The sequence below is a fragment of the Pseudonocardia humida genome, from assembly GCF_023898865.1.
GTDB classification, from domain to species: Bacteria; Actinomycetota; Actinomycetes; order Mycobacteriales; family Pseudonocardiaceae; genus Pseudonocardia; species Pseudonocardia humida.
Map to the genome: position 1 here is coordinate 1 of NZ_JAGSOV010000082.1, position 55,240 is coordinate 55,240.

The window sequence follows — 55,240 nt, forward strand, 5'->3', positions numbered from 1 at the left end:
GGGCACTGCGGTGGGCACTGCGGTGGGCACTGCGGTGGGCACTGCGGTGGGCACTGCGGTGGGCACTGCGGTGGGCACTGCGGTGGGCACTGCGGTGGGCACTGCGGTGGGCACTGCGGTGGGCACTGCGGTGGGCACTGCGGTGGGCACTGCGGTGGGCACTGCGGTGGGCACTGCGGACCCGGACACCTTCGGCGACGCACCGCCACGCCCCGGCGAGCGCGTTCGCACCCGTACCACAAGGGTGGGGCCATGGCGATGGCTTCCCGCACCGCGACCACCCCCGCACGCACCGTCCCCGGGTGGGTCTGCTGGGCGCTGGTCGCGGCGGCCGTGCTGGTGCAGATCGTCTACCCGCTCACCACCGACCCGCTGCGCACCCGGGTGACGGTGGTCTCGGTGGTCGTGTTCGCGGCGGCCTCGCTGGCCGACGTGGCCCGCAGGCACGGCGCGCGCGGCGTGCTCGTCCTGCTGGGGGTGGCCGGCGGGGGTGGGCTGGTGGCCGAGGCCGTCGGGGTGGGCACCGGCTTCCCGTTCGGCGACTACGCCTACGCCGCGACCCTGGGCGCGCAGGTCCTCGGCGTGCCGGTGGTCGTGCCGCTGGCCTGGGTGATGATGGCCTGGCCCGCGCTGGTCGTCGGGCGCGCGCTGGGGCGCGGGCCGGTGTCGGTGGTGGTGCTCGGCGGCGCCGCGCTGGCCGCCTGGGACCTGTTCCTCGACCCGCAGATGGTCGACGCCGGGCACTGGAGCTGGACGCACCCGACCCCGGCCCTGCCGCTGGTGCCCGGGGTGCCGCTGACCAACTACGCCGGCTGGCTGCTGGTGGCGCTGCTGATGGTGGCGGCCCTGCACCGGGCCCTGGGCGCCGCGGTCGACCGGACCCCGTCGGGTCCGGCCGCCGCGCTCTACCTGTGGACCTACGGCTCGTCGGTGCTGGCCCACCTGGTCTTCTTCGACCTGCCCGGCTCCGCGCTGGTCGGCGGGCTCGGGATGGGGCTGGTGGCGCTGCCGTTCGCCCGGGTCGTCGCGCGCCGGGTCAGCCGGCCCGCGAGCGCAGCCGGTCGCCCAGCTCGGTCCGGAAGAACTCGATGAAGCCGTCCGGGTCGGGCCCGGCGTTGAGCAGCGCGATCCGGTCGAAGCCCGCGTCGACGAACTGCCCGGCGACCTCGAGGTGGCGCTCGGGGTCGGGACCGCAGGCGAACTGGCCCAGCACATCGTCCAGGCCCACGGTGGTGGTCGCGGCCTCGAAGTTGACCGGGTTGGGCAGCTCGCTCATCACCTTCCACCCGGTCAGCGCCCAGCGGGTCGTCTCGAGCACCGCCTGCGCGGCGGTCTTCTCCTCGGGCGCCCAGGCCAGCGGGGCCTCGGCGTAGCGGGGGCCGGAGCCGCCCGCGCCGCGGTAGGCCTCCACCAGGTCCGCGCGCGGCTCGGTGGCGAAGATCGCGTCGCCGAGCTCGGCGGCCATCCGCGCCGCCTCCGGACCGCCCGCGGCCACCGCGATCAGCGGGAGCCGCTCGGGCAGGTCGAAGACCCGGGCGTCCTCCAGGCGCAGGTACCGCCCGTCGTAGTTCTGGTAGCCGCCCCGCCACAGCAGCGTGATGATCTCCAGCGCCTCGCGCAGCATCGCCTGGCGCTCGTGCACCCCGGGGAAGCCCTTCCCGACGACGTGCTCGTTGAGCCGCTCCCCCGACCCGATGCCCAGGGTGAAGCGGCCGTCGGAGACCAGCGCCAGCGTGGCCGCGGCCTGCGCGATGATCGCCGGGTGGTAGCGCACCGTCGGGCAGGTCACCCCGGTGGCCAGCTCGATGCGCTCGGTCTTCGCGGCGATGGCGCCCAGCACCGTCCAGGCGAAGGGCGAGTGGCCCTGGACGTCGAGCCAGGGGTGGTAGTGGTCGCTGATCTCGACGAAGTCGAAGCCCGCCCGCTCGGCCAGCACGGCCTGGCGGATGAGCTCCTGGGGCCCGAACGCCTCGGCGGCGAGCTTGTACCCGATCTGCATGCGCTGTCGGTCCTCCCAGACGGTGGATCTGCGCGTGCGGGCTTCCCGCGGGGCGGGCGGGCAAACGGTCAGCCGCGCGAGCCGATCTGGTCGTCGAGCACCAGGGCCAGCCGGTAGCCGACCAGCACGATCAGGTGCAGCAGGTAGAGCCAGAGCACGAGCGCGGTGACCGCGCCGAACACCGGCAGCCCGCCGAAGGGCAGCGACCACTCGACGGGGATGGCCAGGAACAGCAGGAAGCCCTGCAGGAACCCCGACATCACCGAGCCGGTGCCGAACCCGGCCAGCAGCAGCGCGCGCGTGCCGGTCCGGCCCGGCGCCACGAACCGGTAGACCAGCACCAGCGCCACCGAGACCAGCACGAACACCACGTGGAACGCGATCACCACCCCGAGCACGAGCGACCCGCCGCCCGCGTCGTAGAGCGGGGCCACCAGCGGGGCCCCGGCCAGCAGCGCCAGCACCAGACCGGGCCCCACCGCGATCAGCGGGAGCAGGCCCAGCCGGCCGCGCCACCCGGTGAACCGGTCGCCCTCCACCGGTGAGAGCTGGCCGAAGGCCCGGCGCAGGCCCTCGCCGTAGAGGCTGGCCGGGAACACCGCCACCAGCGCCTGCACCCACGTCATCCCGACCGCGGTGGTGGCCAGGGTGTGCAGAGCGGTCGGCGTGCCGTGCCCGGGCGGCAGTCCGGTGACCGCGATGTCGACCCTGGCGACCACCACGTCCGGGCCGACCAGCAGCGCGGCCAGCCACAGGGACACCATGGTCGCCGGGACCAGCCCGATCAGCCCGAAGAACGTCGCCCCCGCGGCCCACAGGGCGAAGTCGCTGCCGGGGAACGACCGGCCCAGGCCGGTCACGACGGTGCGCGCCACCCGGCGCGCGCCCGCCCGCGGCGGGTCCTCGGTCTGCACACCCAGCAGTGTCCGGCATCCGGTCCGGGCCGTCGCCGCCGCGGTCGCCGGGGGTGCCGTGGACCCGGCGGGCATCCGGCGGTTCACTGTCGGGCGACGAGCCCGCACCATGGGGTCCCGCCGCCCCGCCGAGGAGATCCATGCCGAGCCGCCTGCCCGTCCGCCTGCTCACCGCCGCCGTCGGCGTCACCTCCGCGGCGGCCGTGGTCGTGGCCGTGACGGCGACGGCGGGCCGGCCGGCTCCGGCGGCGGTCGCCACCGGCCCGGCGCGCAGCGTCATCTTCATCACCGGCGACGGCATGGGCGAGGCGCACCGGGCCGCGGGCCGGCTGCACCTGGTCGGGCCGGAGGGGCAGCTGCAGATGGACCAGCTCCCCCACAGCGGCTCGCTGACCACCGACCCGCGCGACCCGGGCAGCGTCATCACCGACTCCGCGGCGGGCGCGTCGGCGTGGGCGACGGGCCAGAAGACCTACAACGGCGCGATCTCGGTCGACGTCGAGGGCAACGCGCTGCCCACGATCGGCCAGCAGGCCAAGGCCGCGGGCAAGGCCACCGGCCTGGTCACGACGGCGCAGGTCACCGACGCCACCCCGGCCGCCTTCTTCGCCAGCACCACCGACCGCGCCCTGCAGGACCAGATCGCCCGCCAGTACCTGGAGGTCAGCGAGCCCGACGTGATCCTGGGCGGCGGCGAGGACTGGTGGCTGCCCGCGGGCAGCCCCGGCGCGTACCCCGACAACCCGCCGGAGGACCCGGACGAGGCCAGCCAGGGCGAGGAGGGCGACCTGGTCGCCGCGGCGCAGGCGGCCGGGTACGCCTACGTCAGCACCGCCGAGGAGCTCGACGCGGCCAGCGGTCCGAAGCTGCTGGGGCTGTTCGCCAACCAGGAGCAGTTCCAGCAAGAGCCCGAGGGGCAGGGCGACGTCTACTCCCCCGTCGTCGGCCTGGCCACGATGACCGAGAAGGCCCTCGACACCCTCGACGCCGCCCCCGACGGCTTCTTCCTGCTGGTCGAGGAGGAGGCCGTGGACGAGTTCGCGCACGCCAACAACGGCGAGAAGATGCTGCTGGCCATGCGGGAGCTGGACGCGGCCGTCGCGGTGGCCCGCGCGTACGTCGCCGAGCACCCCGACACGCTGCTCGTCGTCACCGGCGACCACGAGACCGGCGGACTCGCGGTCGAGGACGGCACCGACACCGAGGACGAGTCCGGCGACGGCGACTCCGCCGAGGACGGGCCGTTCCCGGCCGCGGGCAGCGGGCTGCCCTTCACCATGGACTGGACCACCGGCCAGCACACCGGCGGCGCGGTGCCGGTGACCGCCGACGGCCCGGGCGCCGAGCGCTTCTCCGGCCAGCACCCCAACACCCACGTGCACGAGGTTCTGAGCACCGCGTTGGGGCTCTGACCGAACGGACGGCGATCAGCCCGGGGGCACCACGGACTCCGCGAGAACCCCTCCACGACCTCCTGCTGGAGCTGAGGTCGCCCGCGGTAGCGCCCTCGTCCGGGGTGTCAGCCGGTCACCGCGCGCAGGGCGCCGGGCCGGCGGCCGTTGAGACGGTCGAGTCCGGCGGAGGTGGCGTCGTCGGCGGGCAGATGGACGACGAGCCGCTGGGCATCGGCCTCGGGTAGCTCGAGGATCTCGTAGGCCAGGCGCAGCTCCCCCACCTCGGGATGGGCCAGGCGCTCCACGCCGGTGCGCTCCGGCAGGCTCGGCGGGGCCGCCAGCCGGTCGGTGAACGCGGCGCCGACGGTGATGGTCAGCTCATCGACCAGTTCGGCAACCAGCCAGTCGGAGCGGAAGGACTCGAGCCTGAGGATGGCGACCTGCTGGTCGGCGACGCGGTCCCAGTCGGGGTAGGCGGTCCGGGCGCGGGGGTCGGTGAGCACGAACCGGGCCAGGTTGGGCGGCTGGGTGTCGAGCAGGCCGATCGGGCCGGTCAGCCGCGCGTACCCGGCGGTGAAGGCGACAACGTCGCCCAGGCGGTTGAGGACGAACGCCGGCGCGGGCTCGAGCCGGTCGAGGAGCGCCTGCACGCCGGGGCGGACCGAGCGGGTGGGTCCTGTCGCCGACGGACACAGGAGCGGGTCGTGACCGCCGTCGGCGATCTTGGCGCAGAGGCGGAGCTGAGCGCGGTCCTCGACGGTCAGGCGGAGCGCGTCGGCGAGCGCCGCGAGTATCTGGGCGGAGGGGTGGCGGTCGCGCCCCTGCTCGAGCCGGACCAGGTAGTCCACGCTGATCCCGGCGAGGGTGGCCAGCTCCGCCCGGCGCAGCCCGGGCGTACGGCGGCGGCCCCCGGCCGGGAGCCCGACGTCGGCGGGGGCGACAGCCCAACGCCGAGCGCGCAGGAACGCGCCCAGCTCGTTCATGGCTCGACTGTAGTGGCGCTGCTGGTGGTGATGGTGGCCCTGTCGGGGCCAGCCTCGAGGCGGCCTTCCTGTCCCGGGCCGGACCTCGCATCGTGGGGTCCGTCGGCGGAGAACGGCACCGGGGAGACTGATGGGCACCTTCACCCACGCCGAGAACGAGTACCTGACCATGGGGCTGCTCGGGCGCTTTGCCACCGTCGGCCCCGACGGCCGACCGCACGTCACCCCGCTGGCGGTGTTCCTCGACCGGCAGGACCAGGTGCTCGTGATCGGCGGGCACGCCGGGAGCGGCATGGCCGCGAGCAAGAAGTTCCGCGACGCGCGACGGCACCCCGACGTGGCGGTCGTCGTCGACGACGTCGCGTCCGTCGATCCCTGGACGCCGCGCTACATGGAGATCCGCGGGCACGCGGAGACCCACCTGGAGGGCGGCGAGGAGGTCGGCGAGCGCCTCGGTGCCCCGTTCCCGTTCGATCCGGCGTGGATCCGCGTCCGCCCGCGCCGGGTCCTGGCCCTCGGCATCGAGACCGCGTACGAGTTCGCCGCGCGTGACGTGCCGCGGACGAGAGGGTGATCATCGAATGACCCGGATCGCGATCATTCCCGGCAGCACCCGCCCGGACGCCGCGGGGAGACCGTCACCCGGTGGGTCGCGAGGTCGCCGGCCGGCGCCCCGCCGTTGCTGGACGAGCCCGCGCCCGTGGCCATCGGCCGGTACCACCGCGCGCACACCAAGCGGTGGGCGGCGACGATCGAGAGGTTCGACGGGTTCGTGTTCGTCACCCCGGACGGCTCCGTCCCGGCCGCGCTGAAGAACGCCATCGATCACCTGTACGCCGAACGGAACCACAAGGCAGCCGGGTTCGTCGGCTACGGCTACCCCGACCAGGAGGACCCGGGATGAAGGTGGACGTGTACGACGACATCGCGTGCCCGTGGTGCCGCCTCGGCACGCACCAGTTCCACCGCGCGGTTGCTGCGGCCGGTGCGGAACCGGACGTCGAACTCGTCCACCGTCCGTACCAGCTCGTTCCCGACGCACCCGAGGAGCCCCGGCCGCTGATGGACACGGTGGTCGAGATGTTCGGCCCGGAACAAGCTGCGGCGATGCTCGCGGAGATGACACGGATCGGTGCCGATGAAGGGATCGAGTACCGGTTCGACCGCGCGATCGCGGTCAACACCCTGACCGCGCACCGGCTGCGGTGGTTCGCGCTGCACGAGCACGGGGCCAGGGCGCAGGCCGCGCTGGCGACCGCCCTCTTCGACGCGTACTTCCGCGACGGCGTGAACGTCGCCGACCACACCCGGCTCACCGAACTGGCCGAGCGAGTCGGCCTGGACAGCGGCCGGGTGCGGGACTTCCTCGCCTCCGATGAGGGGACCGCCGAGGTGCGTGAGCAAGTGGCCGCAGCACGGCGGGAGGGCGTCGCCACCGTGCCGAGGTTCGTCTTCGGGAACGGCGAGCTGATCGTCGGCGTGACCAGCACCGAGGCGCTCGGTGACGCGCTCCGGAAGGCGTAGCAACGCTCACGCTGAGCGGCGTCGGTCGGGGCTCGGCCGCCTGGGACCGGGGCAGCGGCCCGTCCGGCTACGGCGCTACCTGGCCGGGCGGTCCCGGCCGCTGTTCCTCGGCCACGCTCACACCCCCCACAGGTCCCGCAGCGCCGCGCGCCGCTGCGCCCGGTCCCGGCCGCGCAGGTCGGCGATCCCGTCGTCGGTGACGACCACGTCGACGTCGTGGGACGCGGTCGTCACCGGGCCGGACAGCCGCTCGACCAGGGTCGCTCCGCTGCGGTGGCGGGCGGCGAGCGCCACGACGCTGAGCCCGTCGCGGCTGCGCGCGCCCGCCGCCGCGAAGTCGGGGTGCCCGCCGATCATGCCGGTGGCCCGGCCCCCGAGCCCCTCGACGTTCACCTGGCCGTCGTGGTCGATCTCCAGGGCGGTGTTCAGCGCGATGAGCGGGGGCAGGTCGGGGTGGGAGAGCCGGCCGATGTCGTGCACCACCTCGACCGGGTGCAGCAGCCGGCGCCCGTGCGCCCACGCGTAGAGGCGCGGGGTGCCCACCAGGTAGGCGGCGACCGGCTCGTCGAGCAGCAGGCCGCGCGCGTCCAGGTCGACGACGGGGTCGGGGAGCATGCCGGAGTCCATCCGCACCGGGACCTCCAGTGCCGCGACCATGGCCGCGGCCAGCCGCCCCGGCCCGACCTGCACCCGCGCGCCGTGCGGCACGAGGGTGGCCACGTGCGCCGCGATGGCCTCGTCGGCCGGGGTGGGCGGCGGGGTGTCGAGCACGGCGGGCGCCCCGGCCGGTCCGTCGACCTCGGCGACGACGGTGAGCGCCGCCTCCGGCAGCGCCGGGCCGGCGTCGGCCAGCGGTGCCGCCGCCGACACCACCGCCGCCACCGGGACCCCGGCCTCGACCAGCCCCCGCATCCACGCCACCTCGGCGCCCAGGTGCAGCCCGTCGGGGCCGCGCACCACGGTGGCCAGCAGCAGGTCGGGGCGCAGCGGACCGGCCAGCACCGCGGGCGCCGCCGAGAGCCGGCACGGGATCCGTCGCACGGTGCCCGCCTCGATCCCGGCCCGCAGCCCCGCCCCGCCGAGCACGGTGGCGACGTCGGCGAAGGCGCTCAGGTCGAGCTCCGGTTCGGGCCGGGGCAGCCAGCCCAGCAGCAGCGACACGTCGCCGCGGCGGCGGGCCGCCTCGACCAGCCCGGGGAACAGCGCCCGCGGCGCCCCGCACCCGTCGCCCACGGCGACCCGCATCCCGGGACGCACCAGGTCCCCCAGCTCACCCACCCCCCGACCCTACGATCGCGGTGCGGTCCGGCCGACCCGCACGCCCGGGATGGGGTGGACGTCCCATTCGCGGAGCAACCTAGGATCGCCGTTGACCCCGCGTGGGACGCGAAGGGAGCCGCCGACGTGTCGCACGAGGACGTGCTGCCCGCCCTGGAGGAGGAGCTGGCCGCGCTCTGGCGCCACGGGCGGGTCTCCGCGCGCGACGCGGCCCGCCAGGTGCACCCCCGCCTCGACCCGACCGCCTACCCGATGGTCGCGGTGCTGGGCCAGGCCGGGCCGATGCGGATCTCCGAGCTGGGCGCCGCGCTGTTCCTGGACAAGTCGACGATCAGCCGGCAGATCGACGCCGCGGTCCGGCTCGGCCTGGTCGAGCGGACCGTCGACCCCACCGACGCGCGGGCCCGGCTGGTCGGGCTGACCGAGAGCGGCCGCGAACGCCACCACGCCGCCAGGGAGCGTCGCCGCGGCGAGTGGCAGCGGGCCCTGCAGAGCTGGGAGCGCGCGGACATCGTCGCCCTCACGGCGCTGCTGGCCAAGCTCAACGACGCCGGTGTCGGCTGAGCCACACCGCCCTCTCGTTAGTTGCTACAAGCAACCAATCCGGCATATGGTTGAGACTCTCAACCAGCGGCGTCGTCGAGCGCCGCGCGGGCCCCGCCGTCGGCCCGCACCCCGCACGCCCCTCGGAGGAAGTCGACCGTGTCCACATCCACCGGCCGCACGCCGGACGCCGCCACCCCACCGGCCGGCGCCGACCGGACCAGCCCGGCGTCGACGCCGCCCCCGTCGGCCGAGGGCAGCGGGGCGATGACGCACCGGCAGACCCTCGAGGCACTGTCGGGGATGCTGCTGGCGATGTTCACCGCGTTCCTGTCCAGCACGATCGTCTCGAACGCGCTGCCGACGATCATCGTGGACCTGGACGGCACGCAGAACCAGTACACCTGGATCGTCACCGCCACCCTGCTGGCCTCCACCGCGACCACCCCGATCTGGGGCAAGCTCTCCGACCTGGTCAGCAAGAAGCTGCTGGTCCAGCTGGCCATCGGGATCTTCACCATCGGCTCCATCGGCGCCGGGTTCGCGCACAGCGTCGAGGTGCTGATCGCCTGGCGGGTGCTGCAGGGCCTGGGGCTGGGCGGCCTGCAGGCGCTCATCATGATCGTCGTCGCGGCGATGATCAGCCCGCGCGAGCGCGGCCGCTACACCGGGCCCATCGCCGGGGTGATGTCGGTGGCCCCGGTGGCCGGCCCGCTGATCGGCGGGCTCATCGTGGACACCGACTGGCTGGGCTGGCGCTGGTGCTTCTGGGTCGGCGCGCCGCTGGCGGTCGTCTCGCTCGTGCTCGTGCAGCGCACGCTGAACCTGCCCGTCGTCAAGCGCCCGGTGCACATCGACTACCTGGGCGCCGCGCTGATCGCCGGCGGCGTGAGCGACCTGCTCATCTGGATCACCCTGGGCGGCAACCGGTTCGCGTGGGGCTCGCCGACCTCGCTGTGGCTGGCCGCGCTCGGCGTCGCGCTGCTGGCGGCGGCCGTGGTCGTCGAGTCGCGGGTGAAGGAGCCGATCATCCCGCTGCGGCTGTTCCGCGACCGCACCACCACCCTGGCCACCATCGGCAGCATCTCCGTCGGCGTCGCCCTGTTCGGCAGCGCGGTCTTCCTCGGGCAGTACTTCCAGATCGCCCGCGGCTACACCCCCACCGCCGCCGGCCTGCTCACCCTGCCGATGATCATCGGATCGACCCTGTCGTCGATCGCGTCCGGGCAGCTGATCACCCGGTTCGGCAGGTGGAAGGGCTTCCTGGTCGCCGGCTCGGTGCTGATGGTCGTCGGGTTCGGGCTGCTGGCCACCACCGACCACGACACCGACATGGTGCTGATCGGCGCCTACCTGCTGCTCCTGGGCGTCGGGATGGGCATGACCATGCAGAACACGGTGCTGGCCGTGCAGAACTCGGTGGCCGTGCGCGACCTCGGCGCCGCGACCTCCACCGTGACGTTCTTCCGCTCGCTGGGCGGCACCGCCGGGGTCTCCGTGCTCGGCGCGGTGCTGGCCACCCACGTCGCCGACCTGATCGCCCGCGGGCTGGCCACCGCCGGGATCCCGGTGCCCGGGGACGCGGCGGCGGGCGGCGTCGGGATCGGGTCGCTCGACCGGCTCCCGGCCCCGGTGGCCGAGATCGTGCGCAGCTCCTACGGCGACGCCACCGCGCTGGTCTTCCTCATCGCCGCGGTCCTGTCGGTCGTCACGGTGGTGACCGTCGCGCTGATCCGGGAGGTGCCGCTGCGCACCGGCGTCGGGGATGAGCCCCCGGCCGGTGCGCGAACCGCGGCGCGCTGACCCTCATCCCGCGCGGGCCGAGCGGCGCACGGGCTCGTCGGAGGTCAGCCCGCGGCGCAGCGTCTCGGTCATCAGGTACGAGCAGGCGAACGAGATCAGCGCGACCCCCAGCACGAACCCGGCCACCGAGTACACGGTGCCGGTCCAGGCGACCAGCGCGGTGCAGGCCAGCGGGGCCATCCCGCCCAGCACCGCGGCCAGCTGGTAGGCCAGGGAGCTGCCGCTGTAGCGCATGCGGGTGGTGAACTGCTCGGCGAAGTACGCCGACTGCGGGCCGTAGATCGCGCTGCGGCAGACCTGCACGATGAGGCCGCCGAGCAGGTAGAGCCAGATGTTGCCGGTCGAGACCAGGAAGAAGTACGGGAAGGCGAACAGCACCAGCAGCGCCATCCCGCCGAGGAACAGCTTGCGGCGCCCGACGAAGTCCGACAGCAGCCCGAACGCCAGGATCATCGGGATGTCCGACAGGCTCAGCGCGGCGTTGGCGTTGAGCACCGCCGTGCGGTCGTAGCCCAGCTCGGTGGTGGCGTAGGAGACCAGCCACACCGAGCCGACGTAGAAGGTGGCGTGGGTGGCCACGAACGAGCCGGCCGCCAGCGCGATCTCCTTCGGGTAGGTGCGCAGCGCGTCCAGCACCGGCATCCGGGCGGCGGACTTCGAGTCGAGGGTCTCCTGGAAGATGCGGCTCTCGCTGACCGCCAGCCGGATCCACAGCCCGACCCCGATCAGCACCACGCTGACCAGGAACGGCACCCGCCAGCCCCAGGACAGGAACTGCTCGTCGGTCAGGGTGGCCGACAGCAGGGCGAACATCGCGGTGCCGAGCACCAGCCCGGCGGGCACCCCCACCTGCGGCCAGGCGCCGTAGAACCCGCGCCGGTTCGCCGGGGCGTGCTCGACGGCCATCAGCGCGGCACCGCCCCACTCGCCGCCGACGCCGAAGCCCTGCGCGAACCGCAGCAGCACCAGCAGCACCGGCGCCCACACGCCGATGGTGTCGTAGCCGGGCAGCACCCCCATGAGCAGCGTGGCCGCGCCCATCAGCAGCAGCGACCACACCAGCATCGGCTTGCGCCCGACCCGGTCGCCGAAGTGCGCGAACACCGCCCCGCCGACGGGGCGGGCGATGAACCCGACCGAGAACGAGGCGAACGCGGCCAGGGTGCCGGTCAGCGGGTCGAACTCGGGGAAGAACACCTGGTTGAACACCAGCGCGGCGGCCGTGCCGAAGATGAAGAAGTCGTACCACTCGATCGTCGTGCCGACGAGGCTGGCGAAGGCGACCTTGCGCGAGGAGCGCCGGTCGGCGGATGCGGTGGGGGCGGGATCGGTCGAGGACATCGGTGTCCTTCCTGCGCGTGGTGTGACTGCGCTCACCGAAGTACCCCGCAGCCGCCCGCGCTCAACCCGGTCCAGACTGACCGCATGCGCCAGCCGTTCCGTCCCGGCACCGAGGCCGACATCGCCCGGGCCCGCCAGCACTCGCTCGGCGACCTCCTGCACCGCACCGCCCGCCGCGACCCCGACAAGCTCGCGGTCGTCGCCGGCGACCTGCGGGTGACCTACGCCGAGTTCGACGCGGCGGTGAACCGGTGCGCGAACGCGCTGGCCGCGCGCGGGCTGGCCAAGGGCGACCGGCTCGCGCTGCTGTCGCACAACAGCTGGCAGTACGCGGTGCTGGCGTTCGCCACCGCCAAGCTCGGCGTGGTGCTGGTGCCGGTCAACTTCATGCTGGGCGCCGAGGAGATCGCCTTCATCCTCGGCCACAGCGGCGCCACGGCGATGGTCGCCGAGGACGCCCTGGCCCCGACCGCGGAGAAGGCGCTGGCCACCGCGGGCGTCACCGGTGGGGTGCGCGGCTGGATCGGGCTGTCCGGGGCCGCGCCGTCGGCGGGCTGGGAGGACGTCGACGCCTGGTGGCGCGGCGGTGACGACAGCGCGCCGGACGTCGTCGTGGCCGACGACGACCCGCTGCGGCTGATGTACACCTCCGGCACCGAGTCGCGCCCGAAGGGCGTGATGCTGTCGAGCCGATCGCTGATCAGCCAGTACGTCTCCTGCGTGATCGACGGCGGGATGGCCGCCGACGACGTCGAGGTGCACTCGCTGCCGATGTACCACTGCGCGCAGTTGGACTGCTTCTTCTCCGTCGACGTCTACCTGGGCGCCACCTCGATCATCCTGCCCGGGCCCGACCCGGCCGCGCTGCTGGCCACGATCGCCCGGGAGAAGGTCACCAAGCTGTTCTGCCCGCCCACGGTGTGGATCTCCCTGCTGCGCCACCCCGACTTCGACACGACCGACCTGTCCAGCCTGCGCAAGGGCTACTACGGCGCCTCGCCGATGCCGGTGGAGGTGCTGCGCGAGCTGGCGCGCCGGCTGCCCGACGTGGCGCTGTGGAACTTCTACGGCCAGACCGAGATGTCCCCGCTGGCCACCATCCTGCGCCCGCACGAGCAGCTGGAGCGGGCCGGTAGCGCGGGCAAGGCCTCGATCAACGTCGAGACGATGCTGGTCGACGACGACGGCGACCCGGTGCCGCCCGGCGAGATCGGCGAGATCGTGCACCGCAGCCCGCACGCCGCGCTGGGCTACTACGACGACGAGGAGAAGACCGCCGCGGCCTTCGCCGGCGGCTGGTTCCACTCCGGCGACCTGGGGATCATGACCGCCGACGGCTACCTGTCGGTGGTCGACCGGAAGAAGGACATGATCAAGACCGGCGGCGAGAACGTGGCCAGCCGGGAGGTCGAGGAGGCGATCTACGAGCTCGACGGGGTGGCCGAGGTCGCCGTGTTCGGGATCAGCCACCCGCACTGGATCGAGGCCGTGACCGCGGTCGTGGTGGCCAAGCCCGGCGCCACGCTGGCCGCCGAGCAGGTCCACGCGCACGCCAGGGCGAAGCTCGCCGGCTACAAGCGCCCCAAATACGTGGTGCTGGCCGACGCGCTGCCCAAGAACCCCAGCGGCAAGATCCTCAAGCGCGAGCTGCGCACCGAGCACGCCAACCTCGCCGAGATGGACACCTGACCCGCTCCCCACCGCAGCCGCGGATCCCCCGTCGGCCCGGGTCAGGAAAGCCACCATCAGGACATCCGGCGTCCTGATGGTGGCTTTCCTGACGTCGGGGGCGGGGGTGGGTGGGAGGGGTGGGAGGGGTGGGAGGGGCGGCGCGGATCAGGGGCGGATCTCGTAGGCCACGTTGAAGGCGCTCTGCGCGGCGCGGCGGAACCGGGTGAACCCGGCCTGCGCCACGACCCCCCGGATCGCCGCCTCGCCCGCCTGCGCCCCGAGCGCCTGCCCGCCCTCCTGGGACAGGGCGTTGGGCACGCAGAGGAACGTCGAGCCCGCGTAGTACAGCCGCCCGACGGGGTTGAAGGTGTCCTCCACGCGCTCGCCCGCGGCCGGCTCGACCAGCAGCCAGGTGCCGTCCGGGGCGAGCGACTCGCGCACCCGCCGCGCGGCGCCCACCGGGTCGCCCATGTCGTGCAGGCAGTCGAACATCGTCACCAGGTCGTAGCCGGTGCCGGTGAAGGCCTGGGCGGTGGCCACCTCGAAGCCGACCCGGTCGCCCACCCCGGCCTCGGCGGCCCGCTTGCGGGCCAGTTCGACCGAGGCGCCGTGGTAGTCCGACCCGGCCACGGTGGTGCGCGGGAAGGCCTGGGCGAGCAGCACCGAGGTCGAGCCCAGCCCGCAGCCCACGTCGGCCACCCGGGCGCCCGCGGTCAGCTTGGCCTCGACGCCCTCCAGCGCCGGGATCCAGTTCGGGACGAGCTCGGCGACGTAGCCGGGGCGGTAGAACGCGTCGCAGCCGACGAAGACCTCGTCGTCGTGCTCGTGCCAGGCGACGCCCTCGCCGGTGCGGAACGCCTCGGTCAGCTGCGGCACGGCGCGCAGGTAGCCGGTCACGGTCCGGGCCGCCGCCGGCAGGTCCGGGCCGTTCGGGTCGGCCAGGCAGAACGCCTGCTCCGGGGTCAGCGAGAACTCCGCGGTCCGCGGGTCGTACTCGACGTACCCGCCGGCGGCCTGGCCGCGCAGCCACTCGGTCAGGTAGCGGGTGTCGCACCCGGTGCGCTCGGCCAGCTGCCCCGGCGTCGCCGGGCCCTCGGCCAACGCGCGGTACAGGCCGAGCCGGCTGCCGATCGCCACCGCGCCCGCCGACCCGGCCGCGCCGAGGTCGGCGACGAACCGGCCGAGGAACTCGGTCACCTTGTCGTGGTCCATGCTCGTTCTTCCTCCTCTCGGCCCCCGGCGGGGTGCCGGCGACGAGGGGAGGTTCGGCCCGGCCGCTCTCCCGGCGCTGGCACGCGCTGTCCGCGCGCTGTCCCGCCCTGAGATCCGGCCGCGCGTGCGCGACCGGGTCTCCCGGGAGCGCCGCGCAGCGGGCATCCTGTGCCCGGAGGTGGTCGATGGGCGCGTCGCCGGTGCGGGTGGAGGTGCTCGGGCCGCTGCGCGTGCTCGTCGACGGCGCGCCGGTCGAGGTGCCCGGGCCCAAGCGCCGGGCCGTGCTCGCGCTGCTGGCGCTGGCCGAGGGGCGCACGGTCCCGGTCGACGACCTGCTCGACGCGCTGTGGCCCGACGCCGTGCCGGACTCCGGGCGCCAGGCCCTGCAGACCCACGTCTCGCGGCTGCGCGGCCACCTCGGGCCGGCGGCCGCGCGGCTGCGCACCACCGAGGCCGGCTACCGCCTCGACCTCGGCCCCGACCAGCTCGACGTGGCCCAGGCCCGCGAGCTGCTCGACGGTGCCCGCGCCGCGGCCCGGCACGACCCGGCCGACGCCGCGGCGCGCCTGTGGCGGGCGCACGCCCTCTGGCGCGGTCCGGTCCTGCCCGACCTCGCCGGGATCGGCCCGATCGCCACGGCGGTGCAGGGGTGCGCCCGGCTGCGCCAGGAGATCGTCGACGCCCTGGTGACCGCGGCGACCGACGCCGGGCAGGGAGAGCGGGTGGCCGGGTTGGCCGCCCAGGCGCACGCCGCGGACCCGCTGCGCGAACCCGCGGTGCTCGCCCACATGCGCGTGCTGGCCGCGACCGGACGGGCGCCGCAGGCGCTGGACGTGGGCCGCGAGTACCGCAGGCTGCTGGCCGAGGAGACGGGACTGGACCCGGCGCCGGCGCTGGCCGAGCTCGAGCGCGACATCGCAGGCGGTGCCGCCGGGCCCGTCCCCGACCGGGTCGCCGCGCCCGTCCTGCCCACGACCCGACTGATCGGTCGCGACGGCGAGGTCGGCGCCGTGCACCGGCTGCTCGCCACGGAGCGGTTGGTCACCGTGGTCGGGCCGGGCGGCGTGGGCAAGACCCGGGTCGCCACCGAGGTCGCGCGCGGCAGCGACGCGGTGACGGTGCTGCTGCTGGCCCCGGTGACCGACCAGGGGGCCATCCCGCACGCGCTGGCCGCGGCGCTGCGGCTGACCGTCGCCCGGGGCGACGTCCTGGCGGCCTGCGCCGCGGTGCTCGGCGACCGCCCCGCCCTGCTGGTGGTCGACAACTGCGAGCACCTGCTCGACGCGGTCCGCGACACCGTCGGGGCGCTGCTGTCCGCGTGCCCGCGGCTGTCGGTGCTGGCCACCAGCCGCGAGCCGCTCGGGCTGCCCGCGGAGTACGCCTTCCGGCTGGCCCCGCTGCCGCTGCCCGGCCCCGACGACGCCGGGGCCGATCCTGCGGCCCTGGCGCGGGTTCCGTCGGTGGCGGTCTTCCTCGAGCGGGCCGCCAGGGCCCGCCCCGGCGCCGCGCCGACCCGCGAGCAGCTGCGCACGGTCGCCGACATCGTCCGGCGCCTGGACGGGGTGCCGCTGGCCATCGAGCTGGCCGCCGGGCGGCTGTCCAGCTTCTCGCTGGCCGAGCTGCGCGCCCGGCTGGACCGCTCGCTGGACCTGCTCGGCGGCGGCCGCGCCACGGGCGACGCCCGGCACCGCACCCTGAGGGCCACCGTCGAGTGGTCCTACCTGCTGCTCACCGACGAGCAGCGGCGGCTGTTCCGGCAGCTGTCGGTCTTCGCCGACGGCGTCGACCTCGACACCGCCGAGCGGCTCGCCGCCGAGCTCGATCCGGGCTCGGACCCGGGCAGCGCGCTGGCCCGACTGGTCGACGCGTCGATGGTCGAGGCCGATTTCGGCGCCGCGGACGGGACCGGCGGCACCCGCTACCGGATGCTGGAGACGCTGCGCGCCTACGGGAACGACCGGCTGGGCGCGGAGGGCGAGCAGGACGCCGCGGCCGCCCGGCTGATCCGCTGGGCGGTCGAGCTGACCGCGTGGTTCGCCGCGGAGGTGCTCACCGAGCGCGAGCCGGAGGCGGACGCGGTGCTGCGCCGGGAGCCGGCCAACCTGCGGGAGGCCTGGCGGCTGGCCCGCGGTCGCGGTGCGCTCGACGAGGCGGCGGCCATGGTGGCGTCGTTGATGGACGCGGTCGCCTACCGGGACCTGGTCGAGTTCCGCGGCTGGGCGCGGGAGCTGGCCGTCGAGTTCGCCGACGCCCGCCTCGCCGCGCACCCGCGGGCGGCCGCCGTGCTCGGGGTCGCCGCGGAGGCGGCCTACCAGAGCGGCGACTACGCCGGGGCCGAGCGGCTGGCCCGCGCCGGGCTCGCGCTCGCCACCGACGAGACCGCCCGCTCGTACTGCCTGCTGCCGCTCTCGGTGGCCGCGCTCGCCCGCGGCGCGCACGCCGAAGCCGCCGGACACGCGCTGGAGGCCGCGGGCCTGGGTCCGCGCACGAGCGAGAGCTACGGGGTCGCCGCCCTGGCGACCGCCTACGCCGGCGACCTCGATCGCGCGCGAGCGCTGAACGAGCGCGCACTGGCCACCGCGACCTCGCCGATGCTGTGCTCCTGGACGGCCTACGTCGCCGGGGAGATCGACAACCTGGGCGGGCGCCACGAGCTCGCCGAGGCGCACTACCGGGAGGCGCTCGGGCTGGCCCGCCGGTCCGGGGCGACGTTCCTGGTCGGTGTGGCGACCGTCGGCCTGCTGAGCGTGCTGGCCGCGGCCGGGCGCACCGACGACGCCCTGCGCGGCTACCGCGACGTCGTCGAGTACTTCGCCCGCACCGGCAACTGGACCCACCTCTGGGCCACGCTGCGGGACCTGGCCGGCCTGCTCGACGGGCTCGGCGACGACGCGGCGGCGGTCCTGCTCGCCGCCGCCGCGGCCGCCCCGGACGCCCCGGCCGACGACCGCGGGGGTGGCGCCGGGCCGACCGCGCCGGCACCGGGGCGGGCCGAGGCGCTGGAGCTGGCCCGGCGGGCGATCGGGCGCAACCTCAGCCCGACGTGACCGCGGGCCGGTCGACCAGCGGGTGCAGCGCCCGCTCGACGTAGGCCTCCTGCGCCACCCACTCGGTGTAGGTCCGCACGCCCAGCTCGGCGATCAGGCCCGCGGTCTGGGTCCGCTGCTCGGCCAGCGCGCGGACCTTGCGGTCGGCGGTGCCCGGGTCCAGGACGACGTCGACGGCGAGCCGGTCGGCGGGTGTGGTGACCGGGTAGCCGGGCAGGTAGACCCCGAAGCGCTCGTCGATCGCGGCCCACCTCGTGGCGAACGCCTCCGGCACGGCCGCGTAGAGCAGCCGCGCTCCGGCCGGTGCCGCCTCGTCGAACGCGGCCGTGGTCCACGCGGACACCGCGCGGTGGTCCGGGTGGCCGGTGACGCCGTCCGGGCCGAATGTCAGCACGGTGTCCGGGCGGACCCGGTCGATCAGCTCGGCGAGGCGCCCGACCGGCTCGGCGGGGTCGACGCCGGCGCAGCCGCCGTCGGAGTAGCGCAGCCAGCGGTGCTCGGTGACCCCGAGGACCTGCAGGCAGCGGGCCAGCTCGGTGGTCCGGCGGGCGGCCAGCACGGGCGGCGGCCAGGTCCACGGGTCGGCGGTGCCCAGCTCACCGCGGGTGGCGGTCACGCACACGACGCGCGAGCCGGCGTCGCGGGCCAGGGCCATCAGCCCACCGGACAGGTAGGCCTCGTCGTCGGGGTGCGCCCACACGCCCAGCACGGTGCCCAGCGCGGTGATCCCGGAGGTGGAGGTGATCATGGTTGTTCCTTCCGTCCACCCGATGCTGCGACGGCGCGCTGCCACGTCCCTGTCAGCGCGCTGACACCGCACCGGCGCACGCGTCCGGCGGCCGCGCTCAGTCCGAGCGCACCTCCACCGGCCCGGCGTAGCGCAGCACCCGGGCGATCAGCAGCTTGACGGTGGCCGTGGCCTCGACCGGGTCGCGGTCGGGCTCGGGGTAGCCGCGCCCGAGGAAGGAGTCGGTCAGCGTCATCACCCAACGGGCCGCCTCGTCGTCGGGCAGACCGGGATCGGCCAGACCGGCTTCGCGCAGCCTGCGCACCAGGTCGGCGACCACGGCCATCTGGCGGCGGTCGGTGGCGGCCAGGCCGGCGGCGAACCCGGGGTCGCGGTGGGCCTGGGCGATGATCTCGACCAGCAGCCCGGCCATCATCGGCTCGGCGGCGTCGGCGGCGAACTTGTCGACGATGGCCATCAGCGCGGACCACGGGTCCGGGTCGGCGTCGGCGGCGGCGACCACCGCGTCCCACTCGACCTGGTCGAGCTCCCAGATCGCGTGGAAGACCGCCTGCTTGGACGGGAAGTAGTGGAACAGGCTGCCGGTGCTGACACCGGCGGCGCGGCAGATGTCGGCGGTGGTCGTGGCGGCGAAGCCCTTGGTGGCGAACAGCCACACCGCCGACTCGATGATGTGCACCCGGCGCCTGCGGTGCTGCTCGGGGTCAACCGTGCGCGCCACGATCCTCCTCGTCCTCCCTCGGGGCGGCGCGCCGCCGCCGCCGGACCTCGACGACGGCCAGGCCGACGGCCACCAGTATCGGCACCCAGAACTTGGCCGTGCCCACCAGGACCAGCAACCAGCCGGGCAGGTGCAGGTCGGGCAGGTCGACGTCGGGCCACGGGATGTCGGGCAGGTCGATGTCCGGCCACGGGATCGCCGGCAGGTCGAACCCGGGCAGCACGCTGAGGACCCAGCTGATCACGGGCTGGACCAGCAGCCGCAGGAACGCGGCCACGCCGAGCAGCGCCAGCGCGACCTTCGCCGTGGCCAGCACGACGTGCCTGCTCGCCCACAGCCGGGGGTGCTCGCGCCGGAACACGGCCAGCCGCGCCGCCGCGGAACCGGCCGGTGGCGCGAACTCGTGCTTGCCCGCCGTGGCGAAGCGGGCCAGCGGCGCGGGCAGCCCACCGACGAGATCGTCGATCGGACGCGCGGGCGCGTCGTCCGGCGCCGCCCCGGGTCCGGCGGGCGGGCGGGGCACGAGCAGCATCGCCCGGCTCACCACCCCGGGCAGCAGCGTCAGGGCCAGCACCGTCGGTCCGTCCTCGCCCGCCTCGGCGTCGAGCGGGAGGAGCACGGCCCCGAGGCGGGTCGCCCGGCCGACCTGCTCGCCGTCGCGCAGGAGGGTCACCCCCGTACGCAGCCCTTCCCGGCGGACCTCCAGGTCGAGGCGGGCTCCGTCGTGGCCGAGGTGGAACGGGGACGGCCGGTCGGTGCGCGTGGACACCCCACCATTATCAGACCGAGCGCTCGGTTTTTCAAATCCGATCAGGCCACCTCGACCGGCGGACCCGCCTCCGCGCCCAGCGCCAGTTGGCTGAAGGCCACGTCGTGCCAGGACTCGAACTTCCAACCGATCCGCCGGTAGGTGCCGACGTGCTCGAAGCCCATCGCCCGGTGCAGGCCCGTGCTCGCCTCGTTGGGCAGCGTGATGCCGGCGACCGCGGTCCGGTAGCCGCGGGCGGCCAGCCGCTCCAGCAGCTCGGCGTAGAGCGCCCGGCCGAGGCCGGTGCGCCGCCTGCCCACCTGCAGGTACACGCTGACCAGGCAGGACCACCGGTACGCCGGGCGCGCCTGGAACGGCGCGCCGTAGGCGTACCCGACGATCCGGTCGTCGTCGGGGCCCTCGGCGGCCACCAGCCAGGCGTGGCGGTCGGCGGACGCCGCGATGCGCCCGGCCATGTCCGCGGCGGAGGGCGGCTCGGTCTCGAAGGTGATGGCCGTGTCGGTGACGTACGGGGCGTAGATCGCGGCGCAGGCCTCGGCATCGCGCACGGACGCCGCGCGAATGGTCGTCATGCGACGATAGTAAGCAGGAGCGCTCCTATAATAAACAACCGTGATCGATCCCCTGTCCTCCTCCCTGGCCGCGACGCTGCAGGCCGCCCGCCGGGCGCGCGACCTGTCGACCGAGGCGCTCGCCGCCCGGTCCGGGGTGTCCCGGGCGATGATCGGCAAGATCGAGCGCGGCGCCGCGCACCCCACCGCCGCCCTGCTCGGCAGGCTCGCCGGCGCGCTCGGCATGACGCTGTCCGAGCTGGTCGCGCGGGCGGAGGAGGGGCCCGGCGCCGGGCGCAGCCGGCTGGTGCGCCGCGCCGAGCAGCCCGTCTGGACCGACCCGGGCACCGGCTACCGGCGCCGCGCGGTCTCCCCCGCGCCGGGCGGACCGCTGGAGCTGGTCGAGGTGCAGCTGCCCGGCGGGGCCGACGTCGCCTTCCCGCCCGACACCTACGCGTTCGTGCACCACCAGATCTGGGTGCTCGACGGCCGGCTGGACTTCCACGAGGGCGACGTGGTGCACGAGCTGTCCACGGGCGACTGCCTGCAGCTCGGTCCCCCGATGCCGTGTCGCTACGTCAACCCGACGGCCACCGGCTGCCGCTACCTCGTCGCGCTCACGCGGCGGCAGGCCTGACCCAGCCGTGGCGCGGCGCGGTGGGCAGCGCCCCGCCCGTGCTCAGACGCCACGGCTCGAGCCGCAGCACGACGATCGCCTCGTCGAGCGGCCCGTCCACGCCGAGGATGCGGGGGTCGTAGCCGAGGGGTTGCGGCGCCTGGGCGAAGAGGTCCCAGACCAGCCGGCGGGTGGCCGCGTCGCCCACCAGCGCCGCGTCGCACTCGGCCACCGCGGTCTCGTAGGCGCCCGGGTCCCAGTAGGTGCACGACGCGAAAGGCGCGGCCGCGAGGTGGGCGAGCTTGAGCGGCGTCGGACGGGTGAACACCCACCCGACCAGCCCGTCCGGGGTGCGCTGCCAGTAGGGGTGCAGCACGCGCGAGCGCGGCCGGCCGCGGCGGTCGACGGTGGCGACCGCGGCCCAGACGACGCGGTGCGCGACCCGGACGAAGGCGTCGAGCGCCTCGGTGTCGGAAGAGGTGACCAGCGGGACCTCGGGTCCACTTCTCACAACCATGGTTGTGAAGTTAGCCCGTCCGGCTAGGATGCACAACCATGGCTGTGGAAGTGCCCGTCGCCGACCTCGACCTCTCCGACATCAGCATGTTCGCCGGCTGGGCGATGGCCGACGAGCTCCTGCGCCGGCTGGCCGCCGACGGCTTCGGCGACCTCCGCGTGCACGACGGCGTGGTCTTCCAGCACGTGCTGGCCGGACCGCTGTCGATCACCGATCTGGCCGGTCGGATGGACGTCACCCAGCAGGCCGCCTCCAAGGCCGTCGCCGACCTGGAGCGCCGCGACCTGCTCGAGCGCCGACCCTCCGACCGCGACGGGCGGACCCGGCTGCTGCGGCTGACCGAGCGCGGGCGCGCGGCGGTGGCCGCGGGCAGGCGCCACCGCGGCGCGCTCGACGCCGAGCTCGCCGCGGCGCTCGGCCCGGCGCGGGTCGACGCGGCCCGCGCCCTGCTGGCCGAGGTGCTGGCCCACCTCGGGGCCGTCGACGCGGTGCGCACCCGCCGCATCCGCCCGCCGGCCTGAGGGCGGTCAGGGCGCGGCGACGGCCCCCGGGTCGGTGTTCGCGCCGGACACCAGCACCACGACCCGCTCGGTCGGGGCGGGCCGGTACGCGCCGCTGCGCAGCGCGGCCAGGCCCACGGCGGCGGCCGGCTCGGCGACCAGCCGGGCCGCCGCCCACAGGGCCCGCTGCGCACCGACGATGGCGGCGTCGTCGACCAGCACCACCCGCTCGACGTGCCGCGCCACGATCGGGAACACCAGCTCCCCCACCCGGCGCGGGGCCAGCGCGTCGGCGGCGATGCCCCCGGTCGGGGCGTCGGCGGGGCCGCCGGCGGCGAGCGCCGTGGTGAGCGTGGGCGCCTCGACCGGCTCGACCCCGACCACGCGCACCACGCCGGCCAGCCGGGCGGCCACGCCGCCGAGCAGCCCGCCGCCGCCCACCGGGACGAGCACCGTGTCGAATCCCGGGTCGGATCCGGGGTCGTGGCCGCCGCCGAGCTGGACGAGCAGCTCCGCGCCGAGCGTCGCGGTGCCGAGCAGGGTCTCGCGCTGGTCGAACGCGTGCACCGGCAGCGCGCCGGTGCGCCGCTCCCACTCCCGGGCGCCGGCCAGCGCGTCGGCGTACCGGTCGCCGTCGACCACCAGGTCGGCACCGCTCGCCCGGATGGCGGCGATCTTGGCGGGGGCGGAGATGGTGGGGACGTGGATCCGGGCCCGCACGCCGAGCCGCTGGGCGGCGTGCGCCACGGCCACCCCGTGGTTGCCGCCGGAGGCCGCGACCACGCCGACGTCCGGGACTGCGCGCAGCAGCAGGTTGGCGAAGGCGCCGCGGGTCTTGAACGACCCGGCCCGCTGCAGCTGCTCCAGCTTCAGCACCAGGCCGCCGGGCGCCTGCGCGACGCCCAGGTCGGCCGGATCGAGCGCGACGACCGGGGTGCGCCGGACCCAGGGCGCGATCAGCGCCCTGGTGCGCTCGACCTCTGCGGGGGTGATCGGGAGCTCGGTGGCGGGCTCGGTGCCGGTCACCACCGGCCCCCCAGCTCGGCGCGGGCCCGCTCGATGCGTTCCTCGTCGCGCCGGTAGAGCACCCACTGCTTGACCTTCTTCGAGCGCAGCAGGCCCGCCCGGCTGAGCACCTTGAGGTGCTCGCCGCAGGTGGGCTGGCTGACCCCGAGCTTCTCGGCGATGAACAGCGAGCAGACCCCGTCGGTGACGAGGTCCCCGTCGCGCTGGGGCGGGAAGTGCGCCTCCGGGTCGCGCAGCCACTCCAGCACCAGCAGGCGCTTGTCGTTGGCCAGCGCCCTGAGCAGGTCGACGTCGATCACAATGGCAGTATGCTAACTAGCTAAGTTCCTGTCCAACCGGCTGGTCGTCGCCGTCCCGGGTCCGCTCCGCTCCCCCGGCCGGAGCGGACCCGGGTCCGCCTTCACCGGTGCGGGTACGGAGCCGGCGCCGCGCCGGGGTGCGGCTGGGGGTGGGGGGCCGCGCCCCGGTGCGGGTACGGGGCCGGGCCGGGGTACGGCGCCGGGCCCGGGTACGGGGCGGGGCCGGGGGGCGGAGCGGGCACCGGAGCCGGTCGCCCGCGCCGCAGCACCGTGGCCGCCCCCGTGGCGAGCCCGATGGCCAGCAGGACGCCGCCGATGCCGACCAGCACCCAGCCCGAGCTGCGGTCGCTCTCCTTCTGCTGCTCGTAGGTGTACTCGGTGGTCGAGCCGTTGCGGATCTCCTGGCAGATGTCGCCCGGCACCATGACCTCGCCGCCGCACGTCACCTCGTCGGTGGTCGTCTGGCCGATCCCCCCGAGGACCATGAAGCCGCCCAGCGCCAGCAGGATGACGATTCCCAGAATCTTCTTCATGGCCCGAAACGCTAGGAGCGCACCGTGTGAGCGGGCAGTTGCCCGCCGGTGACAGTTCCCTTACCCGGGGCGATCACCGGGGCGGCGGCGCCCGAGCGGGCGCCGCTGCGGAAGGGGCCGGACGCGGTCGCGCACCGGGAGCGGGCGCAGCTCGCGGCCCTGCGCCCGGGCGCGCCGGTCGAGCAGGGCCGCCGCCACCAGACCGAGCACGACGACCACCGCGGCCACGATCAGGAAGGTGCCCAGCCAGGTCACCGGCCCACGGTAGCCGCCGCGCCGCTCAGCGGGCGCGCTGCACGCGGGACTCGTCCCAGACCGGGGCGTCGGACTCGTAGACCGCGCCGTCGGCGCCGTAGACCAGGAAGCGGTCGAAGCCGCGGGCGAACCAGCGGTCGTGGGTGACCGCCAGCACCGTGCCCTCGAACGCCGCGAGCCCGGCCTCCAGCGCCTCCGCCGAGGCCACGTCGAGGTTGTCGGTGGGCTCGTCGAGCAGCAGCATCGTGGCCCCGGACAGCTCCAGCAGCAGGATCTGCAGCCGCGCCTGCTGCCCGCCCGACAGCGACTCGAACCGCTGCTCGGCGGCCTGGGCCAGCTCGTAGCGGGCCAGCACGCACCCGGCCTGCTCGCGGCCCATCCCGTCGCGGTGCTCGTCGCCGCGGTGCAGGACCTCCACCAGCGTGCGCCCGACCAGCTCGGGGTGGTCGTGGGTCTGGGCGAACCAGCCCGGGCGCACCCGCGCGCCGAGCGCGGCGGTGCCGGTGTGTGCCACCGGCTCGACGACGACCGCACCGGCCGGGCGGTGCTCGACGTCGGGTTCGGTGCCGCCGGCGGCCAGCAGCCGCAGGAAGTGCGACTTGCCCGAGCCGTTGGAGCCCAGCACCGCCACCCGCTCGCCGTACCAGACCTCCAGGTCGAACGGTCGCATCAGCCCGCTGAGCTCCAGCGCCGTGCACACCAGGGCCCGCTTGCCGGTGCGCCCGCCGGTCAGCCGCATGCGCACGTGCTGCTCGCGCGGCTGCTCGGTGGGCGGGCCGGCCTCATCGAACTTGCGCAGCCGGGTCTGCGCGGCCTGGTAGCGGCTGGCCAGCCCGTCGTTGTAGGCGGCCTTCTGCTTGTACATCAGCACCAGCGCGCGCAGCTTGGCGTGCTCCTCGTCCCAGCGCCTGCGCAGCTCCTCGAAGCGGGCGAACCGGTCGCGGCGCGCCTGGTGGTAGGAGGCGAACCCGCCGGGGTGGGTCCATGCGGTGTTGCCCGCGGCCCCCAGCTCCACGGTGACGACCCGGGTGGCCGTGTTGGCCAGCAGCTCCCGGTCGTGGCTGACGAACAGCACGGTCTTGGGCGACTCCCGGACGCGCCGCTCCAGCCAGACCTTGCCGGGCACGTCGAGGTAGTTGTCGGGCTCGTCGAGCAGCAGCACCTCGTCCGGGCCGCGCAGCAGGAACTCCAGCACCAGCCGCTTCTGCTCGCCGCCCGACAGCGTGGACAGCGCGCGGAAGCGGGCGCGGTCGTAGGGAAGCCCGAGCGCGGCCTGGGTGCACACGTCCCAGACCACCTCGACGTCGTAGCCGCCGGCGTCGGCGTACTCGGCCAGCGCCCTGGCGTAGGCCATCTGGGCGCGCTCGTCGTCGGTGTCCATCAGCACGAGCTCGCACCGGTCGACCTCGGCCGCGGCCACCCGCACCCGCGGCGGGGAGACCGAGCGCAGCAGGTCGGCCACCGTCGGGTCGGTCGGCGGGTCGGGGGGTCCGCCGGTTGCGCCGACCACGCCGTGCCCGACGAACTGGCGCATCACCCCGAGCCCGCCGGAGCGGGTCACCGTGCCGCCGTGCGGGTCGAGATCGCCGCTCACGATGCGCAGCAGCGTGGTCTTGCCCGCGCCGTTCGCCCCGACCAGCGCCACCTTCGCGCCCTCACCGACCCGGAAGGACACGTCGTCGAGCAGGACCCGGCCGTCCGGCAGTTCGTATCGCACCGCGGCGACGTCCACATGGCCCACGTCGCGGGAGTATCGGGCACGGGCCCCGTCGGGGCACCCGGGTTTCCCGACGGCGGTCGGTGCGCCCTGCCATCATCGCGAGATGTTCGAGTCACGACACCTCAGCATCTCGATCGCCCGGCCATGGCGGGAGGTCTACGACTTCGCCGTCGCGCCGGCCAACCTTCCGCAGTGGGCGGCGGGCCTGGCCGGGTCGACGGTGGAGCTGATCGACGGCGACTGGGTCACCGACTCCCCGATGGGCCGGGTCAAGGTGGCCTTCGCCGAGGCCAACGAGTTCGGCGTGCTCGACCACGACGTCACGCTGCCCACCGGCGAGGTGGTGACCAACCCCGTGCGCGTCTTCGCCAACGGCGACGGCTGCGACGTCGTGTTCAGCGTGCGCCGCCGCGACGGCATGTCCGAGGCCGACCTCGACCGCGACGCCGGTGTCGTGCAGGAGGACCTGCGGACCCTGCGCGCGCTGATGGAGGCCTGAGCTCAGGCCAGCCCGACGACCAGCACCGCGACCAGCACGGCGAGCGCGACGGCGGCGGCCGCCCCGATCGCCGTGCGCGGCGCCGCGGTCGCGGGGCCGCTCGGCCCGCCCGGGCGCCCGGTCCGCCGCCGAGCGGTGCGCAGGCCCACGAGCACCAGCAGCGCCCCGGCGACGAGCAGCGCCAGCGCCGCGGACAGCACGTCGGGGAACCACCGGCCCATCACGAGCGGGACGGTCACCAGCGTCACCACCGAGCCCACGCCGAGCAGCACCAGGTCGCGGGCGAGCACCCCGGCCACCACGAGCACGGCCGCGGTGAGCACGGCCAGCGCGCTGCCCGCCGTGGTGTCCACGGTGAGCAGGGCCCCGACGCCGGCCGCGGCGCCGCCGCACACGTCGGCGCTGACCCGGTCGCCCACCACCGCGCCCCAGCCCAGCAGCAGCCAGACCACGCCCGCGCCCCACACCGCGATCCCGACGGCGTGCTCGTCGCCGTCGGGCAGGAGCGCGGCCGCGCAGCCCGCGGTGATCACCGCGGCCACCACGAACCCGGCGTGCTGGGCCGGGGTGGCGCTGCGCGCCCACAGCAGGGCGGCCAGCGCCGCCGCCCCGCCCGCGGCCACCAGCGGGGTCCACCCGTCGGGCAGGCCGATGACCTCGCCTGCGAGCAGGCCGAGCGCGCCCGCCGCGGCCACCTCGCCGAGCAGCCAGCTCACCGCCCGCAGCCGGCGCCCGCTGTCGTCGGCGCCGCCGGTGTCGCTCCCGGTGGCGCTGCCGGGGCGCCCGGCGGGGGCCGCGGCCCCGACCCCGAGCAGCAGGGCGGCGGCCACCAGCACCAGGCCGAGCCGGCCGGCCGGGCCCAGCACGTCCCAGAACGTCCCGGAGATGACCACCGCGGCGACCAGCACCAGCGCCCCGCCGACGTAGCCGAGGCCCTCGGCCACCAGCGACCCGCGCTGGGGCTGCGGCCCGGGATCCGACCGGGGCGGTGCGGTCGGCTCGCCGATGCCATCCGCACCGTGAGTGTCGTGAGTGTCGTGAGTGTCGTCGATTCCGTCGGTGTCGGTGGCGCCGTCGGTGCCGTCGAGGCCCTCGGCGGCCCGGATGCGCTCGGCCTGCTCCGCGGTGATCAGCCCGCCGTCGACCCACCGCCGCAGCAGGACGGCCACGTCGGTCGCCGCCGTGCCGTGCTCGCTCCCCATCGCAGGAGTGTGGCCCACCGACGGGGCGCGGCCTCAACCCGACACGGTGACGGGCGCGGCCAGCAGGTCGGCGCGGACGCGGGTGGCGGTGGCCGGATCGTCGCCGCGCCAGGCCACGACCTGGTCGGGGCGCACGAGCGCGCACCGCCCGGGCGGCAGACCGTCGAGCTCGACGGCGTGCACGGGCAGGTCCTCGACGGCGGTGGCGGCCGTCGGCCCCCCGGACAGCAGCGCCCAGCCGGGCCCGGCCAGGTCCACGGTGGAGCGGGTGCGCGCGGCGTCGAGCCAGCGGTGCGGCAGCGGGGTGCCGACCCGGACCGCGGGGGCGTACTCCGTCACCGGCTCGGCGTCGGCGACGTCGTCGGGGCCGAGCACGAGCGCCCCCGCCGGGTACCGGAACCGCCCGCCCGCCAGCACGTAGGGATGGGCGAGCGTTGGGTCTGCCGCGGCGGTGGGATCGGCGAAGCCCGCCGTGCGGCGGGTGGACTGGTCGGCGGCGAACCAGCCGGCCGCGCGGCGCTCGGCGTCGTAGGAGTCGAGCAGGCCCGGTCCCGCCCGCCCGGACAGCACCGCGGCCAGCTTCCAGGCCAGGTTGTGCGCGTCGAGGATGCCGGTGTTGGCCCCCGCGGCGGCGAACGGCGGCATGACGTGCGCCGCGTCGCCTGCGAGCAGCACCCGGCCCGCGCGGAAGCGGTCGGCGACGAGCATCTCGGCCCGCCAGCGCATCAGCGACAGGACCTCGAGCTCGGGGGCCGGCACGCCCAGCGCCGTGCGCAGGAGCGCGGGCCAGTCGTGGTCGAGGCCGTCGGGGCCCATGTACACCCAGCGGTGGCGGCCGTCGACCGAGGCCAGCACGCCGGGGGCCGCCGGGTGGGAGATGTGGCACAGGTTGAACTCCCGCCCGCGCACGACCTCGCCCAGGTCGGCCCGGAAGTACGCGGAGACCGTCGGCGCGCCGACGGCGCCCCGGCCGGACCCGGTGATGCCCAGGGCCTCGCGCCCCCGGGAGCGGGCGCCGTCGGCGGCCACCAGGTACTGCGCGCGCAGCGACTCGCGCTCGCCGCGGCCGTGGTCGACCAGCTCGACGACGACGCCGTCGTCGCGCTGGTCGAAGGCCGTCAGCTCGGTCTGGAACCGGACGCTCGCCCCGGCGTCGACGGCCGCCGCCCGCAGCACCGGTTCGAGCAGGTCCTGGGCGATCAGGGTGGGCGGCTCCGGGGAGATGTCGGCCTCCGCTTCGGCCGACCCCGGCGGCGACCACAGCGGCAGTCGCTCCGCCTCGGCCAGGGTGCGCCCCGCCGCCATGTGGTCGTGGCCGACGAGGTCCTTCGCGGCGTCGTGCACGGTGGCGGCCAGCCCGAGCTCGCGGAAGACCTCCATCGAGCGGGTGTGGAAGCGGCGCGCCTTGGGCTGCGCGGAGGTCGTCGCGCGCTTCTCCACGAGGGTGACCTCGACCCCGTGCTGGCGCAGCAGGAGGGCGGTGGTCAGCCCGACCAGGCCGCCGCCGGCGAGGAGCACGGGCACGGAACGTGTACGTTGTCCACTCATGATGTACGTTGTACACGAGGCCGTGAACGGCGTCCACTAGACTCCCCCGCGATGACTCCCGACCCGCCCCGCGATGGTCCGGGCCCCGCCCCGGCCGTGCGGTTCGACGCGGTGCGCCCCCCGGCCTCGCAGCCGACGCACGTGGCCCCGCACAACCGCCCCGCCGAGCCGCTCAGCCGCGCGCGGATCGTCGCCGCCGCGATGGACCTGGCCGACGCCGAGCCGCACGGCGAGATCACCATGCGCGCGTTGGCCGGGCGCCTCGGCGTCCGCAGCCCGATGGCGCTCTACCGCTACGTGGGCAGCAAGGACGGCCTGGCCGACCTGATGATGGACGAGGTCTTCGGGCTCGTCACCGTGCGCCGCGGGGAGGGCTGGCGGGTCGCGCTGCGCAGCATGGGCCGCACCGGGTGGGAGGCGGTCCAGCGGCACCCGTGGTTCGCCCGGCTCGCCTTCGCCCGCCCGCCCCTCGGCCCCAACGCCCTGGCCATGTACGACGCGGCGTTCGCCGAGCTCGAACCGCTCGGCCTCGACGCCGCGGCCACCGCGGGTTCGGTCAACACGGTGCTCGGCCACGTGTTCGGCTCCGGACTGGCACTGCTGGAGGAGAACGCGATGCGCGCCCGCCACGGCGTGCTCAGCGACGAGCAGCTCACCGAGATGGCCGCGCCGTTCCACGCCGCCATCGCCGAGAGCGGCCGCTACCCGCACTTCAGCCGCTGGGTGGCCGACCCCGCCCGGCACGACCCGCCCCCGCAGTCGTTCGAGCAGATCCTGGAGTGGCTGCTCGACGGCCTGGCCACCCTCGACGGGGCGCGGACCGGGCGGTAGTCCGCCGACCGCTCCCACCGCACCAGCAGGTACTGACCGGGCGACGCGAAGGACCAGGAGACCGTTCAGTCGCCTCGCCTGCGGCGGATCTCCTCGGCCTGCCGGTCGACGTCCTCGACCAGGAACCGGGAGTGCCCGCCGAGCGTGCGCGAGGTCGGCGTGATCAAGCCGGTCTCCGGCCACTTGCCCACCGTCCGCGGCGCAACCCCGAGGTGGCGAGCGACCTCGGCGCTGGTCAGGTAGCGCACGCCCGGCCGCGGATGATCCGCCATGCCGATCATGCTAGGTGTACTGGCTGGTCGGATCGGGAGATCTTTACTGTAGGTGCTGACCTTGCTATCTGCGCCGAGTTGGATGGGCCCATGACCCCGCTCCCCTCCTCGGCCTCGACGGCTTCGCGGCCGAGACGGCGCGCTGCGGTGGGCTGCCGCAGCGACTGCTGGAACTGCACGCCGACGACGGGACCGGCCGGTGCCGGCTCTGCTCGGCGGGCGCGCAGACCGGCCGCTACCAGCACCCGTGCACCCTGCGGATCCTGGCCACGGAGGCGCTGGTCATCCAGCGCCGCGGCCGCGCCGAAGAGGCGTAGGACGGCGGGAGACGGCGGGGGTGGTTTCCCGCAGTACTGCGCAGCGTGACTGCGTAGGGCTACGGAAGGCCTGGTCACGGGCGGCGGATAGCCTCCGATCATGCCCGTCCCCGCAGCCGCAGACCCCGCCCTGGGGGTGAGTCTCGCCCTCGGCGCCGCGGTGGTCTTCGGCCTGGGCAGCGCCGCGCAGCAGCGCGTCGTCGCCCGGGTGCGCGCCGACGCCGCGCTGGTGCGCGAGCCGCAGTGGACCGCGGGCGTGGCGGCGGTCGGGGTGGGGACGGCGCTGCAGCTCACCGCGCTCGCGTTCGCCCCGGTGGCGCTGGTGCAGCCGCTGGGGGTGACGAGCGTGCTGGTGGCCGCGTCGGCCGCGCGCCACCGGCTCGACCGGACCAGCGTGCTCGGCGCGGTGGCGTGCGCCGGCGGCCTGGCCGGCTTCCTGCTGCTGGCCCGACCGGGTCCGGCCCTGCCCGGCGCGGTGGCGACGGAGGGTGCCGGGGCGCTCGCCGTCCTGCTGGTCGTCGCCCTGGTCGTCGCGCTCGTGGCCGCCCGCCACAGCACCGGTGAGGTGCGGGCGGTGGCGCTGGGCGTTGCCGCGGGCGCCTGCTACGGGATCTCGGCGGGGCTGCTCACGGTGGTCGTGGCGCAGGTCCGGCTGGGCGGGCTCGCCGCGGCGTCCGTGCACCCCGCGCTGTACGCCGCGGCCGTGGTCGGGCCGGCCGGGTTCGTGCTCAGCCAGCACGCGTTCCGCGGGGCCCGCTCGGCCGCGCCCGTGCTGGCCGTGCTCACCACGGTCGACCCGCTGGTCGCGGTGGCGGTCGGGGTCTGGTGGCTGGGCGAGCGGATCGTCGCCACGCCGGTCGCGCTGGCCGGCGAGGCGCTGGCGGCCCTGGCCGTGCTGGGCGGGGTGGTCGCGGTGGCCCGCGGCGGCGCCCGACGGGCGGTGGTGCCGGCGTGAGGGCGCGCATCGCGGGCGTGGCGACCTTCCTGCCCGAGCGGCGGATGAGCAGCCGCGAGGTCGAGGAGCGGGTGGGTCGGGAGAGCGCCGGGTTCGCCCCGCGGCCCGGGATCGTCGAGGCGATGACCGGCATCCGGGCCCGCTCGGTCGCCGACCCCGACGTGCAGGCCTCCGACCTGGCCGTGGCCGCGGCGGCGAAGCTGCTGGCCGACACCGGCGTCGAGACCGCCGACCTCGACCTGGTGCTGTTCGCCTCGGCCTCGCAGGACATGGCCGAGCCGGCCACCGCGCACATGGTGTGCGCCAAGCTCGGCGCGAGCTGCCCGACCTTCGACGTCAAGAACGCCTGCAACAGCCTGCTCAACGGCATCCAGGTGGCCGAGGCGATGATCGTCACCGGGCAGGCGCGACGGGTGCTGGTCGCCACGGGCGAGACGCCCTCGCGCGCGATCCGCTGGCGGGTGCGCGACTTCGCCCAGTTCGTCGAGGCCTTCCCCGGCTACACGCTGGCCGACGCGGGCGCCGCGGTGCTGCTGGAGCCGGCCGCGACGGGCGGGATCCTGCACCGCTCGTTCGTCGCCGACTCGACGCAGTGGGCGGTGGGGACGCTGCCCGGCGGCGGTTCGGCGCACCCGCGCGAGGCCGACGCCACCTACTTCCGGATGGACGGGCCCGCGCTGCGCCGGGCGTTCCTGTCGCTGGGCCGAGGCCCGCTCGACGCCGCGCTGGCCGAGACCGGGCTGGTCTGGGACGACTTCGCGGCGATCTGCGTGCACCAGGTGACCGAGCCGTACCTGCGGACGTTCGTGGCGGGCAGCGGGATCCCGGCCGAGCGGCTGGTCGTCACGCTGCCCGAGCACGGCAACCTGGCCTCGGCCAGCCTGGCGTTCGGGCTGGCGACCGCGCTGGAGCAGGGCCGCGCCGGGCCCGGCGACCGGGTCGCGCTGATCGGGCTGGCCGGTGGGGTCAGCCTCGGCGTGCTGTTCGCGGAGCTGTGAGCGTGGACCTCTGGGTGGTCGTCCCGGCCTACGACGAGGAGCGCGGCATCGGCGCCACCCTGCGCGCGCTGGCCGCCCAGCGCGACCGCGACTTCCGGCTGGTCGTGGTGGACAACGCCAGCACCGACCGGACGGCCGACGTCGTCCGCGCCGCCGGCGTGGAGGTGGTCACCGAGGCGCGCAAGGGCACCGGCGCCGCCGCCGACACCGGCGTGCGGCACGCGATCGCCCGCGGCGCCACCCACATCGCCCGCACCGACGCCGACTGCCTGCCCGACCCGGACTGGACCGCGGCGATCCGGCGCGGCTTCGCGGCAGGGCTGGAGCTGATCGGCGGGCGGCTGCGCCCGCGCACCGACGAGGTCGCGCTGCGCTGGTGGGAGCGCTCCCTGCTGCCCTCGGTCGTCGAGGCGGCCGCGGTGTTCGGCCGGTTCCGCCCGGGCAACCGCGACCCGGCCTACCGCGGGCCCTACGTGATGTGCCCGGGCTGCAACCTGGCCATCACCGCCGGGCTCTACGAGGCCAGCGGCGGGTTCCCGCGCACCGCGATCGAGGAGGTGCACGAGGACCGCGCGCTGGTCAACCGCGTCCGCCGGATCACCGACGCCTACGGGCGGCGCAACGACGCGGTGGTGCGCGGGTCGGTGCGCAGGCTGCGGGCCTACGGCCTGCGCGACACGCTGGCCTGGTACGCCGACCACCGGGTCCGGCCCGACGTCGTCGACGTGCGGTGGGCGGGGCCCGATGGGTGAGACCCTGCTGCACCTGGCCGCGCACCCGCTGGCGTTCCCGTTCCTGCGCCTGGTCGGGCGCTGCGGGCCGGTCGTGCGGGTGCCCGGGATCGGGGTCGTCGTCAACGACGCGGCGGTGGCCCACCGGGTGCTGCGCGACACCACCGCGTTCGGCAAGAGCGGGCGCGGGTCGTCCGGGGCGCTGTGGACGCCGGTGCTCGGGCCGTCGGTGCTGCTCAACATGGACGGTCCCGCGCACACCGAGCTGCGCCGCAAGCTCGCCGGGCTGTTCACCCCCGCCGCCGTGGAGGCGATCTGCGCCGACGTGCTCGCCGCCCCGCTGGCCCGGGCCGAGCGGCGGCTCGCCGCCGGGGGGACCGTCGACCTGGTCGACCTGGCCCGCACCTGCGCCGGCGCGGTGATCTGCGCGATCGTCGGGCTGGACGCCGACGAGGCCGAGTGCCGGCGGATGTTCGCCCGCGGCGAGGAGATCGCCGCGACCGTGCGGCTGTCGACCAAGCAGCTCTCGGACCGGCAGGTGGCGACGGCGCGGCGGGTGCTCGGCGGGATCACCGGGCCCGCCGCGCGCGCCTACGCGGCGGGCGACCCGAGCACCGTGGTCGGGCGGATGCGGGAGCTCGGGCTGTCCGAGCGGGAGGCGCTCGGCGCCGCGGCCGCCTTCTTCCTGACCGGCACCGAGACCGTGGCGTCGTTCCTGCCCAGGCTGGTCGCGCTGCTGTGCGACCACGACCGCCAGGACGCCGAGCCGGGCGCGGCGGTGGAGGAGGCGCTGCGGCTCACCACGCCGAGCCCGGTGATGCTGCGCGCGGTCACCGCGGCGGCGCGCGTCGGGACGGTGCGCGTGCGACCGGGCCAGCGGGTCGTGATCGCCACCTACAACTGCACGCGGGTCCCCGGGCGCGGGTTCGCCCCGGAGCGCGCCCGCCCCGACCTCGGGCGGCTGTGGTTCGGCTCCGGGCCGCACTCCTGCATCGGCTACCCGCTGGCCACCGCCCAGATCCGGGCGGTCGCCGGTGCGGTGCTGCGGCACGCCCCGCTGCGGGTGGTGCGCCGCCGCTACGCCACCGGCGTGCTCATCCCGGGCTACCGGGTGCTGGAGGTGGCCCGTGCCTGAGCCGCCCCCGGCCGACCTCCCCGCGTCCGATCTGCTGCAGGACGTACTCGCGCACGCCCAGCGGGCCCCGCGCTCCCCCGCGCTGATCGACGCCCGCGGCCGGCGCACCGACTACGCCGCGCTCGCCCACCGCATCCGCGCCACGGCGGGCGGGCTGCGCGCGCACGGCCTGCGCCCGGGCGACGGCGTGCTGTTCTCGATCCGGCCGGGACCCGACGCCCTGGTGGTCGCCCTGGCCGTGGTCGCGGCCGGGGGCACGGTCGTGTTCGCCGACCCGGGGGTCGGCGCGGAGCTGTTCACCCGGCGCGCGGAGCTGGCCGGGGCCCGCTGGGCCGCGGCCGAGTCGCTGCTCTACGCCGCCGCCGGTCTGCGGCCCGCCCGGCGCTGGGCCCGCCGACGGGGGCTGCTGCTGCCCGACTACGCCGCGCTCGGCGTCCGGCACCTGCGCGCCGGGCCGTGGCTGCCCGGCGTGCCGCGCGGTGCGCTGTCCGCGCGCCGGCTCACCGGTCCCCCGCTCGACCCGGCCCCCGACCCGGACGCCCCGGCGGTCGTGATCTTCACCTCGGGCACCACCGACCGGCCCCGGGGCGTCGTGCACACGCTGCGCACGCTCTCGGCCGGGCTGGGGCTGCTGCAGCAACGCTGCGCGCTGGGGCCCGGCGACGTCGTGCACACCGACCAACTGATGCTCGGCCTGCCCGCGCTGGCCGGTGGGGCGTGCTGGTCGCTGCCGGGCACCCCGCTCGACCCGGCCCGCTACGCCCGCGGGCTGGTCGAGCGGCGGGCGACGCACGCGTTCCTCGTGCCCGCCGACGCGGCCCGCGTCCTGGACGTCGCCCCGCGCTGGCCAGGGGTGCGCGGGGTGCTGCTGGGCGCGGCGCCGGTCGTGCCCGCGCTGCTGCGCCGGGTGCGGGCCGCGGCCCCGGGCGCCGACGTGCTGTGCATCTACGGGATGACCGAGGCGCCGCCCATCGCGATCGCCACCGCCGAGGAGAAGCTCGCCCACACCGGCCCCGGCGACCTGATGGGCACCCCCGCCGCCGGGGTGCGCGTGGGCGCCGTCGACGACGAGCTGGTCGTCGAGGGGCCCCAGGTGTGCCCGCGCTACCTGGGCGGGCCGGCCCACGACCGGGTCCGCACCGGCGACCTCGGCCGCGTCGACGACGCGGGACGGGTGCTGCTGCTCGGTCGGCGCAAGGACATGATCATCCGCGGCGAGCACAACATCTACCCCGGCCTGCACGAGCCGCGGATCGCCGCGCTGCCCGGTGTGGTCGACGCCCTGCTGGTCGGCCTGCCCGACGCGCGCACCGGCGACGAGGAGGTCGTGCTGGCGGTGGTGCTGGAGCCCGGCGCGGCCCTCGACGGGGTGCGCGCCGCGCTGGGTGCCGTCGTGCCCGGCTCGGCGTTCCCCGACCGGGTCGTGGCGATCGACGAGGTGCCCCGGGCCGGGCGCACCCACAAGCCCGACCGGGAGGCGCTCAGGAAGGTGGTGCGGTGCGCCTCGCGGTGACCGGCGCGACCGGGTTCGTCGGCGGGGCGGTGTGCCGGGCCGTGGAGCGGGAAGGCTGGTCGGTGCTGGCGCTGGGCCGCCGGGGCGGCGCGGACGTCCGCTGGGACATCACCGACGGCCCGCTGCCCGACCCGCCCCGCGTGGACGCCGTGGTGCACTGCGCGGGCAGCGTGTCCGACACCGCCGACCGCCGCGCGCAGTGGCGGGCCAACGTCGAGGGCACCGCGAACGTGCTGGCGTCCTTCCCGGGCGCGCGGTTCGTGCACGTCAGCACGGCCAGCGTCTACGACCCCCGGCGCCCGACCGTGCTGGCCACCGAGGACCTCGCCCCCGTCGCGCGCTACCCCGACGCCTACGGCGCGAGCAAGGCCGCCGCGGAGCGCCTGGTCCGCGACCGGCGCCCGGACGCCGTCGTGCTGCGCCCGCACGCCGTCTACGGCCCGGGCGACACCACGCTGCTGCCGCGGGTGCTCGGGGCGGTGCGCCGGGGCGCGCTGGTCGCGGTGGGCGACGGGACCCAGCGGGTCAGCCTCACCTCGGTGGCCAACCTGGTCCGGGCCTGCCTGCTGGCCGCGCGCGGCGACGCCCGCGGCGTCTTCAACGTCACCGACGACGCACCCGTCCTGCTCGCCGACGCGCTGGCCGCGGTGCTGGCCGAGCGCGGGGTCGCGGCCCGGGTCCGGTTCGTCCCGCTGGCGCTGGCGTGGCCGCTGGCCTGCGCGGCCGAGGTCGCGCACCGGTGGCGGGGCCCCGCCGACGCCGGCCCGCCGCGGCTGACCCGCTACGCGGTCACCCACCTGGCCCGGGAGCGCACGCTGGACATCACCGCGGCCCGCACGGTGCTGGGCTACCGGCCGACGCCGACGAGCTTCGCGGGCGCGGCGAGCTGGTGACGACGCGCAGGCTCGCGTAGGAGGGGATGAGCACCCCGCGGGCCGCGCTGCGCCCGACGATCCGCACCGGGCCGGCCGCGAGCAGCCCGGTCACCAGGTGCGCCAGCTCGGCGCGGGCCAGCGCGGCACCCAGGCACAGGTGCCGCCCGGCGCCGAACCAGAGCTGGCGCGACTCGGGCGCGTAGGGCCGGTCCAGGTCGAACCCGCCCGCCCGGTTGTTCGCCGCGTAGGTCAGCACCAGGACGCGCTCGCCCGCGCGCATCCTGGCCGGGCCGACGGCGACGTCGCGGCTCACGCCGCGCCCGATGACCGGCGCCGGCGTGGTCACCCGCAGCCCCTCGCGCACCGCCGCGGGCAGCAGCTCCGGGTCGGCGACCAGCCGGTGCTGCTGGCCGGTGTCGTGCAGCAGGGCGAGCGTGCGGGTCATCGCGGTGGCGGCGGTCTCGGTGCCGGCCACCAGCAGCAGCGCCGAGAGCCCGGACGCCTCCTGCTCGCTCAGGCCCAGCTCGCGGCAGCGTCCGAGCAGCGTCCCGGCCGGGGCCTGCGCGAACGCCCGGGGCACGTTGCGGGTGAGCTCGCCGATGATCGCCTTCGCCTCGGCGACCACGTCCGGGGGCAGCGCGGTCGAGGCGGCACTGCCCAGCGCCAGCCGGGCCAGCCGCTCCCCCGTGGCGAACAGCTCGCGGAAGGCCCGGTCACCGCCGTCGGGCGGGTCGAGCCCGAGCAGCTCGGCCGTCATCCGCCCCACCAGCAGCCGGGACAGGTCGGCCACGTCGACCTCGCCGCCGGCGCGCAGCCGGTCGACCGCGGGTTCCAGCGCGGGCGCGAACACCCGCGCGACCAGCGGGCGGGCCGTCGCGTCGGTGAACAGGTCGCGCGCCCGCCGGCGCAGGTCGGCGTGCCCGGGGCCGTCGAAGATGCGGTGGACGTAGTCGCCGAGCACCTGCGCCCACAGGTGCCCGACGCCGCCCTCGCCGAGCAGCGTGAAGTGCCCCGGGTCGTTCAGCACCGCCCGGGCCAGCACCGGGTCGGTGACCACCCAGCCCAGCCGGGGCACCCGCCGCACCGGCCCGGCCAGCGGCGCGGCGCGCAGCAGCGCGAACAGGGCGGGACGGCTGGCCCACAGCACCGCCGCCTCGTGCCGGGCGGCCAGCCGGGCGGGGTCGCGGTCGATGATCGGGAGTCGCACGATCCCGATTATTTGACTTCCTCCCGGCCGTGAACGGCCGGGATTCCTCGAGGACGGCTCATGCGAGCGCCCCGAGACGGGTTCCTGCTTCGTCGCCGATTGCCAAGACGAGTCCCGGTCTGACACCAGCTCCACAGGCGTTGATGTCCGCCAGCCCGGCGGCCATTCGGCGTCCTTCGGCGAGCACGTTGCGTGCTGCGTTGAGGTCGCGGTCGTGCTCGGTGCCGCACGCGGTGCACGTCCATGCGCGCACCTGCAGCGGCTTGGGTCCGTCGCGGTGCCCACACGTCGAGCACAGCTGCGACGACGGGAACCTGCGGTCGACCTTGACGACGGTCCGGCCGTGATGGGCGGCCTTCTCCTCGATCAGCCGTACCAGCGTGAACCAGCCCGCGTCGTGGATCGACCGGGCCGGCTTCGTCCGCGCCAGACCGGCGACGGACAGGTCCTCCAGGTGGACCGCTTGGTTGTCGCGGACCAGCCGCAGGGCCAGCTTGTGATGCGCGTCGAGCCGGGTCTCCCGCACCTTGCGGTGCAGCACGGCGACCCGACGGACGGCCTTGCGGCGGTTCGCGCTACCGCGCTGCTTGCGGGCGAGGGCCCGCTGCCCGCGGGCGAGACGGCGCTGCGCCTTGCGCAGGTGGCGGGGGTTGGCGATGACCTCCCCGTCGGAGGTGACGGCGAGCCGGTCGAGACCCAGGTCGACGCCCACCTCGGTGGTGATCGGCGGGAGCGGCGCGGGGTCGCGCTCGACGACGAACGACACGTAGTACCGGCCGTCGGCCTCCCGGATCGCCGTGCACGACGACGGCACCGACGGCAGCGGACGCGACCACTCGACGCGCAGGTCCCCGACCTTCGCCACGTACACCCGCCCGTTGTCGCGCAGGGCGAAGCCGTTGCGGGTGAGCCGGATCGACTGCCGGTTGTCCTTCCGCGACCGGAACCGCGGCGCACCCAGCCGTCGGCCGCGGCGCTTGCCGGACAGCGAGTCGAACCGGTTCCGGTACGCACGCCGAGCGTCCTGGCACGCCTGCACCAGCGCGACCGAGGCAACCTCGCCCAGCCACTCCCGTTCCGGGGTTTGCTTCGCCAGAGTGACCACCCGGCGCTGCACCTCGGTGTCGGACAGCTTCTCCCCGGCCGTGTGCGCGTCCTGCCGCACCCGCAGGAAGTCGTTGTAGACCACTCGCGCGCACCCGAACGTCCGCGCCAGCATCTCGACCTGCCCCGGAGTGGGGTAGGCGCGGTACCGGTACCGGACGGTGGGCACGCGATCATCATTCCATTGGTCTATGACTGACGAATCAGCGGTTCGCCGTGGTCGCTCGTGCGTATTCGCCCTACATGCGCACTTGGTCTTCGTGACGAAGTACCGACGCGGGGTGTTCACCGACGAGCACCTGACAGCCATGCAGCCCGTCCTCGCCGACGTGTGCGCCGACTTCGGCGCCGCACTGGTCGAGTTCAACGGGGAGGACGACCACGTGCACCTGCTCGTCGAGTACCCGCCGACCGTGCAGCTGTCCAAGCTGGTGAACAGCCTCAAGGGCGTCTCATCCCGCAGGCTGCGGCAGCAGTTCCGGATACGCGCCCACCGAGACCACCTGTGGTCCCCGTCGTACTTCGCCGCTGCCTGCGGCAGGGCCCCACTCGCGATCATCCGCCAGTACGTCGAGCAACAACGGCGGCCCACCTGAGCGGTCCAGTCGCTTCTACTGCCTACGCAGGGATCGGCTATCCCGGCCGTGAACGGCCGGGATTGCGCCGATAGATCCTTGGTCAGCGCGGACCGCTCCTGCCCGCCGTGGAAATGCGCAGGCGCCACCGCCATCTCGAACCGGCTGCACCGCCACACCTCCCCGGCGTGGCGCACCTCGACGTCGTCGACGTGGCGGAACCCGGCGCGCTCGTAATAGCCGCGCAGCGGACGGTTCTCCGCCCAGCAGTCCAACCGCACCGCGGCCAGGCCGTCGGCGGCCGCGGTGCGCACCGCCCAGCGCAGCATCGCCCCGCCGCTGCCCCGCGCCGCCGGCTCGCGCCGGCCGGCCAGGGAGTGCACGTACAGCGCGGGCAGCGGGTCGACGCCCCACACGTCGGGGTCCTCGCGGACGACCCGCATCGTGGCCAGGACCCGCCCACCGCGGCCGCCGACCCACACCGACCCCTTCGCGCAGCCGCGCTCGACCGGTTCCCGCGGGTAGGGGTGCGGCCACTGGTGGATGCCCCGCCCGACCAGCCAGCCGGCCGCCCCGTCCAGGATCTCCCACACCGGCGTGACGTCGTCCGGGGTGGCCCTGCGCACGTCGAGCTGCTCGGTCATCCGGACCCACCCTGCCCGACCGGGGCCGGATCCGGAACCGGGTCAGCCGCCCGTCCCCAGCGCCGCCGTCGCCAGCCGGTGCACCTGTTCGAAGGCGGTCATCTCGACCGGGTTGAGGTGGTTCTTGGTCACCGCGACCGCGATGCCGGTGGCCGTGTCGGCGTAGGCCGCGCTACCACCGATGCCGGGCATGCCGAAGACGGTCGGCGCGGCGGGCGCCTGGCCCAGGGTGCCCACCGACCAGCCCAGGCCGTAGGTCGCCGGAGCGCCGGTGACCCGGTCGGTGCGGGCCCCGGGGCCGGTGGGGGCCACGGTGGTGATCTCGGCCAGCCGCGCCGGGGAGACCAGCCGCACGCCGTCGACCTCGTCCCGCAGCGCCGCGTACATCCGGGCCAGTGCCCGCGCGGACGCCGTGCCCATGCCCGGGACGTCGTGGCGGAGCAGGTCGGGCCGGTTCGCCAGGGCGGCGTCGGGCACCAGCTCCCGCCCGCCGAAGCGGAACAGCGGCAGGTCGGCGGGCAGCGCGGCGAAGACCGCCGCGCCCCCCGGGTCGTCGACGAAGCGGGCCAGCCGGGCGTGCGCGGCCTCCGGGACGCCGAGGAACAGCTCGTCGGCAACACCCAGCGGGGCGGCCACCTCCTCGGCCAGGACCTGCGAGATCGGCTTGCCGGTCGCCCGCCGCACGACCTCGCCGAGCAGGAAGCCGAAGGTGACGGCGTGGTAGCCGGTGCCCTCGCCGGGCGCCCACACCGGCGCGGTGTCGGCCAGGACCGCGCACACGGCGTCCCAGTCGGTGAGGTCCTCGCGGGTCGTGCCGGGCGGCAGCGACGGCACGCCTGCGGAATGGGTGAGCAGGTGGCGCACGGTGGTCGCCTGCTTGCCGCGCGCGCCGTACTCCGGCCACAGCTCGACGACCGGCGTGTCGTAGCCGAAGGCCCCGCGCTCCACCAGGACGTGCACGACCGTGGCGGTGATCGCCTTGGCCGCGGAGGCCACGAAGAAGAGCGTGTCGGGGGTGACCGGGTGGTCGGCGCCGGGCACCGCGGTCCCGGCGACGGCGTCGACGACGAGCTCGCCGCGCCGGTACACCGCGGCCTGCAGGCCGTCCTCGGCGTCGGTGGCGACCAGGCCGTCGAGGAGGTCCTGCACCTGCTGCTGGAGATCGGACATGTCGTGCCCTCCGGGGTCGGGGCGCCCCGCCGGGCGCCGTCACCGCCTGGTCGGAGCCGACCGCCGCTCCTCGACATCGCCCCGGCCAGTAGTCCGGTGCGAGCGTCCGGCGGACCGGCCCTCAGCCGCCCCCGCCCAGCTCCCGGCCGATCTCGGCGAACGCCGCGGCCAGCCGCGGCTCGGCGCCGGCGGCCGCGCCCCCGCCCAGCAGCACCCCGGCCACGCCCTCGACGTCGAGGAGCTCCCGGGCGTGGGACACGGCGACCCGGACGCCGGCCGCGTACGGGTCGGCGGCGGTCAGCACCTCCTCGACGAAGCCGGCGGGCAGGGCCGCGCCGGCGAAGGAGGCCAGCAGCTCGGCCCCCGGCCGGTCGACGACCACCGGGACGCCCGGGACCAGCGGCAGGTCCGCGCCCGCGGCGCGCACGGCCGCGGCGAACGCGGCCACGTCGGCGGCCTCCCCGCAGTACTGCAGCATCGCCAGCCGGGCGCCCGCGCGGGCCTTCTCGGCCAACCGCGCCGCGCGGTGCGCGACCGGGGGCGCGTTCGGCGACTCGGCCACCGAGACCAGCAACCCGACCGCCCCGGCCAGCGGGACGAGCTCGGTGCCCTCCAGGTCGAACACGGGCGTCGCGTCGGGGCGCAGCCCGCTGAGGGTGTGGTCGCCGGTGACGCAGTGCACCGCGGCCACGCCGGCGTGCGCGAGCGCGGCGATCTCGGCCTCCAGGGCCACCCGGTTGCGGTCGCGGCAGTTCAGCCCGGCCCACACCCGCAGGCCCTCGGCCTGGATCAGCAGCGCCCGGTAGGCCGGCGGGAACTGCACGCGGGAGGTCGCCGCGTCGCCGGCCAGCACCGCGTCGACCGCGCCGCGCAGGATCTGCCCGCACTCCACGATCGAGGCCGCCGACAGCGGTGCGGCGGGCATCCCGGCGAGCACCAGCGGGCGCCGCGCGGCGATCGCGAGCAGTTCCCGCCCCGCGGGGGCGACCCCACCGGAGCCGGGCGGGCCGCGCCACGGCACGACCGGGTCGTCGACGAACACGCAGCGAGCGGTGCCGATCTCGCAGCCGCCGTCGGCCCCGACGCCGCCGCACGGCCCGTAGGTCATGTGCTTGGGGCAGGCCGCGGTGTCGGACGCGGCGCCCGCCGCGGCACTCACAGGGCGGGGTCCAGGCCGGCCGCCCGGGCGGCGCGGGTGATCCGGGCGTGCAGCTCGCCGTCGGCGTCGGCGGCCAGCGGGCTGGTGCACCGGCCCTCCACGCTGGCCGGTCGCCCGCCCACGTAGACCCGCTTGAGGTTGCGCAGCCCGCAGGCCAGCACGTAGGTGGCCGGCACGTCCCACACCGGCCCGGTGCTCGGGGCGCGGTGGTCGACCAGCACGAAGTCGGCGAACTTGCCGACCTCCAGGCTGCCGACCCGGTCGGCAACGCCGAGCACCTCGGCCGAGCCGAGGGTGTGCATGCGCAGCACGTCGCGCGGCATGAGGATCCCGGCGTCGGTGTGCAGCGCGCGGGTCGTGTACAGGCCCATCCGCATGTTGGCGAACGGGTCGGAGATGTCGGTGCAGGACTGGTCGTCCAGCCCGATCCCGACCCGCATCCCGGCCTCGCGCAGCCGCACGACGTCGGCGAACCCGGAGCCGAGCCGGCCGTTGGAGGTGGGCTGCCAGACCATCCCGGCGCCCGCGGCGGCCGCGGTGGCGACCATCTCGTCGGTGGGGTGCACGAAGTGCCCGAACAGGAACCGCGGACCGAGCGCCCCGGCGTCGGCGTACCAGGCGAACTTGGCCCGCTGCACGTCGACGCCCTGCGCGGTCTCCACGAAGTGGGCCTGGTCGATGAGCCCGTGCCGGTCCATCACCACGGCCTCGAGCTGCGCCGTGCGCGGCCCGGCCGCCCACTGCACGGCGCCGAACACCGAGGCCCCGAGGTGCTGGTCGGTCGGCACGAGCTCGGCGGAGGCCGCGACCATGTCGGCGAACACGCCCAGCGTCTCGTCCTCGGGCATCGCCTCGTCGTCGAGCCGGATCGCGTTCATCACCCGGATCCCGGCGTCGGCGGCGGCGGCGAACTGGCGGGTGAGGTAGTCGGTCGGGTGCACCGCGCCGAGCGTGTTCGAGGCCGTGGCCGGGTCGTAGAGCCAGGTCACCCGGGACTGGGTGAAGTTGTAGGCGCTGGTCACGCCGTTGGCCAGGAAGTCGAGCGCGCCGTGCAGGGTGCACCAGTAGAGGTCCTCGGCGTCGGCGTGCGCGAAGACCTCCATCATCGCCCGAACCCACGGGTAGAGCGTCGAGCCCGCCGCGATGCCGCGCAGCCCCGAGGTGAACAGGTGCGAGTGCGCGGAGACGAACCCGGGGGCGACCATCGCCCCACCCGCGTCGAGGACCTCTCCGGCCACCGCCGGCGGGTCGCCCGGTCCGATCCCGGTGATCCGGCCGTCGGCGCCGACGGTCAGCCAGCCGTGGAACCAGTCGGGTCCGGTGTCGGAGACCGGGATGAGCAGGGCGTTGACGACCGTGAGACGGGCGACCGGCAGCGTCACGGGGCGAACCGGTGCGCCTCGGCGATCACCGCGGCCAACCGGCCCACCGCGGCGTCGAACACGGCCTTGCCGTGCTCGGCGGTGGCGCCGGTCGGGTCGCCGATGTGGCCGTCGGGGCCGAAGTCGTCGCTGGTCCAGCCGAAGGACACCGGTTTGCCGAACCCGATCAGCTCGTAGTCGGCCAGGTGCTCGGGCACCCGGCGCACGGCCAGGTCCATGTGCACCAGCTCCGGGCGCAGGTGCAGCATGAGCGAGGTCTCGCCGTGCCCGCCGTGCACGCCCATGCCCAGCTCGCCCGCCGCCGACGAGGTGCCGCCCTGGTCGACCGGGACGCCCAGGTGCGCGAAGAACGTGCGCAGCCCGAACCGGCGCCGGATCTCCCGGCAGGCCACCTGGCCCAGCGCCGAGTTGCCGCCGTGGCCGTTGACGAACAGCAGCCGGCTGATGCCGCTGGTCTGCAGCGAGCGGCCGATGTCGACCAGCGTGCGCATCAGCGTGTCCCAGGACAGCCAGATGGTGCCCGGGAAGGTGTGGTGCTCGTCGGACTTGGTGTAGGCCAGCCCGGGCAGCAGCACGACCGGCACCGACTCCCCCGCGGCGAGCTCCACGGCGGCCTGCGCGGCCTCGGTGGCGGTGACGTGGTCGGTGGAGACGGGCAGGTGCGGGCCGTGCTGCTCGATCGCGCCCAGCGGCAGCACCGCCACCGTGTCCGCCGGCAGCGCGGCGATCTGCGGGGCGGTGAGGTCGGTGAAGCGGGGGACCCCCATCTAGCGCACCCCCATGTTGAGCCGGGTGTCCACGGGCGGCGCGGCGGACAGCTTGCCCGGGTTGAGCAGGCCCTTCGGGTCGGTGCGCTTGGCCGTCTCGATGGCCAGCTCGACGTTGCGGTCGACGTACCACTGGTGCGGCGAGTGCACCCCGACACCCAACGCGTCGAACCGCGGGATCCCGTCCAGCAGCGCCTGCTCGCCGCGGTACTCCGCGACCACCATCGCCCCCGGGCCGTGCTGGAACAGCTCGAGGTGCAGGTGCACCGGGCCCTCGTAGACCTCGCGGACGTCGTCGGGCCGGTCCCACAGCGGCACGCCGCTGGTCTCCATGTGGAACAGGTTGCGCTCCGGGTGCGCGCGCTGCAGGAACCACACCGGGTGGTTGTAGGACATGCCCGACAGGCGGTCGGTCTCCCCGTAGTCGTCCAGGACGGCCACGACGTCGCCGCCGCCCTCGGTGACCAGCGTGCGCAGCTCCTCGACGGTGGACGACTCGGCGATCACGCGCAGGCTGAACCGGGCCGGGTCGAGCTCCACCGAGGCGGTGAGCGTGGGCACCAGTGCGGGCTCGTCGGCCGAGGCGAGCCGGGGCAGCACCGACAGCCCGGTCAGCCGCCGGTGCACCGAGACCAGCTCGCCGTAGGTGTCGAAGGCGGTGTAGACGGCGGTCCAGTCGCGGACGGGGTCGGTGCGCACCTCGACCTCGACGAGGATCCCGGTGACCCCGTAGGTGTGCACGTAGGGGGTGAGGTCGTCGCCGGAGACGGTGAACGTCTCGCCCGAGCCGTCCATCGGCGCGACCGTCGCGGAGACGACGTAGCCGTCGGAGGTCGTGCGGTGCTCGATGGTGCCCGTCCCGGCGCTGCCGCCGCCGATGAACCCGCCCAGCGTCGAGCTCTTGGTCGACGGGTACATCCAGATGTCGCGGCCCTGCGCCCGGATCGCCTTGTCGACCGTGGTCATCCGGGCGCCCGCGCCGGCGCGCAGGGTGCCGTCCGCGGTGAGCCCGAAGGAGTCCAGGCCGCGCAGGTCGAGCAGGATGCCGCCGTCGAACGGGGTGGCCTGGCCGTAGTTGCCGGTGCCCGCTCCGCGGGGGGTGACCGGCACGTCGTGCCGGTAGGCCACGGCCAGGATCTGGGCCACCTGCTCCGGGCGTGTCGGGCGGACCACGGCGTCGGCGACGTAGCGCCCCGCGGGCACCTTCTCCTGCAGCACCGGGGACATGCGCGACCAGTCCGAGGAGACCTTGACCAGCTGGGCGCGGTCGGTGGACACGCCGCCCGCGTCGAGACGGCTGATCTCGGCGCAGGCGGCGGCGGTCCGCTCGGCGGTGCTCGCGGCGGTGCTGTCGGCTGCGGTCATGAGCCCATCTTGATGTTCGGGTCGATGAAGTCGTTGGTGTAGAGCTCGGTCGGGTCCGGGTTGGCCTGGATGGCGCCCTGCTGCTGCAGGATCGGGCCGAACGTGTCCACGATCGTCTGCATCCGGGCCGGGTCGAACTGCCCGAACACCCCCGAGGCCGGGTCGTTCTTCACGAACCCGCCCTCGACCTGCGTCCTGGCCGAGAACTCCGCGACGCCCTCGGAGTAGGTCCAGCCGGTCTGGTACGCGTCGACCAGCTCGACGATCAGCGTGTTGGTCGGGCCGGGCGCGGCCAGGTAGTCGATCTGGGACTGCTGCATGATCGGCACCAGCTTCTCCAGGCAGGGGCGCAGCTCCTCGAGCTTGTCCGCGCGCACGGCCAGCGGCTCGGGGTAGATCGAGTAGCCGTAGTCGGCCAGGTTCTGCTGGCCGATCGGCCTGCCCCACTGGCTGATCTCGTTCTCGTAGATGTAGGACTCGGCCGTGGCGAAGCCCTGCTGCAGGATCGTCGGGTCGGAGACGAACCGGGCGGGCGTGCCCTCGTAGCTGGTGTCGATCTGCTCGGGCCGGATGATCCCCTGGCTCTGCAGCAGCGCCGGGATGATGTCGCCGGAGGTCACCACGGGCACGCCCTTCGCCGCGATGTCCTTGATGGTGCTCAGCCCCGGGTGGCTGGCCGGGTCCCACATCAGGATCTGCGGGCTGACCGTCATCTGCGAGACCACGGCCACCGTGGGCTGCTCGGCCGCCCCGGCGATGGCGTCCTCGGTGTTGACCGCGCCGAGGGTGATCGCCTCGTCGATGTACATCAGCGCCGGGACGGGCTGGAACCCGACGTTCGGCCCGCCCGGGCGGACCTCGATGTCGACGCCGGTGTCCACGCCCTGGGCGACCAGCGAGCCCTTCACCGCCTTGGCGTCGGCGTCGACGGTGTAGTCCGAGCCGACCAGGGCGTACATGGCGCCGTGCTCGGCCTCGGGCTGCCAGTCCTGCTGCATGACGACGGTGGCCGGGCAGCCGGCCCCGGCCAGGTCGAGCGGGCCGCCCGCCTCGGCGGCCGGGGCGGCGGGCGCGGCGCCGGCGTCGCCGCCGCCCGCGTCGCCGCCGCCGCCGCATGCGGACAGCACCAGCGCGGCGGACAGGACGGCCGCCACGGCGACCGGTGGCCTGCGGTTCATGGGGAGCTCCAGGGTGGTGGGAGGGGTTGCCGAACCGGGGTCAGCGCCCGGTGTGGCCGTACCAGCGGCCGACGACGGCCCGGTCCAGCACGGCGAAGACGCTGAACACGAGCACGCCGAACAGCGCGGTCAGGGTGACCGCGACGAGGAGGGCGTCGATCTGCAGGCGCTCGGTGTAGACGCGCAGCAGGCCGCCGATGCCCACCGCGCCCTGCTGGAAGAAGTAGTCGCCGACGATGGCGCCGATGACGGCCAGGCCCGCGGCGTTGCGCAGCCCCGTGAAGATCGACGGGACGGCCGCGGGGAACTGCAGCTTGCGCAGCCGCTGCCAGCGCGAGGCCTTCTTCAGGGTGAACAGGTCGTGCGCGGCCGGGCTGGCCGACTGCAGCCCGAACAGCGTGTTGGCGATCATCGGGAACACCGCGATGATCACGCAGACGACCACCCTGGCCGGGAAGCCGTAGCCCAGCCAGATGCCGATCAGCGGCACCAGCGCCAGGATCGGGATGGTCTGCAGGATCACCGCGTAGGGGTAGAGCACCCGCTCCGCGATCCGCCACTGCGACATCACCACCGCGTAGGCGATGCCCAGCACCACGGCGATGACCAGGCCGACCACCGTCACGCCGAAGGTGCGCCCGAGCGCGGCGGCCATCGGGCCCATCACGCGCGCGTTGGTCAGCGTCTCGCCGAAGACCTCGTGCGGTGGCGGCAGCAGGAACCGCTGGTTCGCCGGCAGCGCCAGGTAGGTGACCGCGTACCAGACGATCGCGATGCCCAGCAGCGCGCCGAGGATCGGCACGGACCGGACCAGCGCGGTGCGCCACCACGGCCCGGGTGCATCCGGTCCGGCGGCGGCCCGCGGCTCGCCCGGCTCGGACAGCAGCGGCGCATCGGCCTGCGCGACCCGCGGCGCGGTCACGAGTGCTCCCCCAGGGTGTGCGACACACGCCCGGTCAGGGCGGCGAACTCGGCGGTGTGGCGCAGGTCGGGGGCGCGCGGGTAGTCCCACGGCACCGGGATCTCGGCCACGATCCGGCCCGGGCGCCCGCTCATCACCAGCACCTTCGTCGACAGGTAGACCGCCTCGGAGACCGAGTGGGTGATGAACAGCCCGGCGAAGCGCTTGAGCCGGAACAGCTTCTGCAGCTCGGTCTGCATGTCCAGCCGGGTGATCTCGTCCAGGGCGCCGAACGGCTCGTCGAACAGGGCCAGCTCCGGCTCGGCGACCAGCGCGCGGGCCAGCGACACCCGCATCCGCATGCCGCCGGAGAGCTGGCGCGGGTGCTGGGACTCGAAGCCGGTCAGCCCGACCAGGTCGAGCGCCTCCTGCGCGCGCTTGCGGCGCTCGGCCTTCGACTCCCCGCGCAGCTCCCCGACCAGCTCGACGTTGCGCGCCGCGCTGCGCCACTCCAGCAGGGTGGCGTCCTGGAAGACGTAGCTGGTCGAGGCGGCGCGGACGTCGATGCTCCCGGCGGTGGCCCGCTCCAGCCCCGAGGCCAGCCGCAGCAGCGTCGACTTCCCGCAGCCCGACGGCCCGACGACCGTCACGAAGTCGCCGGGGCCGAGCCCGAGCGAGACGTCGGTGAGCGCGACCGTGCCCGTGGGGAACCGCTTCGACACCCCCTCCAGCACGAGGGTCCGGGCGCCCCCGGGCTCGGTCACGCTGTGTTGGTCGGTGCTGACGCCGGTCAGGGTGATCACCTCGCGAGGGCGGGTCGGGAGCGGTCGGGGACGAGGTCGAGTGCGCGGGCGGTGCGCGTGTCGGCCACCACCCGGCCGCCGTGCAGCACGATGCGGGCGTCGGTGGCCCCGGCGAGCACGTCGCCCGGGTCGACGTCGGGCACGAGCATCAGGTCCGCGCGCTCGCCGGGCGCGGTGCCCGCCGGGGGCAGGCCCATGACGGCCCGGGCCCCGGAGGTCACCGCGGCCAGCGCCTCGGCGCCGCGCAGGTGGCCCGCGGTCATCAGCAGCGACGTCGTCTCGAACGGGTCGGCCCGGCCGACCGGGTTGAACGGGTCGCGCAGGTTGTCGCCGCCCGCGGCCAGCGGCACCCCGGCGTCGAGCAGGGCCCGCACGGCGGTCAGCGCCCGGGGCGCGGCGTGGGTGAGCCCGCGGCCCTGCAGGTACAGGTTGGTGATCGGGAGCGTGACCACGCCCATCCGGGCCGCCGCGACCAGCTCCACCACCCGGTCCAGGCGCTCGGGCGGCAGGACGCCCAGCCGCACGCAGTGGCTGGCGGTGACCCGGCCCGGCGCGTCCATCCCGCGGGCGATGCTCTTCCGGGCCAGGTCGACGACGTCGAGGCCGTCGTCGGGCAGCGTGATGTCGGTCTGCTCGTCGGCGTGCAGGTCGATCGGCAGGCCGTGGCGCTCGGCGACGTCGAGCATGCGGGTGACCTCGTGGTGCGGGTCGGGCGCGAGGTGGGGGCAGCCACCGACGACGTCGATCCCGCGGGCGACGGCCTCGGCGACCACCCCGTCGTCGGCCTCGGACCCGGCCAGCAGGCAGACCTGCAGGTCGACCCGCCCGCGCAGCTGCTCGCGCACGGCGACCAGCGCGTCGACGCCGCGGAAGCGGTCGCCCTCCAGCGGCACGTCGACGTGACTGCGGATGGCGGTGATGCCGCGGGCGACGTACTGCTCGATGGCGGCCATCGCCCGCGCGGCGATGTCGGCGGTGTCGATGCCGGGCAGCATCGAGCGCCACGCCGAGATCGCGGTGAGCAGGTCGTTGCCCGCCGCCGGGTCCATCCGCGAGCCGGTGAGCGCCTTGTCCAGGTGGGCGTGCGGCTCGCACGCCGAGGGCAGCACCCGCCAGCCCCCGGCGTCGAGCGCGGTGCCCTCGCCGGGGGCCGCGGCGGCGACGCTCCCGGCGTCGATCAGCACGTCGCCGACCGCGCCGTCGGGCAGCCGCACGCCGTGCAGCCCGGCCACGACGACGCCGGCGAGGTGCGGGGTGTCCCCCGGCTCGCCGATTCCCAGGCGACTCCCGCTCACATATGCTCCGACCTGCGAAGTATTGACGGCATCAACGTCCGCCCGAAAGCTAGGGAGCACATGTTTCGACCGTGTGACCGTGCACTCGCGGGCGTGTGAAGAATGCCCGACGCCGACCTCGGCCGGGCGATCCGCGCATTGCGCCGCGAACGCGGCATGACGCTGGTGCAGATGGCCGCGGCCGCCGGGCTCTCGCAACCGTTCCTGTCGCAGCTGGAGCTGGGCCGCAGTCGACCGTCGATGCGGTCGCTCTTCCGGATCGCCAGCGCACTCGGCACCACGCAGCAGACGCTACTTGGTCTGGCCGCCGGTGACCCCCCGGAAGAACCGGTGCGCGGGGCCGAGGTCCCGCTGCTGGAGGTCGAGAGCGGGGGCGCGCGGCTGCTGCTGCACGACCCGGACGGCGCGGACGTGACCGAGTTCGTCGGGGTGCCGCCCGAGTACGGCGAGTTCTTCGCCCACGGCCGAAGGGAGCTGCTCTACGTGGCGCACGGACGGATCGAGGTCGAGCTGCGCGAGGACGGCGTGAGCCGGCTCGCGGAGCTGGGACCCCGCGACAGCCTCGGCTACGCCGGCTCGGTGGAGCACCGGTTCCGCCGGCTCGGGGCGGCGACCTGCGTGGTGCTGGTGGTGCACACCGGTGCCTGAGCCGCTCGAACCCGACGCCATGGCCGTGCTGAGCCGGTGGGTGGCCGAGGCGGGCGCGGCCGGCCTGCCGCTGCCCAGCACGATGACCCTGGCCACCACCGGCCCCGACGGCCCGCACGCGCGCACCGTGCTCGTCACCGCCGTCGACGCCGAGTCGGTGCGGTTCCACTCGTCGACCCCGACCGGCAAGACCGTCGACCTCGACGCCGACCCGCGCGCCTCGGGGGTGTTCCACTGGCCAGCGCTCGGGCGGCAGGCGACCCTGACCGGCCGGGCGGCGCAGCTGGACGCGGCGGTCAGCCGGGCGGCCTTCCCGACCCGGCCGCGGCAGCTGCAGCTGGTGGCCTGGGCCTACGAGGAGCTGCTGCCCGGGCTGTCCGGGCCGGTGTACGGGGTGGCGCCGGACGCGGTGCGGGCCGCGTTCGACGCCGCCGCGACCAGGGAGTCCTCCGCCGCCGCCCCGCCGAGCTGGACGACCATCGCCCTCGTGCCGCACCGGCTGGACTTCTGGCAGGCCGGCACCGAGACCACCCCGCCCACGAAGACCCGCTACGACCGCACCCCCACCGGCTGGACCAGCACGCCCGTCCTGCCCTGACCGGCCGGTGGGCCCGGCGGGGTCGAACCGGGGCGCGGCGTCAGGCCCGCGGGACGACGCCGAAGAGGGCGTGGTCGACGAGGGTCGCGGCGTAGGAGGCGTCGAACTCGTTGTCGGGGACGAGCAGCCGCTTGTAGCAAGCGCCCCACAGCAGGTCGATGAACACGTCGAGATCGACGTCGGCGCGCAGCTGCCCCTGCTCCTGCGCCGTGCGCAGCCGCACCCTGGCGAGCTCGCGGCGGGGCTTGGTGTAGTGCTGCGACCAGGCCGCGGCCAGCACCGGGTCGGTCTGGGCGGCGCCGATGAGCTCGGCGACGGGGCGCCCGGCGCCACCCTGCACGAGCAGCCCGACGAACGCCGATACCTGCGCCGTGAGGTCGGCGCGCAGGTCGCCGGTGTCCGGGAAGTCCAGGACCTGCTCGCTGCGCGCGAAGTACGCCTCGGCGGCCAGCGCTCCCGGTGAGGGCCACCACTTGTACAGCGTCATCTTGCTGGAGCCCGCCTCGGCGGCGACCCGCTCGAAGGTCACCGCCCCGAGCCCGTCGCTCATCAGGATCCGGCCGGCGGCGCTGAGCACGCCCGCCCGCACCTCGGCGGCCGGGCGCCGGCCCCGTCCGCGGCGCACCACGGGTGCCTCCGCCATCACCGCCTCCTCGAAATGGACAGAGCGTCCATAAGCTTGCTAGCCTCACAAATGGCCGAACAGTCCATATCTGCGCTGGAGGACCATCATGCCACGCCACCCACACCGGGCTTCGGCGCTGGGCGCCATCGTCGTCGCGGTCCTGGCCCTGACGGCCTGCGCACCGGCCGGACCTGCGGCCGTCGCGCCGGCCGCGGCCTCCGGCGGATCCGCCGCGGGGCCGGTCGCGACGCTCGGCGAACCCACCGAGCTCGTCACCGGCCTCGAGGCTCCCTGGGGGCTGACGTTCCTGCCGGACCGGTCCGCGCTGGTGTCCGAGCGCCTCAGCGGTCAGATCAAGCACGTGCCCGCGGCCGGCGGCGAGGCCCGGCCGGTCGGCGTCGTGCCCGGCGTCGTGCCCAGCAGCGAGGGCGGGCTGCTCGGCATCGTCGCCTCACCCGGCTTCGCCACCGACCGCACCGTCTACGCGTCGGTCTCCGGCGCCACCGAGAACTCGATCGTCGCGCTGCGCATCGCCGAGGACCTCGGCTCGCTCACGCAGCAGCGGGTCCTGCTGAGCGGCATCCAGACCGCCGACCGGCACCACGGCGGGCGCATCGCGCTCGGGCCCGACGGCAACCTCTGGATCGGCACCGGCGACGCCTTCGAGCCGGCGAACGCCGCGGACGGCGCCAGCCTCAACGGCAAGGTCCTGCGCATCCTCCCGGACGGCACGGTGCCCGACGACAACCCGGGCGACAGCCCGATCTACTCGTCCGGGCACCGCAACGTCCAGGGCATCGCCTTCGGGCCGGACGGCACCGCGTACGCGTCCGAGCTGGGCCACCGCACCTGGGACGAGGTCAACGCGCTGCGCGCCGGGCAGGACTACGGCTGGCCGGAGACCGAGGGCGTCGAAGGCGACACGGGGGTGGCCCCGATCCTCACCGTGCATCCCGACGACGCCTCGCCGTCCGGGGTCGCCCACGCCGGCGGCTCGCTCTGGATCGGCGCCCTCGGCGGGCAGCGCCTGTGGCAGCTCCCCGTCGAGGCCGGCGCGGCCGTGGGCGAGGCGGTCGAGCACTACGCGGGCGAGTACGGCCGCATCCGCACGGTGGAGGTCGCACCCGACGGCGCGCTCTGGCTGATGACCTCCAACACCGACCGCGCCACCTGGGGCGGCACCGACGCGCGCCCGGGCGACGACCGGATCCTGCGGGTCGAGGTCCGGCCCGCAGCACCGGCCGACCGGTGAGGACGGGCACCGCGGCCGGCGCCGTGGTGCTCACCCACGGCCGGTGAGCAGGGCCGTCAGGGTCGCGGCGACGTCGCGCTCGTCGCGGTCGACGAGGTGGCCGTCGCGGACGACGACGCGCCCGCCCACGACGACGTGGCGCGGGCGGCGGCCGGGGGCGGCCCAGAGCAGGCCGGCCAGCGGGTCGCCCACCCCGGCGTCGGCGACGCCGGTGACGTCCCAGCAGGCGAGGTCGCCCGCCGAGCCCGGCTCCAGCGAACCCAGCTCCGGGCGGCCCAGCCCGGCCGCTCCCCCGGCGGTCGCCCAGCCCAGCACCTCCCGGGCCGGGACCGGGCGCCCGACCAGCGGGGCCACCTGCATCGCGAGGCGGGCGTCGGCGAGCAGGTGGCCGGCGTCGTTGCTGCCCCCGCCGCTGGTGCCCAGCCCCACGGCCACCCCGGCGTCGGCCAGCGCGGCCATCGGCGCGACGCCCCAGCCCATCGGCAGGTCGCAGCCCGGCGCGTGGGTGGCGCTCACCCCCGCCGCGGCCACCCGGTCGCGCTCGGCGTCGGTGATCGCGCACAGGTGGGCGAGGGTGACGTCGGGGGCCAACCAGCCCCACTCGTCGAGCAGCTCCAGCGGTCGCCGCCCGTAGCGCCGCGCGGCGACCTCGACGTCGACCTGCTCGTTGGCCTGGGTGCGCCGGCGCAGGCCGTGCCGCGCGGCCACCTCGCCCAGCAGCGCGAACGTCTCCGGGGCGTCGCTGTGCACGCCGGCCGGCCCGACCGCCACCTGCACCATCGGGTCGCCGGCCAGCGCGGTGGCGACGGCGTCGGCCGAGGCCGCGGCGGACTGGGGATCGTCGCGGGCACTGCCGCGCACGAACACCAGCCGCGCCCCCAGCCCACCCGCCGCCGCGGCCACGGCACGGACGATCCCGACCCCGTCGCCGGTCGACTCCGGCCAGGTCAGGTGGTGGTCGGCGACGGTGGTGACCCCGCACAGCAGCGCCTCGGCCAGCCCCGCCTCCGCCGCGGCGTTGGCGAGCTCGTCGTCCACGCCGACCGCCGCGTAGGCCGCGGCCATCCGCGGCAGCCACTCGCGCATCGGCACCCCGCGGGTGCCCGGCAGCGTCCGGAAGGCCGTCTGCAGCAGGTGGTGGTGGGCGTTGACCAGGCCGGGGGTGACCACGCACCCGGAGGCGTCGAGCACCCCACCGGCCACCGGACCGTCGACGACGAGCCCGTCGGCCCCCACCGCGACCTCGGCGCCGGGCCGCTCCGCCGTCCCGGTCCACACCAGCTCGGCCCCGCGCACCGTCAGCACCGGCGAGTTCTAGCACGCGCCCCGGGAGGGCTCAGCCGATGAACCCGGTGACGGTGCGCACGAACCGGGCGGGGTCGTCGAGCCACGGGAAGTGCCCGGCGCCCGGCTGCACGACGAGCTCGGCGCGCGGGAGCAGGGCCGCGACCTCGGCGGCGACGGCGGGCGGCAGCGCCACGTCGTACTCGCCGGCCAGCAGCAGGACCGGCGCGTCGAGGGCGCGCAGGGCGTCGCGGGTGGCGGCGGGGTCGGGCGCGCCGGGCGCGTAGTACGCCGCGGCCGCCTCGGCGTTCTTCTGGGCGTCGCCCGCGGCGGCGTGGGCGCGCGCCGCGGCGTCCCACCGCCCGTAGGTGAACGGGGCGATGGCGGCCCAGTCGCCCTGCTCCGCTCCGCCGCGCTGGATCCGGCGCAGCGCCGCCGCCGCC

Annotated in this window: 56 protein-coding genes and 1 pseudogene (1 of these 57 cut by a window edge); 23 read left to right on the forward strand and 34 right to left on the reverse strand. The window is 75.6% G+C overall.

Annotation, left to right across the window (positions count from 1 at the left end; translation table 11 throughout):
- Window positions 1-252 precede the first annotated feature (252 nt).
- Window positions 253-1,092: a carotenoid biosynthesis protein gene (locus tag KDL28_RS35560; RefSeq protein ID WP_252445798.1), complete on the forward strand. Its 840-nt coding sequence runs from the start codon at window positions 253-255 to the stop codon at window positions 1,090-1,092.
- Here KDL28_RS35560 and KDL28_RS35565 read toward each other — a convergent pair.
- Window positions 1,037-1,999, reverse strand: a complete 963-nt coding sequence (locus KDL28_RS35565; protein ID WP_252445802.1) for a TIGR03557 family F420-dependent LLM class oxidoreductase — start codon at window positions 1,997-1,999, stop codon at window positions 1,037-1,039. The two genes, KDL28_RS35560 and KDL28_RS35565, sit on opposite strands and share 56 nt — an antisense overlap.
- Window positions 2,000-2,067: 68 nt before the next feature.
- The gene (locus KDL28_RS35570; protein ID WP_252445804.1) at window positions 2,068-2,913 is read right to left on the reverse strand and encodes a YhjD/YihY/BrkB family envelope integrity protein; all 846 of its coding nucleotides are present in this window, start codon (window positions 2,911-2,913) and stop codon (window positions 2,068-2,070) included.
- Between the two features lie 140 nt (window positions 2,914-3,053).
- Between KDL28_RS35570 and KDL28_RS35575 the strand changes: the two genes are divergently transcribed.
- Window positions 3,054-4,325: an alkaline phosphatase gene (locus KDL28_RS35575; protein WP_252445805.1), complete on the forward strand. Its 1,272-nt coding sequence runs from the start codon at window positions 3,054-3,056 to the stop codon at window positions 4,323-4,325.
- Between the two features lie 107 nt (window positions 4,326-4,432).
- On the opposite strand, the gene KDL28_RS35580 is transcribed toward KDL28_RS35575, so the two are convergent.
- On the reverse strand, window positions 4,433-5,290 hold the full coding sequence (locus KDL28_RS35580) for a helix-turn-helix domain-containing protein (protein ID WP_252445806.1): 858 nt from the start codon (window positions 5,288-5,290) through the stop codon (window positions 4,433-4,435).
- A gap of 130 nt (window positions 5,291-5,420) precedes the next feature.
- Between KDL28_RS35580 and KDL28_RS35585 the strand changes: the two genes are divergently transcribed.
- The 3 genes from KDL28_RS35585 (at window position 5,421) to KDL28_RS35595 (ending at window position 6,814) form a co-directional block, all read left to right on the forward strand.
- Window positions 5,421-5,864: a PPOX class F420-dependent oxidoreductase gene (locus KDL28_RS35585; RefSeq protein WP_252445808.1), complete on the forward strand. Its 444-nt coding sequence runs from the start codon at window positions 5,421-5,423 to the stop codon at window positions 5,862-5,864.
- Between the two features lie 126 nt (window positions 5,865-5,990).
- Window positions 5,991-6,194: an NADPH-dependent FMN reductase gene (locus tag KDL28_RS35590; protein WP_252445810.1), complete on the forward strand. Its 204-nt coding sequence runs from the start codon at window positions 5,991-5,993 to the stop codon at window positions 6,192-6,194.
- A gap of 8 nt (window positions 6,195-6,202) precedes the next feature.
- Window positions 6,203-6,814, forward strand: coding sequence for a DsbA family oxidoreductase (locus tag KDL28_RS35595; protein WP_252445811.1), 612 nt, complete (start codon window positions 6,203-6,205; stop codon window positions 6,812-6,814).
- A 117-nt stretch (window positions 6,815-6,931) separates the two neighbouring features.
- On the opposite strand, the gene KDL28_RS35600 is transcribed toward KDL28_RS35595, so the two are convergent.
- Window positions 6,932-8,092, reverse strand: a complete 1,161-nt coding sequence (locus KDL28_RS35600; RefSeq protein ID WP_252445812.1) for an acetyl-CoA hydrolase/transferase C-terminal domain-containing protein — start codon at window positions 8,090-8,092, stop codon at window positions 6,932-6,934.
- 126 nt (window positions 8,093-8,218) lie between these two features.
- Here KDL28_RS35600 and KDL28_RS35605 point away from each other — a divergent pair, with 126 nt between their 5' ends.
- Both KDL28_RS35605 and KDL28_RS35610 read left to right on the forward strand, forming a co-directional pair.
- The gene (locus KDL28_RS35605; protein WP_252445814.1) at window positions 8,219-8,656 is read left to right on the forward strand and encodes a MarR family winged helix-turn-helix transcriptional regulator; all 438 of its coding nucleotides are present in this window, start codon (window positions 8,219-8,221) and stop codon (window positions 8,654-8,656) included.
- 138 nt (window positions 8,657-8,794) lie between these two features.
- Window positions 8,795-10,438, forward strand: coding sequence for an MDR family MFS transporter (locus KDL28_RS35610; RefSeq protein ID WP_252445816.1), 1,644 nt, complete (start codon window positions 8,795-8,797; stop codon window positions 10,436-10,438).
- Between the two features lie 3 nt (window positions 10,439-10,441).
- On the opposite strand, the gene KDL28_RS35615 is transcribed toward KDL28_RS35610, so the two are convergent.
- Window positions 10,442-11,779 (reverse strand): MFS transporter, encoded by a 1,338-nt coding sequence (locus tag KDL28_RS35615; RefSeq protein WP_252445818.1) that lies wholly within the window; start codon window positions 11,777-11,779, stop codon window positions 10,442-10,444.
- A gap of 84 nt (window positions 11,780-11,863) precedes the next feature.
- On the opposite strand from KDL28_RS35615, the gene KDL28_RS35620 reads away from it, so the two are divergent.
- Window positions 11,864-13,468, forward strand: a complete 1,605-nt coding sequence (locus KDL28_RS35620) for an acyl-CoA synthetase (RefSeq protein WP_252445819.1) — start codon at window positions 11,864-11,866, stop codon at window positions 13,466-13,468.
- 147 nt (window positions 13,469-13,615) lie between these two features.
- On the opposite strand, the gene KDL28_RS35625 is transcribed toward KDL28_RS35620, so the two are convergent.
- Window positions 13,616-14,662, reverse strand: coding sequence for a class I SAM-dependent methyltransferase (locus KDL28_RS35625; RefSeq protein ID WP_252445820.1), 1,047 nt, complete (start codon window positions 14,660-14,662; stop codon window positions 13,616-13,618).
- A gap of 185 nt (window positions 14,663-14,847) precedes the next feature.
- Here KDL28_RS35625 and KDL28_RS35630 point away from each other — a divergent pair, with 185 nt between their 5' ends.
- Window positions 14,848-17,709 carry an AfsR/SARP family transcriptional regulator gene (locus KDL28_RS35630; RefSeq protein ID WP_252445822.1) on the forward strand — a complete coding sequence of 954 codons (2,862 nt, stop codon included), beginning with the start codon at window positions 14,848-14,850 and terminating at the stop codon, window positions 17,707-17,709.
- Here the strand turns inward: KDL28_RS35630 and KDL28_RS35635 are convergent.
- The 4 genes from KDL28_RS35635 to KDL28_RS35650 form a co-directional block, all read right to left on the reverse strand.
- Window positions 17,696-18,457: a PIG-L deacetylase family protein gene (locus KDL28_RS35635; protein ID WP_252445824.1), complete on the reverse strand. Its 762-nt coding sequence runs from the start codon at window positions 18,455-18,457 to the stop codon at window positions 17,696-17,698. The two genes, KDL28_RS35630 and KDL28_RS35635, sit on opposite strands and share 14 nt — an antisense overlap.
- Window positions 18,458-18,554: 97 nt before the next feature.
- Entirely contained in the window at window positions 18,555-19,178 is a 624-nt protein-coding gene (locus KDL28_RS41875) for a TetR/AcrR family transcriptional regulator (protein ID WP_252445825.1), read from the reverse strand.
- Window positions 19,162-19,947: a hypothetical protein gene (locus tag KDL28_RS35645; protein WP_252445827.1), complete on the reverse strand. Its 786-nt coding sequence runs from the start codon at window positions 19,945-19,947 to the stop codon at window positions 19,162-19,164. Before KDL28_RS35645 ends, KDL28_RS41875 begins: the two co-directional genes overlap by 17 nt.
- 41 nt (window positions 19,948-19,988) lie before the next feature.
- A complete protein-coding gene (locus tag KDL28_RS35650; RefSeq protein ID WP_252445828.1) occupies window positions 19,989-20,519 on the reverse strand; it encodes a GNAT family N-acetyltransferase in 531 nt (176 codons plus the stop codon).
- A 40-nt stretch (window positions 20,520-20,559) separates the two neighbouring features.
- Between KDL28_RS35650 and KDL28_RS35655 the strand changes: the two genes are divergently transcribed.
- The gene (locus tag KDL28_RS35655) at window positions 20,560-21,135 is read left to right on the forward strand and encodes a helix-turn-helix domain-containing protein (protein ID WP_252445830.1); all 576 of its coding nucleotides are present in this window, start codon (window positions 20,560-20,562) and stop codon (window positions 21,133-21,135) included.
- Here KDL28_RS35655 and KDL28_RS35660 read toward each other — a convergent pair.
- Window positions 21,116-21,631 (reverse strand): pyridoxamine 5'-phosphate oxidase family protein, encoded by a 516-nt coding sequence (locus KDL28_RS35660; RefSeq protein ID WP_252445831.1) that lies wholly within the window; start codon window positions 21,629-21,631, stop codon window positions 21,116-21,118. The two genes, KDL28_RS35655 and KDL28_RS35660, sit on opposite strands and share 20 nt — an antisense overlap.
- A gap of 38 nt (window positions 21,632-21,669) precedes the next feature.
- On the opposite strand from KDL28_RS35660, the gene KDL28_RS35665 reads away from it, so the two are divergent.
- Window positions 21,670-22,152 (forward strand): MarR family winged helix-turn-helix transcriptional regulator, encoded by a 483-nt coding sequence (locus KDL28_RS35665; protein ID WP_252445833.1) that lies wholly within the window; start codon window positions 21,670-21,672, stop codon window positions 22,150-22,152.
- A gap of 6 nt (window positions 22,153-22,158) precedes the next feature.
- Here the strand turns inward: KDL28_RS35665 and KDL28_RS35670 are convergent, their stop codons facing one another.
- The 5 genes from KDL28_RS35670 to KDL28_RS35690 all read right to left on the reverse strand — a co-directional run bounded on the left by KDL28_RS35670 (window position 22,159) and on the right by KDL28_RS35690 (window position 25,985).
- Window positions 22,159-23,157, reverse strand: a complete 999-nt coding sequence (locus KDL28_RS35670; protein WP_252445834.1) for a serine/threonine dehydratase — start codon at window positions 23,155-23,157, stop codon at window positions 22,159-22,161.
- Window positions 23,154-23,456: an ArsR/SmtB family transcription factor gene (locus KDL28_RS35675; protein ID WP_308216111.1), complete on the reverse strand. Its 303-nt coding sequence runs from the start codon at window positions 23,454-23,456 to the stop codon at window positions 23,154-23,156. The genes KDL28_RS35670 and KDL28_RS35675 overlap by 4 nt, the downstream gene beginning before the upstream one ends.
- Before the next feature lie 101 nt (window positions 23,457-23,557).
- On the reverse strand, window positions 23,558-23,989 hold the full coding sequence (locus KDL28_RS35680; protein ID WP_252445836.1) for a hypothetical protein: 432 nt from the start codon (window positions 23,987-23,989) through the stop codon (window positions 23,558-23,560).
- 60 nt (window positions 23,990-24,049) lie between these two features.
- A complete protein-coding gene (locus tag KDL28_RS35685) occupies window positions 24,050-24,244 on the reverse strand; it encodes a hypothetical protein (protein ID WP_252445837.1) in 195 nt (64 codons plus the stop codon).
- Window positions 24,245-24,269: 25 nt separating this feature from the next.
- A complete protein-coding gene (locus tag KDL28_RS35690; RefSeq protein WP_252445839.1) occupies window positions 24,270-25,985 on the reverse strand; it encodes an ABC-F family ATP-binding cassette domain-containing protein in 1,716 nt (571 codons plus the stop codon).
- Window positions 25,986-26,067: 82 nt separating this feature from the next.
- Between KDL28_RS35690 and KDL28_RS35695 the strand changes: the two genes are divergently transcribed.
- Window positions 26,068-26,463, forward strand: coding sequence for an SRPBCC family protein (locus KDL28_RS35695; RefSeq protein ID WP_252445841.1), 396 nt, complete (start codon window positions 26,068-26,070; stop codon window positions 26,461-26,463).
- A 2-nt stretch (window positions 26,464-26,465) separates the two neighbouring features.
- Here KDL28_RS35695 and KDL28_RS35700 read toward each other — a convergent pair whose 3' ends face one another.
- On the reverse strand, window positions 26,466-27,665 hold the full coding sequence (locus KDL28_RS35700) for a hypothetical protein (protein ID WP_252445842.1): 1,200 nt from the start codon (window positions 27,663-27,665) through the stop codon (window positions 26,466-26,468).
- A gap of 33 nt (window positions 27,666-27,698) precedes the next feature.
- Complete coding sequence (locus KDL28_RS35705; RefSeq protein ID WP_252445844.1) at window positions 27,699-29,189, reverse strand: FAD-dependent monooxygenase; 1,491 nt, start codon at window positions 29,187-29,189, stop codon at window positions 27,699-27,701.
- Window positions 29,190-29,264: 75 nt separating this feature from the next.
- On the opposite strand from KDL28_RS35705, the gene KDL28_RS35710 reads away from it, so the two are divergent.
- On the forward strand, window positions 29,265-30,044 hold the full coding sequence (locus KDL28_RS35710; protein ID WP_252445846.1) for a TetR/AcrR family transcriptional regulator: 780 nt from the start codon (window positions 29,265-29,267) through the stop codon (window positions 30,042-30,044).
- A 65-nt stretch (window positions 30,045-30,109) separates the two neighbouring features.
- On the opposite strand, the gene KDL28_RS35715 is transcribed toward KDL28_RS35710, so the two are convergent.
- The gene (locus tag KDL28_RS35715) at window positions 30,110-30,316 is read right to left on the reverse strand and encodes a helix-turn-helix domain-containing protein (RefSeq protein WP_252445847.1); all 207 of its coding nucleotides are present in this window, start codon (window positions 30,314-30,316) and stop codon (window positions 30,110-30,112) included.
- A 417-nt stretch (window positions 30,317-30,733) separates the two neighbouring features.
- Here KDL28_RS35715 and KDL28_RS35720 point away from each other — a divergent pair, with 417 nt between their 5' ends.
- From KDL28_RS35720 to KDL28_RS35745, 6 genes are read left to right on the forward strand one after another with little or no spacing between them, the layout of a single operon-like run.
- Window positions 30,734-31,588, forward strand: a complete 855-nt coding sequence (locus tag KDL28_RS35720) for a DMT family transporter (RefSeq protein ID WP_252445849.1) — start codon at window positions 30,734-30,736, stop codon at window positions 31,586-31,588.
- A complete protein-coding gene (locus tag KDL28_RS35725; protein WP_252445850.1) occupies window positions 31,585-32,586 on the forward strand; it encodes a 3-oxoacyl-ACP synthase III family protein in 1,002 nt (333 codons plus the stop codon). The genes KDL28_RS35720 and KDL28_RS35725 overlap by 4 nt, the downstream gene beginning before the upstream one ends.
- 2 nt (window positions 32,587-32,588) lie before the next feature.
- Window positions 32,589-33,338, forward strand: a complete 750-nt coding sequence (locus tag KDL28_RS35730) for a glycosyltransferase family 2 protein (RefSeq protein WP_252445852.1) — start codon at window positions 32,589-32,591, stop codon at window positions 33,336-33,338.
- On the forward strand, window positions 33,331-34,452 hold the full coding sequence (locus KDL28_RS35735) for a cytochrome P450 (protein WP_252445854.1): 1,122 nt from the start codon (window positions 33,331-33,333) through the stop codon (window positions 34,450-34,452). Before KDL28_RS35730 ends, KDL28_RS35735 begins: the two co-directional genes overlap by 8 nt.
- On the forward strand, window positions 34,445-35,965 hold the full coding sequence (locus KDL28_RS35740) for a class I adenylate-forming enzyme family protein (RefSeq protein WP_252445855.1): 1,521 nt from the start codon (window positions 34,445-34,447) through the stop codon (window positions 35,963-35,965). The genes KDL28_RS35735 and KDL28_RS35740 overlap by 8 nt, the downstream gene beginning before the upstream one ends.
- Complete coding sequence (locus tag KDL28_RS35745) at window positions 35,950-36,858, forward strand: NAD-dependent epimerase/dehydratase family protein (RefSeq protein WP_252445857.1); 909 nt, start codon at window positions 35,950-35,952, stop codon at window positions 36,856-36,858. The genes KDL28_RS35740 and KDL28_RS35745 overlap by 16 nt, the downstream gene beginning before the upstream one ends.
- On the opposite strand, the gene KDL28_RS41880 is transcribed toward KDL28_RS35745, so the two are convergent.
- Window positions 36,788-38,047 carry a cytochrome P450 gene (locus KDL28_RS41880; RefSeq protein ID WP_252445858.1) on the reverse strand — a complete coding sequence of 420 codons (1,260 nt, stop codon included), beginning with the start codon at window positions 38,045-38,047 and terminating at the stop codon, window positions 36,788-36,790. The two genes, KDL28_RS35745 and KDL28_RS41880, sit on opposite strands and share 71 nt — an antisense overlap.
- Before the next feature lie 58 nt (window positions 38,048-38,105).
- The gene (locus tag KDL28_RS35755) at window positions 38,106-39,461 is read right to left on the reverse strand and encodes an RNA-guided endonuclease InsQ/TnpB family protein (RefSeq protein WP_308216113.1); all 1,356 of its coding nucleotides are present in this window, start codon (window positions 39,459-39,461) and stop codon (window positions 38,106-38,108) included.
- Here KDL28_RS35755 and tnpA point away from each other — a divergent pair.
- Window positions 39,343-39,747 (forward strand): IS200/IS605 family transposase, encoded by a 405-nt coding sequence (tnpA, locus tag KDL28_RS35760; protein WP_252445925.1) that lies wholly within the window; start codon window positions 39,343-39,345, stop codon window positions 39,745-39,747. The two genes, KDL28_RS35755 and tnpA, sit on opposite strands and share 119 nt — an antisense overlap.
- A gap of 209 nt (window positions 39,748-39,956) precedes the next feature.
- Here the strand turns inward: tnpA and KDL28_RS35765 are convergent.
- From KDL28_RS35765 to KDL28_RS35810, 10 genes and pseudogenes are all read right to left on the reverse strand, one after another.
- Window positions 39,957-40,370: pseudogene (locus KDL28_RS35765) on the reverse strand (GNAT family N-acetyltransferase); the annotation flags it as partial.
- A gap of 42 nt (window positions 40,371-40,412) precedes the next feature.
- Window positions 40,413-41,540 (reverse strand): serine hydrolase domain-containing protein, encoded by a 1,128-nt coding sequence (locus KDL28_RS35770; RefSeq protein ID WP_252445860.1) that lies wholly within the window; start codon window positions 41,538-41,540, stop codon window positions 40,413-40,415.
- Window positions 41,541-41,661: 121 nt separating this feature from the next.
- Complete coding sequence (locus KDL28_RS35775) at window positions 41,662-42,699, reverse strand: methylenetetrahydrofolate reductase C-terminal domain-containing protein (RefSeq protein WP_252445862.1); 1,038 nt, start codon at window positions 42,697-42,699, stop codon at window positions 41,662-41,664.
- Window positions 42,696-44,081, reverse strand: coding sequence for an amidohydrolase family protein (locus KDL28_RS35780; RefSeq protein ID WP_252445865.1), 1,386 nt, complete (start codon window positions 44,079-44,081; stop codon window positions 42,696-42,698). The genes KDL28_RS35775 and KDL28_RS35780 overlap by 4 nt, the downstream gene beginning before the upstream one ends.
- A complete protein-coding gene (locus tag KDL28_RS35785; RefSeq protein ID WP_252445868.1) occupies window positions 44,078-44,848 on the reverse strand; it encodes a creatininase family protein in 771 nt (256 codons plus the stop codon). Before KDL28_RS35785 ends, KDL28_RS35780 begins: the two co-directional genes overlap by 4 nt.
- A complete protein-coding gene (locus KDL28_RS35790) occupies window positions 44,849-46,213 on the reverse strand; it encodes an FAD-binding oxidoreductase (protein ID WP_252445869.1) in 1,365 nt (454 codons plus the stop codon). It lies immediately after the preceding gene.
- Window positions 46,210-47,391, reverse strand: coding sequence for a substrate-binding domain-containing protein (locus tag KDL28_RS35795; protein WP_252445870.1), 1,182 nt, complete (start codon window positions 47,389-47,391; stop codon window positions 46,210-46,212). The genes KDL28_RS35790 and KDL28_RS35795 overlap by 4 nt, the downstream gene beginning before the upstream one ends.
- A gap of 40 nt (window positions 47,392-47,431) precedes the next feature.
- A complete protein-coding gene (locus tag KDL28_RS35800) occupies window positions 47,432-48,313 on the reverse strand; it encodes an ABC transporter permease (RefSeq protein ID WP_252445872.1) in 882 nt (293 codons plus the stop codon).
- Window positions 48,310-49,056 carry an ABC transporter ATP-binding protein gene (locus tag KDL28_RS35805; RefSeq protein ID WP_252445874.1) on the reverse strand — a complete coding sequence of 249 codons (747 nt, stop codon included), beginning with the start codon at window positions 49,054-49,056 and terminating at the stop codon, window positions 48,310-48,312. Before KDL28_RS35805 ends, KDL28_RS35800 begins: the two co-directional genes overlap by 4 nt.
- 35 nt (window positions 49,057-49,091) lie before the next feature.
- Window positions 49,092-50,390 carry an amidohydrolase family protein gene (locus KDL28_RS35810; RefSeq protein WP_252445876.1) on the reverse strand — a complete coding sequence of 433 codons (1,299 nt, stop codon included), beginning with the start codon at window positions 50,388-50,390 and terminating at the stop codon, window positions 49,092-49,094.
- A gap of 102 nt (window positions 50,391-50,492) precedes the next feature.
- Here KDL28_RS35810 and KDL28_RS35815 point away from each other — a divergent pair, with 102 nt between their 5' ends.
- Both KDL28_RS35815 and KDL28_RS35820 read left to right on the forward strand, forming a co-directional pair.
- Window positions 50,493-51,038, forward strand: coding sequence for a helix-turn-helix domain-containing protein (locus KDL28_RS35815; RefSeq protein ID WP_252445877.1), 546 nt, complete (start codon window positions 50,493-50,495; stop codon window positions 51,036-51,038).
- Window positions 51,031-51,636, forward strand: a complete 606-nt coding sequence (locus KDL28_RS35820; protein ID WP_252445879.1) for a pyridoxamine 5'-phosphate oxidase family protein — start codon at window positions 51,031-51,033, stop codon at window positions 51,634-51,636. Before KDL28_RS35815 ends, KDL28_RS35820 begins: the two co-directional genes overlap by 8 nt.
- Before the next feature lie 40 nt (window positions 51,637-51,676).
- On the opposite strand, the gene KDL28_RS35825 is transcribed toward KDL28_RS35820, so the two are convergent.
- Complete coding sequence (locus KDL28_RS35825) at window positions 51,677-52,279, reverse strand: TetR/AcrR family transcriptional regulator (protein ID WP_252445882.1); 603 nt, start codon at window positions 52,277-52,279, stop codon at window positions 51,677-51,679.
- A gap of 88 nt (window positions 52,280-52,367) precedes the next feature.
- Between KDL28_RS35825 and KDL28_RS35830 the strand changes: the two genes are divergently transcribed.
- Window positions 52,368-53,513, forward strand: coding sequence for a PQQ-dependent sugar dehydrogenase (locus KDL28_RS35830; RefSeq protein ID WP_252445886.1), 1,146 nt, complete (start codon window positions 52,368-52,370; stop codon window positions 53,511-53,513).
- A 30-nt stretch (window positions 53,514-53,543) separates the two neighbouring features.
- On the opposite strand, the gene KDL28_RS35835 is transcribed toward KDL28_RS35830, so the two are convergent.
- Window positions 53,544-54,818, reverse strand: coding sequence for an amidohydrolase family protein (locus KDL28_RS35835; RefSeq protein WP_252445888.1), 1,275 nt, complete (start codon window positions 54,816-54,818; stop codon window positions 53,544-53,546).
- 31 nt (window positions 54,819-54,849) lie between these two features.
- Window positions 54,850-55,240, reverse strand: partial view of an alpha/beta fold hydrolase gene (locus KDL28_RS35840; RefSeq protein WP_252445890.1) — the 3' portion only. 449 nt of this gene lie beyond the right edge of the window; only the last 391 of its 840 coding nucleotides appear in the window; its start codon lies beyond the right edge, outside the window — the gene reads right to left on this strand; its stop codon occupies window positions 54,850-54,852.

Coding starts and splice junctions, on each gene's coding strand:
- KDL28_RS35560 (WP_252445798.1), top strand. CDS start 253: ATGGCGATGGCTTCCCGCACCGCGACCACCCCCGCACGCACCGTCCCC.
- KDL28_RS35565 (WP_252445802.1), bottom strand. CDS start 1,999: ATGCAGATCGGGTACAAGCTCGCCGCCGAGGCGTTCGGGCCCCAGGAG.
- KDL28_RS35575 (WP_252445805.1), top strand. CDS start 3,054: ATGCCGAGCCGCCTGCCCGTCCGCCTGCTCACCGCCGCCGTCGGCGTC.
- KDL28_RS35580 (WP_252445806.1), bottom strand. CDS start 5,290: ATGAACGAGCTGGGCGCGTTCCTGCGCGCTCGGCGTTGGGCTGTCGCC.
- KDL28_RS35585 (WP_252445808.1), top strand. CDS start 5,421: ATGGGCACCTTCACCCACGCCGAGAACGAGTACCTGACCATGGGGCTG.
- KDL28_RS35615 (WP_252445818.1), bottom strand. CDS start 11,779: ATGTCCTCGACCGATCCCGCCCCCACCGCATCCGCCGACCGGCGCTCC.
- KDL28_RS35620 (WP_252445819.1), top strand. CDS start 11,864: ATGCGCCAGCCGTTCCGTCCCGGCACCGAGGCCGACATCGCCCGGGCC.
- KDL28_RS35625 (WP_252445820.1), bottom strand. CDS start 14,662: ATGGACCACGACAAGGTGACCGAGTTCCTCGGCCGGTTCGTCGCCGAC.
- KDL28_RS35630 (WP_252445822.1), top strand. CDS start 14,848: ATGGGCGCGTCGCCGGTGCGGGTGGAGGTGCTCGGGCCGCTGCGCGTG.
- KDL28_RS35635 (WP_252445824.1), bottom strand. CDS start 18,457: ATGATCACCTCCACCTCCGGGATCACCGCGCTGGGCACCGTGCTGGGC.
- KDL28_RS35650 (WP_252445828.1), bottom strand. CDS start 20,519: ATGACGACCATTCGCGCGGCGTCCGTGCGCGATGCCGAGGCCTGCGCC.
- KDL28_RS35660 (WP_252445831.1), bottom strand. CDS start 21,631: ATGGTTGTGAGAAGTGGACCCGAGGTCCCGCTGGTCACCTCTTCCGAC.
- KDL28_RS35665 (WP_252445833.1), top strand. CDS start 21,670: ATGGCTGTGGAAGTGCCCGTCGCCGACCTCGACCTCTCCGACATCAGC.
- KDL28_RS35680 (WP_252445836.1), bottom strand. CDS start 23,989: ATGAAGAAGATTCTGGGAATCGTCATCCTGCTGGCGCTGGGCGGCTTC.
- KDL28_RS35695 (WP_252445841.1), top strand. CDS start 26,068: ATGTTCGAGTCACGACACCTCAGCATCTCGATCGCCCGGCCATGGCGG.
- KDL28_RS35700 (WP_252445842.1), bottom strand. CDS start 27,665: ATGGGGAGCGAGCACGGCACGGCGGCGACCGACGTGGCCGTCCTGCTG.
- KDL28_RS35710 (WP_252445846.1), top strand. CDS start 29,265: ATGACTCCCGACCCGCCCCGCGATGGTCCGGGCCCCGCCCCGGCCGTG.
- KDL28_RS35715 (WP_252445847.1), bottom strand. CDS start 30,316: ATGGCGGATCATCCGCGGCCGGGCGTGCGCTACCTGACCAGCGCCGAG.
- KDL28_RS35720 (WP_252445849.1), top strand. CDS start 30,734: ATGCCCGTCCCCGCAGCCGCAGACCCCGCCCTGGGGGTGAGTCTCGCC.
- KDL28_RS35735 (WP_252445854.1), top strand. CDS start 33,331: ATGGGTGAGACCCTGCTGCACCTGGCCGCGCACCCGCTGGCGTTCCCG.
- tnpA (WP_252445925.1), top strand. CDS start 39,343: ATGACTGACGAATCAGCGGTTCGCCGTGGTCGCTCGTGCGTATTCGCC.
- KDL28_RS35755 (WP_308216113.1), bottom strand. CDS start 39,461: ATGGCTGTCAGGTGCTCGTCGGTGAACACCCCGCGTCGGTACTTCGTC.
- KDL28_RS35770 (WP_252445860.1), bottom strand. CDS start 41,540: ATGTCCGATCTCCAGCAGCAGGTGCAGGACCTCCTCGACGGCCTGGTC.
- KDL28_RS35785 (WP_252445868.1), bottom strand. CDS start 44,848: ATGGGGGTCCCCCGCTTCACCGACCTCACCGCCCCGCAGATCGCCGCG.
- KDL28_RS35790 (WP_252445869.1), bottom strand. CDS start 46,213: ATGACCGCAGCCGACAGCACCGCCGCGAGCACCGCCGAGCGGACCGCC.
- KDL28_RS35795 (WP_252445870.1), bottom strand. CDS start 47,391: ATGAACCGCAGGCCACCGGTCGCCGTGGCGGCCGTCCTGTCCGCCGCG.
- KDL28_RS35815 (WP_252445877.1), top strand. CDS start 50,493: ATGCCCGACGCCGACCTCGGCCGGGCGATCCGCGCATTGCGCCGCGAA.
- KDL28_RS35825 (WP_252445882.1), bottom strand. CDS start 52,279: ATGGCGGAGGCACCCGTGGTGCGCCGCGGACGGGGCCGGCGCCCGGCC.
- KDL28_RS35830 (WP_252445886.1), top strand. CDS start 52,368: ATGCCACGCCACCCACACCGGGCTTCGGCGCTGGGCGCCATCGTCGTC.